The sequence below is a fragment of the Phyllobacterium myrsinacearum genome, from assembly GCF_002980555.1.
Taxonomy (GTDB): domain Bacteria; phylum Pseudomonadota; class Alphaproteobacteria; order Rhizobiales; family Rhizobiaceae; genus Phyllobacterium; species Phyllobacterium myrsinacearum.
This window is the reverse complement of record NZ_PVBT01000002.1, coordinates 346,029-403,699: the sequence shown is the minus strand read 5'-3', so window position 1 is coordinate 403,699 and position 57,671 is coordinate 346,029. Positions and strand designations below refer to the sequence as shown.

Below are 57,671 nucleotides of genomic sequence, written 5' to 3'. Positions count from 1 at the left end.
TCGATACCCGCGACAACAGCAACAGTCAGACCGCCGGTGCAGCAGATGATGCCATCCGGAGGATTGGGCTGGCGCATGAACATTTCCGTCCGGTTGCGTACATCGTCCAATGAAATGCTGCCGTTCCAATGGTCGAGCATGACGGGCGCCGCCCCGCTTTCCTGCAGGCCCCGCCTGAACCCGTCATCGAGATGCCAGTAATAGGTATGAGCGGGGCCAGGCCCGGCAACCATGGCAATCCGGCGGCGGCCGCGTTCAACCAGGCTTTTCACCGCCGCATAGGCATAGGCTTCGTTGTCGAAGTCGTGGAACGGATGCTCGATACCCATTCGCGTCCGTCCGTGCGTGGCAAAGGGAAAACGATGATCCGTCAGGTAGCGCACGCGCGGATCGGTCGGCTGGGTCTGGGACATGATGATCCCGTCCGCCGATCCTGTTTCAATGATGTAGCGGATGGGCTGCATCGGATCGTTCTCTGGCGAGTACGGCGTCACGATGAGATGGTAGGGTGTTTCGGCCAGGACTTCGGAAATGCCATAGACGAGATTGGAGGTCAGCCCCATGATCTCGCTCTGCGCATTGAGCACCAGGCTGATGACGTTGGTCTTGCCCGTCCGCAGGCGTACACCCGCGCGGTTCGGCCGGTAGCCGATTTGTCTGGCGATCAACTGCACGCGGTTCTTGGTCGCCTGACCGATCTCCGGCGCATCCTTGAGCGCGCGCGAAACAGTCGTCACCCCGAGCCCTGCCATGAACGCAATGGTTTTCAGCGTCGGCCTCTCGCCGTCCGCAAGCGCCGCCACTTTTTCCCCGTCGTCAGGGTGATGCTGCTTGTCGTTCATGCCATTTCAACCGGTTAACAGAATTATTCTCTCTGTATGGACCCGCCAAGAGCGTTCTTCAAGATACCTTCCTCCAGTTTCTGTATCGTTTCAGGTTTTTCATATTTCCAAGTTGTTGCAATGCACCACAGGCTCAACCGTCGGACCGGTCCTCGCCCTGCTTTGCATAAAAGTCGATAGGCTGTAGGCGGGAATTTTTGACATTAACCTCGTAACTGATTGTTTTTATTGCACACGTAGGAGAGTCCTGTGGATTATATTGATGATCGAAAAAAATCAGAGACGCATGATTGCCTCATTCAAAATTTTCAATTACCGTACCTGTAACGTTTCAGATTTGGGAGGATACGATGCGTTACCGGACATCTCTGGCCTTATTGGCTGCATCCACATTGTTATGGACAACCGGCATTGCCGGCGCCGTGGATCTGGAGGTCACCCATTGGTGGACATCGGGCGGCGAGGCAGCTGCGGCCAAGGTGCTTGCCGAATCCTTCGACAAACAGGGCGGTGACAAATGGGTTGATGGCGCGATTGCCGGCAGCGGCTCGACCGCGACCCCGATCATCGTCAGCCGCATTCTTGGCGGTAACCCGATGGGCGCGACCCAGCTCAACACCGGCCGCGATGCGGAAGACCTGGTCAAGGCCGGAATGATGACCGACCTTTCGGATCTTGCCGCCAAAGAAGGCTGGGCCGATTTCATCCGCCCGGCAAAGCTGCTCGACGCCTGTAAATATGACGGGAAGATTTACTGCGTGCCGGTCAACATCCACTCATGGCAATGGATGTGGATCAATCCCAATACCTTCAAGGATGCGGGTCTGCCAGTTCCGGCAAACTGGCAGGAATTTGTTGCCGCAGCACCCAAGCTGAAGGAAAAGGGCATCATCCCGCTTGCCACCGGCGATGCCTGGCAGGTCAACGGCATTTTCAACGTCATGCTTCCCTCACTCGGCGGCAAGGACCTGTTCCTGAAGGTCTATCAGGACAAGAATGCCGAGGCCGCCGCCAGCCCGGAAATGAAGGCTGTATGGGAAGCATTTGCGCAGGCCCGCGGCCTGGTCGATCCCGGCTATGTCGGCCGCTCCTGGAACGAGGCGACCACGCTCGTCATCACCGGCAAGGCCGGGGCGCAGGTCATGGGCGATTGGGCCCAGGGCGAGTTCGGCGTGGCGAAAAAGGTTGCCGGAACCGATTATGACTGCCTGCCGGGTCTGGGCGGCAACGCCATTCTCGATACGGGCGGGGATGCCTTCTATTTCCCCAAGAACCAGAATCCCGAAGTGACCAAGGCGCAGCTCAAGCTGGCGAGCCTTCTGCTTTCGAAGGAAACGCAGGTTGCCTTCAATCTCGCCAAGGGATCATTGCCGGTGCGCGGCGATGTCGATCTGGATGCCGCCAATGCCTGCATGAAAAAAGGCATCGAGATCCTGAAAAAGCCGGAGAATATCCTGCCGTCCCTGAACCAGAATCTGACTGCCGATACCAAGGGGCAGATCGAGGACCTGACCAAGGAGTTCTTCGCCGACGCCCACATGTCCGTCGATGATGCGCAGGCCCGCTTCGTCGATATCATCAAGCAAGCCCAGTAGAACCGACCATCCTCCTCGCTTCCGCCAGTCGCGCAAGCGGCGGGCGGCCGTGGCGAAGAGTTGACGGAGAACGCCATGAGTTCCACCGCGCGTCCAAATACATTGTTCAAGAACCTGAATGCCAAGGTTGCGGCTCTGCCGATGATCGCAACCGTTCTTGTGGTCTTCATCGGCTGCACGCTGTGGACCGTCGTTTATTCCTTCACGGCATCGCGGGCATTGCCGGAGCTGACATTCGTCGGGTTCGACCAGTATACCCGCCTGTTCAATACGCCGCGCTGGAACATCTCCGCCATCAACCTTGCGATCTTCGGCGTGTTCCTCCTGTTCTTTTCATCGGTCATCGGCTTCATTCTCGCGGCGCTGATGGACCAGAAAATCCGCTTCGAGAACACGTTCCGCACCATCTTTCTCTATCCCTATGCCCTGTCGTTCATCGTCACGGGCCTGGTCTGGCAATGGATACTCACGCCCACCTACGGCATCCAGCGGGTGGTGCGGGACCTCGGCTTTGAAAACTTCACCTTCTCGATCCTCAATGACCAGCGCTATGCCATCTACGCCATCGTCATTGCCGGCCTCTGGCACGGCACCGGCCTTGTCATGGCGCTGATGCTGGCGGGCCTGCGCAACATCGACGAGGAAATCTGGAAGGCCGCGCGGGTCGATGGCATCCCCATCTGGAAGACCTATCTTTTCATCATCATTCCGATGATGCGCCCGGTCTTCATCACCACCATTGTCCTGATCGCCGCCGGTATCGTGCGTGTCTATGACCTCGTCGTCGCGCTGACTGACGGCGGTCCCGGCAATGCCAGCGAAGTCCCGGCCAAATATGTCTACGAATTCATGTTCCGGCGCGCCAACCTCGGACAGGGCCTTGCCGCCTCCACCATCATGCTGACCACTGTTCTCATCGTCCTCATTCCCTGGGCCTTGATGGAATTCCGCGAGGGCAAACGCAAATGACCATGGCAAGCCAAACCACAGCCGAACCACGCGGCAAGCGTCCGACGACGACATTCGCACCATCGACGATCATGATTTACGGCGTCCTGCTGGTGGCGGCGATCTACTACCTGCTGCCGCTCTACGTGATGATGGTTACCTCGCTGAAAGGCATGCCGGAAATCCGCCTCGGCAATATCTTCTCGCCGCCCGTGGAGATCACCTTCCAGTCGTGGAGCACCGCCTGGGACAGCGCCTGTACCGGCCTTTATTGCGAGGGCCTGAAGGTTGGTTTCATGAACTCGGTGAAGATCACCATACCGAGCGTCATTGCTTCGATCCTCATCGCCTCGATAAACGGCTATGCGCTTGCCAACTGGCGCTTCAAGGGTTCGGAGGTGTTTTTCAGCATTCTCCTGTTCGGCGCCTTCATTCCCTATCAGGTGATGCTGTACCCGCTTGTCATCATCACCCGCAACCTCGGCATTTTTGGAACGCTGACCGGCGTCATCGTGATCCATACCATCTTCGGCATGCCGATCCTGACCCTGCTGTTCCGCAACTACTTCGCCTCGCTGCCGCCGGAACTCTTCAAGGCGGCACGCGTCGACGGGGCGGGATTCTGGCGCATCTTCTTCCAGATCATGGTGCCGATGTCCGCGCCGATCTTCGTCGTGGCAATCATCCTGCAGGTTACCGGCATCTGGAATGACTTCCTCTTCGGCGTCGTCTTCGCCGGCACGAAAAACGTGCCGATGACGGTGCAGCTCAACAACATCGTCAACTCGACGCAGGGCGTCAAGGAATACAACGTCAACATGGCAGCCACCATCCTCACCGGTCTGGTGCCGCTGCTCGTCTACTTCTTCTCAGGCAAATATTTCGTCAGGGGCATTGCCGCTGGCGCCGTCAAAGGATGACCGCCGATGCAGCAAAGCCCCAGCGTTTCGATCAAGGATCTCTCACTCAACTACGGTTCGGTGAGCGTGCTCAAGGACCTCAACATCGACGTGGCCGATGGCGAGTTTCTCGTGCTGCTCGGGCCGTCTGGCTGCGGAAAATCGACCTTGCTCAATTGCATCGCTGGCTTACTTGAGATCTCGGACGGGCAGATTTTCATCAAGGACAAGAACGTCACGTGGAAGGAGCCGAAAGATCGCGGCATCGGCATGGTGTTCCAGTCCTACGCGCTCTATCCGCAGATGACGGTCGAGAAAAACCTTTCCTTCGGCCTGCGCGTGGCGGGCCTGCCCAAGGCAGAGATCGACAAGCGGATCGCCAATGCGGCTGATATTCTACAGATCGGGCCGCTTCTGCAACGCAAGCCCGGTGCGCTTTCCGGCGGCCAGCGCCAGCGCGTCGCCATCGGCCGTGCCCTGGTGCGCGACGTCGATGTATTCCTGTTCGACGAGCCGTTGTCCAACCTGGATGCCAAGCTGCGCTCGGAGCTGCGCGTCGAGATCAAGCGCCTGCACCAGAAGCTCGCCAATACGATGATCTACGTCACCCACGACCAGATCGAGGCCCTGACCCTTGCGGATCGCATCGCCGTCATGAAGGGCGGCTTGATCCAGCAGCTGGACGAGCCGCTTACCATCTACAACAGGCCCCGCAACCTGTTCGTCGCCAGTTTCATCGGCTCACCCTCGATGAATTTCCTCAAGGGTGAGATCGCAGAGAAGGATGGCAAACCTGTCTTCCGCATTGCCGACCTCGACATCTCCCTGGAAAGCTATGCGGCGCAGGAGCCCCTGCAAGCCGGACGCCCGGTCATTTTCGGCCTGCGCCCCGAACACATTGCGCTCAGCGACCAGCCCGGCCCGGCGGGCCGCTCATGCAAGGCGACCGTCGATCTCGACGAGCCCATGGGCGCCGACAGCCTTGTCTGGCTGAAAGTCGCCGGCAAAGCCGTGTCCGTGCGCGTCGATTCCGGCCGCCGCTACCAGAATGGTGAAACCGTACACCTCACCTTCGATCCAGCCCTCGCCTCGCTTTTTGACTCCCAGACTGAAGACCGCATCTGACAAACCTATGGAGTACTGACCGTGACCGACTTTTCCTACCAGCTTTACAGTTCCCGCAACTTTCCGCCGCTCGACAGAATTCTTCCGATCCTGCAGAAGAATGGTTATGCGCAGGTGGAAGGCTATGGCGGCGTCTATACGGATGCAGCGGCAACCCGGGCCGCGCTCGATGCCCATGGCCTTGCCATGACATCGGGCCATTTCAGCATCGACCTTCTGGAAAACGAGCCAAACAAGGTGCTGGATATTGCCGGGACGCTTGGCATGCAAGCCATCTACTGCCCGCATCTGGCTGTCGAGCAGCGCCCGTCGGACGCGTCCGGCTGGTCGGATTTCGGCAGGCGGCTCGAAGCGGCGCACGCCACCTACAGCAAGGCCGGATATATTTTCGGCTGGCACAACCATGATTTCGAGTTCAAGGCACTGGCTGACGGCTCGATCCCGCAGAAACACATCCTTGATGCGGCCCCAAGCATTTCCTGGGAAGCGGATATCGCCTGGATCATCCGCGGCGGAGCGGACCCGTTCCAGTGGATCGGGGATTACGGCTCCCGTATCAGCGCCGTTCACGTCAAGGACATCGCACCGGCTGGCGAAAACACCAATGAAGACGGCTGGGCCGATGTCGGTTACGGCACGGTCGACTGGAAAGCGCTCTTCACAGCGCTGAAGGCCACGCCGGTGCGGTATTTCGTTATGGAACACGACAACCCGTCGGATGACGAGCGGTTTGCCCGCCGCTCCATCGCGACGGTCAAGGCCTTCTGAAGAAAGACAGCATCATGGCAAAAACACTTGGTATTGGCATCATCGGTGCCGGCAATATTTCCGCCACCTATTTGAAACTGGGACCCCTGTTCAAGGGCATTGAAATCCGTGCCGTAGCGGACCTCAACAGGAAGACGGCGGAAGCGCGGGCCAAGGAATTCGGCATCGACGCACGCAGCATCGACAAGCTGCTTGCAAGCGATGACATCGACCTCGTCGTCAACCTGACCGTGCCGGACGCGCACTTCACGGTCTCGCAGCAAATTCTTTCGGCCGGCAAGCATCTCTATTCGGAGAAGCCGCTCACCCTGTCGCTCAAGGACGGCCTTGAGTTGCAGAAACTTGCCAGCAAGAAGGGGTTGAAAGCAGGCTGTGCGCCGGACACTTATCTGGGCGGTGCGCACCAGCTCGCACGCAAAGCGGTGGACGACGGCCAGATCGGCACGATCACATCGGGAACCGCGCACGTGATGAGCCACGGCATGGAACACTGGCATCCCAACCCGGACTTCTTCTTCCGTCCGGGCGGCGGCCCGATTCTCGACCTCGGCCCCTACTACATCGCCAATCTGGTCAATCTCATCGGACCCGTGAAGCGGGTAGCCGCCCTGACCTCGATGGCGACCCCCACGCGCACCATTACCAGCGAACCGCGCCGGGGCGAAACCATCGAGGTGACGACACCGACGACCATTCAGGCTCTGCTTGAATTTGCCAGCGGCGCGTCCATCACCCTGTCGGCAAGCTGGGATGTCTGGGCGCACCATCATCCGAACATGGAGCTTTACGGCACCGATGGTTCGCTGTTCCTGCCCGATCCGAATTTCTTCGGCGGCGATGTCAAATTGGCCAAACCCGGCAAGAAGGCGAAATCGCTGAAGAGCTGGGCGCATCCCTTCGGCATTCCCAACCAGAAGCATTCCGTCGGCATGATGGCCAATTACCGTACGGCCGGACTGGCCGACATGGCCGCAGCGATTCTCGAAGGACGCGACATTCGCTGCTCCATCGACCGCGCGCTGCACGGCGTCGATGTCATGGTTTCAATCCTGCGCTCCGGCGAGGAAAAGAAATTCATCGACATCAAGACCAGCTGCACACGCCCCGAAGCACTTGGGATCAAGGAAGCCAAATCCCTTTTGAAGAAGAAATAAGCCTCCCAAGGCTGTTCCCCCCCCCTCTGCCCGGTGCGGCAGAGGGGCCTGGCCCGGAATTCAGTCGATCGCCGGTGATGGATCGAGCAATCGCGGCCCCGGCCCCTGCTCCGACAGTTCATCCCAGGGATTGCGCAAGGGGCATTCCTGCATCGACAGGCAGCCGCAGCCGATGCAGCAGTTCAGCTGATCGCGCAAGCCGATCAGTTTGTTGATCCGGTCATCAAGATCCGCTTTCCAGCCCGCCGACAATCGCCGCCAGTCCGCGGAGGTCGGTGCCCGTTCCTGCGGCAGGGTCGACAGGGCATCGGCAATCGATGCCAGCGGTATGCCCGTCCGCTGCGCCACCTTGATGATGGCAACGCGCCGCAGGACCTCGCGCGAGTAGCGGCGCTGGTTGCCACGGTTGCGTTCGCTGTGGATAAGGCCCTTGCTCTCGTAGAAATGCAGCGTCGAGACCGCCACGCCGCTGCGCGCCGCCACTTCGCCCACGGTCAATTGCCTGTGCCGCTCACCCGGTTTGATCGTCATGACTCACACCTCAACCTCAATATTACTTCAGGTTTATAGCGAACCAGTCCTGCGTTGTAAATTTGTTGGGTAAGTTGCTTTTCCAGCTGGACATGGCGCGCGAGAGAGGCTCCTCTAGCCATTCCATGATTGCCAGCAGGAGGAAGAGTATGCAGACCCGTTTCACAACGGTGGTGTCTTTCACCGTTTCGCTCGCTTTGAGCACAATCCCCATCACCACAGCCTTTGCAGCATCGCCTGAACCGGCGAAAGCCGAACATGGCATGGTCGTATCAGCCCAGCATCTGGCGTCGCAGGTCGGCGTCGACGTCTTGAAGAATGGCGGCAATGCCGTGGATGCCGCCGTGGCCGTTGGTTACGCCCTCGCCGTTGTCTATCCCACGGCCGGCAATGTGGGCGGCGGCGGGTTCATGACCATTCGCCTCAAGGACGGTAAGACGACCTTTCTCGATTTTCGCGAGCGCGCTCCGCTGGCGTCTACCAAAACCATGTATCTCGATGACAAGAGCAATATCGTCAAAGGTCTAAGCCTCGACGGATATCTGGCGGTTGGCGTGCCGGGAAGCGTTGCAGGATTCGAACTGGCGCGTGAGAAGTATGGCACCAAGAAACGCGAGGAATTGCTGGGACCGGCGATCCGTCTTGCGCGGGACGGTTTCGAGCTGGTTCAGGGCGATATCAATTCGTTCAAGGCCGGCAACAAGCGGCTTGCCAAGGATCCGGCCGCTGCGGCCATCTTTCTGAAACCTGACGGCAAACCCTATGCGGTTGGCGAGACGCTGGTTCAGACCGATCTTGCTGCAACACTTTCCGGCATTTCTGATAAAGGCACGGACTCATTCTACAAAGGCGCGACCGCTGATGCGATCGTCAAGGCAAGCCAGGACAAGGGCGGCATTCTCGCCAAGCAGGATTTCGAACAATACAAAGTACGCGAACTGGAGCCGGTGAAATGCAATTACCGTGGCTATGACATCGTGTCGTCACCGCCGCCCAGCTCCGGCGGCGTGATCATCTGCGAAATCCTCAATGTGCTCGAAGGTTATCCGCTGTCCTATCTCGGCTACGGCTCCGCCGAAACCGTACATGCGATGGTCGAGGCCATGCGCTACGCCTATGTCGACCGTAACTCAGCACTTGGCGACCCGGATTTCGTCGACAATCCGGTGTCGAAATTGCTCGACAAGGCCTATGCCAAGGAAATTCGCGAGAAGATCAGCCCATTCAAGGCCGGTGTATCGAAAGAACTGATGCCGAAAGGCCTCGGCGAAAGCCACGAAACCACCCACTATTCCATCATCGATGATGAAGGCAATGCCGTTGCCGTCACCTATACGTTGAACGGCTCTTTCGGTGCTGGTGTGGTTGCTCCCGGAACCGGCGTGCTTCTCAACAACGAGATGGATGACTTCACCTCCAAGCCCGGCGTTCCCAATCTGTACGGGCTGGTGCAGGGCGAAGCCAACGCCATCGCGCCGAAGAAGACGCCGCTCTCCTCGATGAGCCCGACGATCATTTCAAAGGACGGCAAGCCGTTCATGGTCATCGGCAGCCCCGGCGGTTCGCGCATCATCACCATCACGCTGGAAGCGATCCTCAACGTCATCGACCACGGCATGAACATCCAGGAAGCCATTGACGCGCCGCGCATCCACCATCAGTGGCTGCCGGACAAGGTCTACATGGAGCCCTATGCCCTCTCGGCTGATACGCGCAAAGTGTTGAGCGACATGGGCCACACGGTCCAGATCGACAAGGACTGGTCGATCTGGGGCCAGGCCGCAGGTATTCTCGTCGGCGGCGCCAGTCTTTCGGATATCGAAAGGGGTGGCGGCGCGCGCTACAACGGCGCCATCGACAGCCGTGCCAGCTCAGGCGAAGCAAAAGGCTACTGAAACGCCAGGGGCTGGCAACGCTGTTGCCAGCCCCTGTGGTCAGATGCTGAAATCGATCATGCGGCCGCGCAGCTGGCGGATTGTCGCCGCATCGGCATTGGCAAAGGCAAAGCGCAGGAACTGCGTGTGTCCGGCGCCGAAATATTCACCTGGAATGGCCAGTATGCCCGCCTGTCTGGCCAATTGCTCGGCCACTTCGACCGAGGTTTTGTTTGGGAAGGGATGGCGGACAAACGCGAAGTAAGCGCCGATGGCCTCGAGCTTCCAGCCGCCGAGACCGGCCATGGTCTCGCGCAGCGCCTGGGCACGGGTTTCGATTTCCAGCCGGTTGGCGGCGCGCCAGTCACTCAAGGCCGGGAGCGCATGCGCTACGGCAATCTGCGGTGCACGCGGCGCGCAGATCTGCAGATTGTCCATGATCTTGGCAATTTCCGCGACAACGGTTTCACCCGCCGTTACCGCCCCCAGCCGGTGGCCCGGAATGCAGAAGGATTTGGAAAAGCTGTAGAGCTGGATGAGGTTGTCTTCCCAGCCGCTTTCATTGAAAAGACCATGCGGTGCGCCCGCGCCATCGGCGAGAAAGTCGCGGTAGGTCTCATCCAGAATGAGCCAGATGCCATGCTTCCTGCAAACCTCGAAAATTGCGCGGAGCCGGTCGGGTGAATAGACCGCGCCGGTTGGATTGTTCGGGGTGACCAGCGCCAGCGCACGCACGCCCGGCACCAGCGCCTCTTCCACCGCCTGCACAGTCGGCACAAAACCATCTTCGGCACCGCAGGCGACAAAGCCTGTCCTGATGCCAAGCATCGACAGCGTGGTTTCATGGTTGAAATAGAAGGGATCGGTGACAAGCACCGTTTCGCCCGCGGCGGCCACGACCATGGCCGCGCAGATGAAGGCCTGGTTGCAGCCCGATGTGATGTGGACGTTCCGGCCGCTGATGCCGGCGCCATAAAGCGCCGACACATGCGCGCCATAGGCATCGCGAAGCACCGTCTCGCCCTCGATCGGCCCGTAATTGGCATAGGCAACCGAAGACGCCGCTTCGCCCAGCCACCGCAGCATGTCCGGATGCGGCGGATAGCCGGGAACGGCCTGCGACAGGTCGATCAAAGGGCCATGCCCGCCCGCATAGGCCCTGCCCCAGGCCTGCACGGCCGGAATGGGCGGGGGAGACAGGCGGGTGACAAGCGGGTTCAGCACTGCAGCAGTCATGGATGATCGTCCTATCGGATATCGGCCTTGGCACGCCGCTTCTGCGTGCGGTCCGGCCTTTTGGCTCGTGTTGTGGGAATGGATGGCGGTGCCGCCACGCGCTCGGGCGCACTGATCTTGCCGTTGCGCCGCCGGATGATCCGGCGGGCCGAGGTCTGCGGTTCCGTGATGGTGTCGGTTTCCAGCGATGCGAAGAACCAGTCGATGAAAACCTTGACGATGGGCGCATTGCGCACCTCGTTGCGGCAGGCGACGTGGAATGCATCATTGGCAGGCACGGTCAGATCGAAGGGAACGATGAGTTCGCCCTTGGCGATCAGGTTGCTCGCCGTGATTGTATCGCCAAGCGAAACGCCCTGCCCGTAAAGCGCAGCCTCCGTTGAAAGCCGCGCATCGCTCATGAAATGCTGGGCACCGCGCGCAAGATCCGTGGCGTCGGCTGCGGCCAGCCATGTATTCCATTCGCGTCCGTCATCGCCATGCAGGAGAACATGGTTGCGCAGGTCGCGGACCGAGCGCAGCGGGCGGCTGTTGAGCAGCGTCGGGCTGGCCACCGGAAAAAGCTTCAGCGTGCTCCACAAACGCGACCAGCAGTCCGACCATTTGCCATCGCCGTAGAGCACGCAGACATCCACATCAGGCGACTGGAGATGATGCGCCTCATTGGTGGCAATAAGTGTCAGCCGGATATCGGGATATTGTTCGGTGAACTGATTCATGCGGGGAATGAGCCAGAGCGACAGAAGCGCCGGCACGCACGTCACCGTCAATTCGCCCTTGGTCGTGGGGCGTTTCATCAGGGCAGTTGCCGTGGCAATATCCTCGAATGCCTTGGAAATGGTCGGCAGCAGCAGTGCCCCCTGCGCCGTCAGTTTCAGCCGCTGCGCACCGCGCTCGAACAGGCGGACATCGAGCGTTGCTTCCAATGCCTTGATCTGGTGGCTGATGGCACCGTGGGTCACATTGAGTTCCCGGGCAGCTGCGGTCACGGAACCATGCCGCGCCGTCGCTTCGAAGGCGCGCAGGGGATTCAATGGAGGCAACCGGCCAAGCGTCATGGGAGACTCCAATAGACACCAAATTCAGGTTTGTCATGTGAGATTTTCTCACACTAATCCCTACAACAATGTCAATTGCTTTTCCATCGCCTTTGCATCGATAATGCCGGGAACAAAGGCGAAAAGCCCAGGGGAACTGACAGAAGCGGATCACATCGGACAACCCTCGCATGGGCAATCCCTCCCGCGTTTCCCCCGAGCTTTCAGAGAACGGGATAATGTCATGACATCATGGGATGAGAAGAAGCTGAGCGATCTGCGGGCCAAATATGGCGAAAGCCATGGCGGCGAGCTGTTCGATCCAACCTTCCGCAAGGTTGCGGACAAGATTTTCTCCAAGAGCGGCACGCGGCTTGCACCCTATGCGGGCATTCCAACGTTCCTCACCGCGCCCTATATGCCGGTCGATGCAACGGCGCCGGATTTCGGCAATCTGCAGGTGGCCATTGTCGGCGTTCCGATGGACCTTGGCGTCACCAACCGTCCCGGGTCGCGCTTCGGTCCGCGCGCCGTGCGCACCATCGAACGCATCGGGCCATACAACCATGTGCTCGGTTGTGCGCCTGTCTTTGACCTGCGCGTTGCCGATATCGGCGACGTGCCCTTCGCCAGCCGCTACCGGCTGGAGCAGAGCCATGACGATATCGAGCGCCGGTTTAACCAGATCGTCGACGCCGGCGTGGTGCCGCTTGCCGTCGGCGGCGATCATTCGATCAGCCATCCCATTCTCAAGGCCGTCGGCAAGAAGCGTCCGGTCGGCATGATTCACATCGACGCCCATTGCGATACCGGCGGCGCCTTCGACCAGACGAAGTTCCATCACGGCGGGCCGTTCCGCAATGCCGTGCTCGACGGGGTGCTTGATCCAACCCGCACGGTTCAGATCGGCATTCGCGGCTCGGCGGAATATCTGTGGGAGTTCTCCTACGAATCCGGCATGACCGTCATCCACGCGGAAGAGGTCACCGGCCTTGGCATACCAGCCATCATCGAGAAGGCGCGCAAGATCGTCGGCGACGGCCCGACCTATCTGTCGTTCGACATCGACAGCGTCGATCCGAGCTTTGCGCCGGGCACCGGCACCCCCGAGGTGGGCGGCCTGACCACCCGCGAAGTGCTGGAGCTGATCCGCGGCCTCAAGGGCATCAACCTGGTGGGCGGCGACGTGGTGGAAGTAGCGCCGCAATATGACGCGACCACCAACACCGCCCATGCCGGGGCACAGGTGTTGTTCGAAATCCTGAGCCTGATGGTGTTCAGCCCGTTCGTTGCAGGAAATCGCGCCTGACACACATCAATAAATCGGCCTGACAAACGGTGCGGCGACAGCATTCCGCACCGTCACATAAGAACAAGAAGGGGACTGCCATGACATTCAAGACCACGCTCAAATCATCCTTTGCCGCGCTTCTGCTTTTGGGTGGCGCAACCATCGCCATGACCGCAACGGCCGCACGCGCCGATGCCATCGACGACATCACGAAAGCCGGCGTTCTCAATGTCGGTGTCTTCGCCGACTTTCCGCCCTTTTCATCGGCGAGCGCCGACATGACCCTGAAGGGTTATGACATCGACGTAGCCCAGGCTCTTGCCGACGCATTGAAGGTCAAGCTCAAGACCGTCAGCGTCACCGGCCAGAACCGTATCCCCTACCTCACGGAACATCGCGTCGATCTGCTGATGAGCGTGGGCTACAGCAAGGAGCGCGAACAGGTCCTCGATTTCGCCGCTCCTTACGCGCCCTATTATATCGCGGTGATCGGGCCGAAGGCGCTTGATATCAAGAACAAGGACGATCTCGCCGGAAAGAGCATTGCCGTCAATCGCGGCACGCTGGAAGACACATCCCTGACCGCGGCGGCACCGGCTTCGGCCGACGTGAAGCGCTTCGACAACTACAACGCCGTCATCCAGGCCTTCATCTCCGGCCAGACGCAGCTCATGGTTGTGGGCAACGATGTGGGCGCGCAGGTGCTCGCGCGGCAGGAAGCCCTTGCGCCGGAACAGAAATTCCAGCTTCTGACGTCTCCCTCGCATATCGCCCTGAACAAGAAAGAGGACCGTCTCAAGCAGGCCGTCAACGATGCCGTCGCGAAGATGCTGGCGGACGGCTCGCTCAACAAGAGTTCCGAGGCCTGGCTGAAGACACCGCTCAATCCTGCCAATCTCAAGGATTGACCTGTGGGCTATGCGCTCGATTTCGGCTGGTTGAACGATGCGCTCGGCATGATTGCCAGCGGTGCGGCCATGACGGTCTTTCTGATCGTCGTGACCTCAGTCGCCGGCACATTGCTCAGCATCTTCGGCGCCATCGGGCGCCGCAGCCGCCATGCGATCCTGCGCAAGCTGGTTGCCGGATACGTCGAGCTGATCCGCAATACGCCGTTTCTGGTGCAGCTGTTCTTCATCTTTTTCGGGTTGCCGCGCCTCGGCATCCGCCTTGACCCCGTCGCGGCAGCGATCCTCGCCATGACCCTGAACATGGCCGCCTACAGCACGGAAATCGTGGGCGCGGGACTGGATGCCGTTCACAAAGGACAGACCGAAGCGGCAAAGGCGCTTGGCCTTCGCCCGAGGATCATCTTCATCAAGATCGTGCTGCCTCAGGCGTTGAAAGTCATCTTCCCTGCCCTGACCAGCCAGATCGTTATCATGATGCTGGAATCCGCCGTGGTTTCGCAGATCGCCGTGCGCGAACTGACCTACGAGGCAGACATGCTTCAGGCGCGCACCTTCCGCGCTTTCGAAACTTATTTCATCGTGACCTTGGTCTATCTCGGGCTCAGTATCGCCCTGCGCCGGCTGCTCTATGCGGCAGGGCGCCGGTCGATTGCCGGAGGCATGGCATGATCGAATTCACCTTCTGGGACATAGCGCGCAATCTGCTGCTGGCAGCCCGCTGGACCGTATTGCTTTCCATCGTCGCGTTTGCCGGTGGTGCCATCGTTGGTGTGGCTATCCTTCTGGCACGCATCTCGAAACGCAGCTGGCTGCGGCGCAGCGCGCAATATTATATCGGCCTGTTTCAGGGAACCCCGCTGCTGATGCAGCTGTTTCTGCTGTTCTTCGGCCTGCCGCTGCTCGGCTTCCGCATCGAAGCCTGGACGGCCGCGGTGCTGGGGCTGACACTTTGCGCGAGCGCCTTTCTCGCCGAAATCTGGCGGGGCGGCGTGCAATCGCTGCCCAACGGACAATGGGACGCCGGCAGCAGCCTTGGCCTGCATTATATCGCGCAGTTGCGGCTGATCATCCTGCCGCAGGCCTTTGCCATAACCCGGGCACCGACGGTCGGTTTTCTCGTGCAGCTGATCAAGAGCACCGCGCTGACCTCGATCATCGGGTTTGAGGAACTGGTCAGAACCTCGAACGCCATCAACAATGCGACATTTGAACCTTTCACCGTCTATGGGCTGGTGGCACTGATCTATTTTGTTCTGTGCTACCCGCTGACGCGGTACACTAAGAAACTGGAATTGCGTACCGCACAGCGGTAGGGCGCGTGCGGCATTGGTAAAAAGAGTGGGAATCAGCCAGAAACTGGCCAACAAGAAGGAGATCGGACTATGGATACAATGATCAAAACAGCCGTCAACCGGCGCACCGTGCTGGCGGCCGGAGCTTTGGGCACCGCAATGCTTGCCATGCCGACCGTGCTGCGCGCGCAGGACAAGTCCCTGAAAATCGGCGTCTATGGCGGCTATTTCAAGAATTCGTTCGACAAGAACATTTTCCCCGAGTTCACCAAGGCAACCGGCATTGCAGTGGAATCCGTGGCAGAACCGACGGGCGAAGCCTGGCTGGTCCAGCTTGAACAGGCCGCCAAGGCCGGTGCCGCTCCCGCCGATATCTCGATGATGTCGCAGGTCGCCATGATCAAGGGCCAGTCGACGGAACTCTGGACGCCGCTTGATACGGCAAAACTGCCGAATGCGACGAACCTGCTCGACCGCTTCATCAACAAATATCCCGATGGGCGCATCGCCGGTATCGGCGCGGTGGCGTGGTACATCACGCTCGTGACCAACACCGATGTCTACAAGGAAGCACCGACGTCCTGGCAGGCGTTCTGGGATCCGGCAAACACCGACAAACTCGGCCTGCTCGCCCTCGTTTCCAACTCATTCCTGCTGGAAGTGACGGCAAAGACCTTCTTCGGTGGCACCAACGCCCTCGACACGGAGGAAGGTATCCTGAAAGTCTTCGACAAGCTCGCCGAGGTGAAGCCGAATGTCCGGCTGTGGTACCGCGACGAAGCCCAGTTCGAGCAGGCGCTGAAATCCGGCGAAATCCCGATGGGCCAGTATTATCACGATGTTACCGGCCTGGCAGCATCCGAAGGCCATCCGGTCCGGTCCACCTTCCCGAAGGAAGGCGGCATCCAGGATTCCGGCTGCTGGGCTTTGTCGCGGGCGTCGAAAAAGGCAGAGGAAGCGCATATCTTCATCAATTACATGTGCCAGCCAGCCATCCAGGCGACCTTGTCCCGCAAAGTGGGGACGGCGCCGACGGTCAAGCGCGAGCTGCTCGATCTGAATGAAAAGGAATTCGCCGCCGTGTCATCGGATATCGAACCGATCCTGCCGCGCTATGATCTTTTGACGAGCAAAGCCGACTTCCTCAACCAGAAGTGGACCGAATTGATCGTTGGCTGATAGGGTCTGCTGCCGGATTGTATGAATGTGAAACCCGGCCTATTGCGAACCGGGTTTCTTTTTAACGACGATAAACGAAACGAGGGCTCGATGTCCGGACTGGTATTGAACGGTGTAACCAAGCAATTTGGTACATTCACCGCTGTGGAGAATGTGCAGCTTTCCGTGCCGCACGGCACGTTTGTGTGCATGCTCGGACCGTCCGGCTGCGGCAAGACCACGCTCCTGCGGATGATTGCCGGGCTCGACGATCCAACCGGCGGTACCATCCTGCTTGACGGCGAAGACATCACCAAGGTTCCGACCCACAAGCGCAATCTGGGCATGGTGTTCCAGTCGCTGGCCCTGTTCCCGCATTTGAGCGTGGGTGAGAATATCGCCTATCCCCTGCGCATTCGCGGCAAAGGCCGCGAAGACCAGAAAAAGCGCGTTGATGAGCTGCTGGCCCTGATCCATCTGCCCGGCTATGGCGACCGGCCGGTTTCCAAACTGTCGGGCGGCCAGCGCCAGCGCGTGGCCATCGCCCGTGCCTTGGCGCTTTCACCCAAACTGTTCCTGCTGGACGAGCCGCTCTCGGCGCTCGATGCAAAGCTGCGCGAGGCGATGCAGGTGGAACTGCGGCAGTTGCAGCAGAAGCTTGGCATCACCACCATCGTGGTGACGCACGACCAGCGCGAAGCCATGACCATGGCCGATACGGTGGTGGTCATGAATGGCGGCCATATCCGCCAGGCTGCCTCGCCCATCGAAATCTACCGCAAGCCCGCCGATACCTTTGTCGCCGACTTCATCGGCTCGACAAATCTCATCGAGACGACGGCCGACAGTTCGGGCGCCGCCACCGTCTTCGGGCACAGCGTGCCCGGTCTCGTCCTGCCTGCAGGCCTGCAGAAAGCAACGATTTCGGTACGGCCGGAAGATGTGCATCTGACAGCACCGGGCAATGGCGCCATCAACGGCACCGTGACCTTCGTGCGTGATCTCGGCGGCACCATAGAGACCTTCGTCGAAGCGGGCGGCAAGCAGATCGTCGCCGTCTCGACGCCGCGCGCCCGGCCCGAGGTGACGGCCGGACAACAGGTCGGCATCGTGCTTGCCCCGGATGTCTGCGTGGTGCTGAAGCAATGAAGCGCGAAGCTCCCCAATCCATCGCCGATTACGGGCCATTGTTTTTCCCCGCGGGCATGCTGCTCGTGTTTTTCGTGGTGCCGTTCGGCACCATGATTGCCGTAAGCTTTTTCCAGCGCCAGCAGGGCGGCTTCTATACGCCTGCCTTCGTCTTCTCCAATTACGAGCGCTTTCTCAGCGCCTTCTTCGGCGGCGTTCTCGGCTTCTCGCTGATGCTGGCGGTCACCGTTGCCGTCTGCTGCGTCGTCCTTGCGCTGCCCTTCACCTATCTCCTGTCCAAGCTGCCGCGCCGGTTGCAGGTGATCTGGCTCGTGGCCCTGCTCTCCGTATTGTCGCTGTCGGAAGTCATCATCGGCTTTGCCTGGTCCACCCTGTTTTCGCGCACGGCCGGGATCACCAACATCCTCGTCCAGCTCGGCCTGATGAAACAGGCCGTCGCTCTGTCGCCGAGCTTCGGCGCTGTGCTGACGGGCATGGTCTATCAGGCGCTTCCCTATACAGTGCTTGTCCTTTACCCCGCCCTTGTCCGGCTTGATCCCACCCTGATGGAGGCGGCGCGGACATTGGGTTCGTCGCCGGTGCGCGCCTTCTTCAACGTGCTTGTGCCAGCCCTGCGCAACACGATCATGGCGACGCTGATCATGGTGTTCATCTTCGCGCTGGGCTCCTACCTCCTGCCGCAGATTCTCGGCAGGCCGCAGCACTGGACGCTCTCCGTTCTCATCACCGATCAGGCGATCTACCAGTCCAACATGCCGTTTGCGGCGGCGATGGCCGTGTTCCTGGTGCTTGTGACACTGGGTCTGGTGGCCCTGACATTGCTGATCGGGCGCAAGGGAGAAAAGGCATGATCACCGCCCTCAGACGCTTCTACTTCTTTGCCATCGGCCTGTTCCTGGCGCTTCCGCTCATCGTCGTTGCCGGCGTGTCGGTCAACGCCAAGCAGACCCTTGCCTTTCCGCCGCAAGGTTTTTCGCTGGGCTGGTATGGTGAAATCTTCCTCAACCCGGAATGGCGCAGTGCCCTTATTGCCTCGGTCATCCTCGCCACCACGTCAGCGGCATTGGCAGTGCTGATTGCGCTGCCGCTAGCATGGTTCCTGTGGCGGCGCATTGCTCCCTGGGCCAACATCTTTCAGGTTCTCGGCATTGCGCCCTTCACGCTGCCGCCGGTCATAACCGCGCTCGGCTTGCTGACATTCTGGGCCACCACCGGTTTCTATGGCCAGCCGTGGACCGCGGTGATCGGCCATGCCATCTTCTTCGTCACCCTGCCGCTGGTGACGCTGTCGCTCGGGTTTTCATCCATCGACCGCTCCTTCGTCGAAGCGGCGGCCACCATGGGCGCGAGTGACCGCACCATTTTCCGCACGGTCATCCTGCCGCTGATCCTGCCCTATCTGGTTTCCGGCTACGCCTTCGCTTTCGTGCTGTCACTCAACGAATATATCGTTGCCTACATGACCGTCGGCTTTACGCTGGAAACGCTCCCCATCAAGATTTTCAATGCGCTGCGCTATGGCTATACGCCGACCATGGCGTCGGTGACCATTCTCTTCGTCGCCACCGCCGCCATAATCTTCTCGCTGGTTGCAAAATTCGGCGATCTGCCAAAACTGCTCGGCGCCATGGCCACGGATGACAAATGATGCGGATGGCAGCGTTTCAAATGCAGCCCGTTTGCGGCGATGCGGGTGCCAATCTGGCACGCATCGGGCACGCCGCAAAAGCTGCCGCCAAAGCCGGTGCCGACCTACTGGTCGCGCCTGAACTCGCCCTGACCGGTTACGGCGCCGGTGAGGCGATCACAGCCCTGGCGGAGCCGGCCAATGGCAGCCAGATCGACCAGCTGCGGTCCATATCCAAGGCCAATGCCATAGCCATCGTCGCGGGTTTTGCCGAACGCGACGGCGATCATGTCTACAACAGTGCGGCCCTCGTCTGCGGTGATACCCGGCCTGCCATTTACAGAAAATCACATCTCTATGGCGACTATGAACGGGCGTTGTTCACGCCGGCAAAACCGGCCAGCTGTATCGTCCAGCTTGCCGGGCTGAAGCTGGGCATGCTGATCTGCTACGATGTTGAGTTCCCTGAGAACGTCCGCCGCCTGGCGCAGGCCGGGGCGCAGATGATCCTTGTGCCGACGGCGCTTCCCGCAGGCCCATCCGGAGACTTCATCGCCGCGCACATGATTCAGGTGCGGGCTTTCGAAAACCAGATATTCGTTGCTTACGTCAATCACGCGGGCAGCGATGAGCGCTTTACCTTTGCGGGCCTCTCCCGTATAGCCGCGCCGGATGGCAGCCTGATCGCTGCCTGCACGGACGCCAATGAACAGCTGTTTTTTGCCGACATCGACCGGCACGCCTTTGCAGCGTCCATTGACGGCAATCCCTATCTGAAAGACCTCACGCGGATATGACCGACATCACCGATACCGACATTCTCATCATCGGCGCCGGCATTGCCGGTGTCGGACTTGCCGCTGAACTTGCCGATACGCACAAGGTGATCATACTCGAACGGGAGAGCCAGCCGGCCTACCATTCGACGGGCCGCTCGGTTGCCATATTCCTCCCCAACTACGGCAATGATGTCATTCGCGCGCTCAATCATTTCAGCGCGCCCATGTTCATGCAGCGCGATGTAAAGCTGTTTCCCGAACCGCTGCTGACACCCCGTGGCGCCCTCACCATTGCCGACGAGACTGGCGTCGCACACTGCGAAGACCTGATCCGGAATGGCGTCAATGTCGAAGAGATCAGCGCCGATCAGGCTGTGAAGATGATACCGATCCTCAACCGCGATCATATGAAGGCCGCCTGCTATCAGGCCGAGGCACAGGACATCGACGTCAATGCCCTGCATCAGGGCTGGCTGCGCAAGGCGACAGGCCTTGGTGCGGACCTTCGCACGTCGTGCGAGGTTACCGGCGCGACACGGGTGAACGGCTTTTGGCTCGTCGAGACACCCGGCCAGACATTCCGTGCCCCCACAGTCGTCAACGCTTCCGGCGCCTGGGCCGATGTCATCACCGGCCTTTTCGGCGGCAGGCCGCTTGGGTTCACGCCCATGCGCCGCTCGGTCGCCGTTCTGCCTGCGCCGGAGGGATACGACATCCGCAGCTGGCCGGTGCTCGATGATGCCAATGAGACATGGTATCTCAAGCCGGACGGCGGGCGCCTGTTTGTTTCCCCATGCGACGAAATCCCGGTGGAACCGCACGACGCCTATGTGGATGACATGATCCTCGCCGAAGGTCTCTACCGCTATGAACAGGCCGTGACTACGCCAGTCAACCGCGTCGAACGCAGCTGGGCGGGTCTGCGGACTTTTGCGCCGGACCGCACGCCCGTTGCCGGATTTGATGCGGAACTCGACGGCTTCTTCTGGCTGGCCGGACAGGGGGGATACGGTATTCAGACCGCTCCAGCGCTATCGCAGTTTGCCGCCATGCTCATCCGCCAGCAATCTCTGCCGGATGCTTTGGCAAACATCGCCCCGCGCCTGTCGGCCGCCCGCTTTCAGTCGAGCAGGGGATAGCCGCCGAAAATCGCCGTCTGGCTGCCAACCTCCGAGCGGATGAAATCGCTGAGCACGCGGATGCGCGGCGTGTTGACGATATCCTCATGGCAGATCAGCCAGTAATCGCGATTGAGGTGCATTTCCTTTGGCAGCACCGGCACCAGTTCCGGATAATTGTAGGCAATGAAGTAGGGCAGGATGCAAAGCCCGAAACCCGAGCGGGCAGCGCTCAACTGGGCAAAAATGCTTGAGCTTTGATAGGCGGGCCGCAGACCGGGAAGAATCTCGCGCATATAATCGAGCCCCGGCGTGAAAATCATATCCTCGATATAGCCGATGAACCGGTGACCGGAGAGATCGGAACGCTGCCGGATCGCCGGATGCCGGGCGAGATAGTCTTTCGCCCCGTAGATGAACAAGCGGTAGGGCATCAGTTTTTGCTGATGATAAGGGCCCGTGCGCGTCGGATTCAGCGTGATCGACAAATCCGCCTCGCGGCGCGACAGCGAGACAATCTGCTGGATCGTCACCATTTCCACGGAAAGGCTGGGATAGGACTGCGCCATGACAGGCAGGCGGTTTGCCAGAAAGAAATTGGCTATCCCCTCCAGGATGCTGAGGCGCACGACACCGCTGAGCGAGACTGTTCCGCCGGAAGCTTCATTCTGAAAGCGCTCGGCTTCGCGTTCCATGATTTCAGCCGATTCAATCAGTTTCTCGCCGAGTGCGGTCAGGATGTATCCGCGCGGATTGCGCTCGAAAAGACGCGCCGAAAGCGCCTCTTCCAGCCGGTCGATCCGCCGGGAGACCGTGACATGATTGGTGCGCAGACGGCGCGCCGCCGTGGTCAGCTGACCGGTGCGTGCCACCGCCAGGAAATATTGCAGATCGTCCCATGTATATTGCCGCAAGCCGCACCCCATATGTACATATTTGTACTTATTATGTGCGAAAATAGGTGTTTGTGTACTTATTTGTCAATGCTACAGTTTTTTCAACGAGTGGTTGCCTGCAACAAGAAACGGGACAATCATAGGGGCAAGAATTATCCGGCAGAGAGGAATGGCTGACCGGATTGAGGAGGAAACCGAACCGATTGGGCGCAGACATCTCTGCGTCATGGCTTTGGGTCATTTTCAGCCGAGACGATCAAGTCCGCGACGGTCCATCATGCGATGATCCTGTGAGCGGCATTTCCTTGGGAGGAGAACAGAATGAAATTACTGGCAATTGCAACCGCTGCCCTCATGGCTGCAACCGTTATGCCTGCCGCAAGCGCAGGCATTTCCGACGGCAAGGTCAAGATCGGCATCCTGAACGATCAATCGGGTGTCTATGCGGATTTCGGCGGAAAGTGGTCGTTCGAAGCGGCGAAGATGGCCGCCGAAGATTTTGGCGGCAAGGTTCTCGATGCACCCATCGAGGTCATCACCGCCGACCATCAGAACAAGCCGGACATTGCCTCCAATATCGCCCGCCAGTGGTATGATACGGAGCAGGTCGATGCGATCATGGAATTGACCACGTCGTCCGTCGCGCTTGCCGTGCAGGGTATCTCCAAGGAAAAGAAGAAGATCGATCTCGTCACCGGCGCGGCCACGGCCGAACTGACCGGCAAACAATGCTCGCCCTACGGCTTCCATTGGGCCTATGACACCCACGCTCTCGCCGTCGGCACCGGCGGCGCGCTGGTCAAGCAGGGCGGCGACACGTGGTTCTTCCTGACCGCCGACTATGCCTTCGGCTACTCCCTGGAAGAACAGACAACCAAATATGTAACGTCGAAGGGCGGTAAAGTGGTCGGCTCCGTGCGGCATCCGCTGGCAACAGCCGACTATTCCTCCTTCCTCTTGCAGGCGCAGTCGTCCGGCGCCAAGGTGATCGGTCTGGCCAATGCGGGCCTCGACACGGCCAATGCCATCAAGCAGGCGGCGGAATTTGGCATCGTATCGGGCGGCCAGCGTCTGGCGGCCCTGCTCTTCACCCTGGCGGAAGTGCACGGCCTCGGCCTTGAAGCCGCCCAGGGCCTGACCCTGACGGAAAGCTTCTACTGGGATCGCGACGACCAGTCCCGCGAATTCGGCCGCAAATTCTTCAAGCGCACCGGCCGCATGCCCAACATGATCCAGGCCGCGACCTATTCCGGTGTGCTGCAGTATCTGAAAGCCATTCAGAAGGCTGGCACCGACGATACCGAAAAAGTTGCCGCTGCCATGCATGAAATGCCCGTCGATGACGTCTTCGGGCGCGGCGCCAAGGTCGGTGCCAATGGCCGCCTGATCAGCGATGTCTATCTGATGGAAGTCAAGAAGCCATCGGAAAGCAAGGAACCATGGGACTATTACAAGGTTCTGGCCACCGTTCCGGGCGATGAAGCCTATATGAAGCCAGCCGAAAGCGGCTGCGATCTGGCCAAGTAGTCCGGATGACAGCTTCCTTGAGCAGTACGGCATTCGGGGGAGGTCATGCCTCCCCCGGCAGTGCCGGCAACGCCGAATCCCGGGTGGTTCTCTCCGCCCGCGGTCTGCGCCGGGATTTTGGCGGCTTCATCGCCGTCAATAATGTGGATCTGGATATCCATCACGCCAAAGTCCACGCATTGATCGGCCCCAACGGCGCGGGAAAAACCACGGTTTTCAATCTCCTGACCAAGTTTCTTCAGCCATCGAGCGGCACGATCACCCTGCTCGATCAGGACATCACCAGAATCGATCCGGCGAAAGTCGCCCGTATGGGGCTGGTTCGCTCGTTCCAGATTTCCGCGGTTTTTCCGCATCTCACCGTTCTCGACAATGTGCGCGTGGCCCTGCAACGCCCCGCCGGGCTGTCGACGCAATTCTGGCTGCCGACCAGCGCGCTCAACCGGCTGAATGACCGGGCCATGGAACTGATTACCGCCGTTGGATTGCATGACGCCCACAACAAACTGGCCGCTGATCTCTCCTATGGCCGCAAGCGCGTGCTGGAGATTGCCACGACGCTGGCGCTCGATCCCAAGGTCCTGCTTCTGGATGAACCCATGGCGGGCATGGGCCACGAAGACGTGCATATCGTTGCCGAGATCATTCGCGAGGTGGCCCGCGACCGGGCAATCCTGATGGTCGAACACAATCTGAAGGTCGTTGCCGACCTTTGCGACCAGGTTACCGTCCTGCAGCGCGGCGAAATTCTCATCTCCGGCGATTACCAGACGGTCAGCCAGGATGAACGGGTGCGTGTTGCCTATATGGGGACCGAACATGAGTGATCCGAAGCCCCTCCTCGCCGTGCGCGATCTTCATGCCTGGTATGGCGAAGGCCACGCGCTGCATGGCGTCAATCTCGATATTCATGAGGGTGAAACCGTCACCCTGCTTGGCCGCAACGGCGTTGGCAAGACCACGACCCTGCGCTCCATCATGGGTATCATCCGCAAGCGCACCGGCAGCATCGTCTTTGACGGCAGGGATATGATGCGCGTGCCGCTCCACCGCACGGCCCATGCCGGCATCGGTTTCGTGCCGGAAGAGCGCGGCATCTTCGCGACACTCTCCGTCGATGAAAATCTCAACCTGCCACCCATCGTTGCCAGGGGCGGCATGTCGATAGCGGAGATTTACGATCTCTTTCCCAATCTGAAGGAGAGGCGCAACAGCCCCGGAACCAAACTTTCCGGCGGCGAGCAGCAGATGCTGGCCATTGCCCGTATCCTGCGCACCGGGGTCAAACTGCTGCTGCTTGACGAGCCGACCGAAGGCCTTGCCCCGGTCATCGTCCAACGCATCGGCGAAGTGCTGGTGACACTGAAGCAGCGCGGCATGACCATTCTGCTGGTCGAGCAGAATTTCCGTTTCGCCAGCAAGGTCGCCGACCGCTTCTATGTGGTGGATCACGGCAAGATCATCGACAATTTCCACGTCCGGGACCTGCCGGAGCGTATGTCCATGCTCAATGAAGCGCTGGGAGTCTGACCCATGACCATGATTTTCGGCGTTCCCCTGCAGGCCTTCCTCGGGCAATTGCTGATCGGCCTCATCAACGGTTCCTTCTACGCCATGCTCAGCCTTGGCCTGGCCATCATTTTCGGCCTGCTGCGCGTGATCAATTTCGCCCATGGGGCGCAATATATGCTGGGTGCCTTTATCGGCTATCTCCTGCTTGCCCAGCTCGGCATCGGCTATTGGCCCGCCTTGATCCTTGCGCCCGTCATCGTCGGCGTCGCCGGTGCGATTGTTGAACGCGTCGCACTCTCGCGCCTTTACAATCTCGATCATCTCTATGGCCTGCTCTTCACCTTCGGGCTTGCGCTGGTAATCGAAGGGACCTTCCGCTACTACTACGGTGCGGCGGGACAACCCTATGCAGTGCCCGCCGCTCTCACCGGCAGCTACAATCTCGGCTTCATGATCCTGCCGAAATACCGCGCCTGGGTGGTGCTGGCATCGCTTGCCATCTGTCTTGCCACCTGGCTTCTGATCGAGAAAACCCGGCTGGGCTCCTATCTGCGCGCCGCGACGGAAAATCCGACGCTTGTCAGGGCCTTCGGCATCAACGTACCGATCTTGCTGACCTTTACCTATGGCCTTGGTGCCGCGCTTGCCGGGCTTGCGGGTATCATGGCCGCCCCCATCTATCAGGTCAGTCCACTGATGGGATCGAACCTGATCATCGTCGTGTTCGCCGTCGTCGTTGTCGGCGGCATGGGGTCCATTCTCGGCGCCATCCTCACCGGCTACATGCTCGGTATTTTCGAGGGCCTGACCAAGGTATTCTACCCCGAGGCCTCCAATATCGTGATCTTCGTCATCATGGCGATCGTTCTGCTTGTCCGTCCGGCAGGCCTGTTCGGAAAGGAGGTCTGACATGACCGATACAACGGTTTCCCCAGGCCGGAAAAGCAAATTTCTCAATCTTGAAATGCTGCTGATCCTTATCGGCGTCGCCGCGCTCATTCTTGCACCCTTCCATTTCTACCCGGTCTTCTTGATGAAGGTGCTGTGTTTCGGGCTGTTCGCCTGCGCCTTCAATCTGCTTCTCGGCTATACCGGCATACTCTCTTTCGGCCATGCGGCATTCTTTGGCGGAGCCGCCTATTTTACCGCCCATTCCGTCAAGGAATGGGGCTTTCCGCCGGAGCTTGGCATTCTGCTCGGCGTCTTCGGCGCAACCATCCTCGGGCTGATCATCGGTTTCTTTGCCATCCGGCGTCAGGGTATCTATTCGACGATGATCACCCTTGCCCTGTCGCAGATGTTCTTCTTCTTCTGCCTGCAGGCCTCCTTCACCAAGGGCGAGGACGGCATTCAGGGTGTGCCACGCGGCAAGCTCCTCGGCTTCATCGATCTGAACGATCCGCTCAACATGTATTTCTTCGTGCTGGCGGTGTTCCTCATTGGTGTCTTCATCATCTGGCGCATCATCAATTCGCCCTTCGGCATGATCCTCAAATCCGTCCGCGAAAACGAAAACCGCGCCATTTCGCTCGGCTATTCCGTTGCCCGCTACAAGCTTGCCGCCTTCGTCATGTCAGCCGCCCTCACCGGCCTTGCCGGCGGTTTGAAGGCGATTGTCTTTCAGTTTGCGACGCTGACGGATGTCAGCTGGCAGATGTCCGGCGAGGTCGTGCTCATGACCCTACTTGGCGGTATCGGCACACTGGTCGGCCCGATCGTCGGAGCGGGATTCATCACGGCGCTGGAAAACTATCTCGCCACGTCGGAATTTCCGGTCACGGTGATCACCGGCATCATTTTCATGGTCTGCGTCCTCGTCTTCCGCCGCGGCATTATCGGTGAGCTCTACGCCTCGCGGTTCGGCAAGAAACTCGAAAGCAGCTCCGGGCACTGACATGACAGCCAGCTATGACTACATCATCGTCGGCGCAGGCACGGCAGGCTGCACCCTTGCCAACAGGCTGTCGGAGGACCGGAACGTGTCCGTTCTCCTGCTTGAGGCCGGCGGCAAGGACAACTATCCCTGGATCCATATTCCGGTGGGCTATCTCTACTGCATCTCCAATCCGCGGACGGACTGGTGCTTTTCGACGGAGGCTGAACCCGGCCTCAACGGGCGCGTTCTCAACTACCCGCGCGGCAAGGTGCTTGGGGGCTGCTCGTCGATCAACGGCATGATCTATATGCGCGGGCAGGCGCGCGACTACGATCTGTGGCGGCAGGACGGTTGTGCCGGATGGGGCTGGGACGACGTCCTGCCCTATTTCCGCAAGTCGGAAGATTACTATCTCGGCAGCGATGAGTTTCACGGGTCGGGCGGCGAATGGCGCGTGGAGGAAGCGCGTCTGCACTGGGATATTCTCGATGCGTTCAGGGATGCTGCCGAAGCGGCGGGAATCCCGCGCACCGACGATTTCAATCGCGGCGACAATGAAGGCAGCTCCTATTTCAAGGTCAACCAGAAACGCGGCATCCGCTGGAACACGGCAAAGGCGTTTCTTCGCCCGGCGATGAAGCGGGCGAACCTGACGGTCGAGACGGGTGCCCATGTCCGCAAGCTCGTTATCGACAATCTGACAGCCGTGGGCGTGGAGATTGAACAGGCGGGAACCATCCGCACGGTCAGCTGCCACCGCGAGGTGATCCTTGCGGCAGGCGCTGTCGGCTCGCCGCAAATTCTTGAACTCTCCGGCATCGGGCGCGGCGATGTCCTGCAGAAGGCCGGGATTGCGCCTGTTCTTGAACGGCGGGCCATTGGCGAAAACCTGCAGGATCATCTGCAACTGCGCTGCGCCTATAAGGTGACTGGCATTGCGACACTCAACGAAAAGGCCAACCGCCTTTTGGGCAAGGCATCGATTGCCCTGGAATATCTCGTCAACCAGTCCGGCCCGATGTCGATGGCTCCAAGTCAGCTGGGGGTGTTCACCCGGTCCGATCCGTCTTTTGCGACGGCGAACCTGCAATATCACGTGCAGCCGCTGTCTCTGGAAAAGTTCGGTGAAAACGTCCACCCCTTCCCCGCCTTTACCGCCAGTGTCTGCAATCTGCGGCCGGAAAGCCGCGGTTCCGTTCACATCAAATCACCGGATTACCGCGCGCATCCAGCCATCCGGCCGAACTACCTGACGACGGACAGCGACCGCCGTGTTGCAGCGGATTCCATCCGCATCACCCGCAACATCGTGGCGCAAAAACCGCTGCAGCGCTACAGGCCGGAAGAATTCAAGCCGGGACCGCACTATCAGAGCGAAGCGGAACTGGTCGAGGCCGCAGGCGCCATCGGCACGACGATCTTTCATCCCGTCGGCACCTGCCGCATGGGCGCCGATCAGGAATCGGTGGTCGATCCGCAGCTGCGCGTGCGGGGTATAAAGGGATTGCGCATTGCCGACGCATCCGTCATGCCAACCATCACATCGGGTAATACCAATGCGCCCACGATCATGATTGCGGAGAAGGCGGCGGAAATGATTGCCGGCGCTTAAAAGCAGGGCCAGTTGAACTCGCATGATCTCTTTGCTATCATTGAGATCAATGGAGGTACCCATGGCCGGAAACTTGCACGTCAGAAATCTCGATGATGACCTGATTACGAAGCTCAAGCTGCGTGCGGCGCGGCATGGCCGCTCGGCAGAAGCGGAACATCGCGAAATCTTGCGTCAGGCTTTGGCGACCGAGATTGAGCCTTCCTTTGATGATCTTGCTGCCCAGTTGCGCAAACTGACAATGAACCGGAAGCAGACGCCTTCAGAAGAACTGCTCCGTGAAGGACGCGACGAGCGCTGATGGAAACCCTGATTATCGATGCCAGCATCGCCATCAAATGGGTCATTGAAGAGGAAGGGACAGAACAGGCGCTGAGACTACGCGGCCGCTATTATTTCGCGGCGCCTGACCTCATTGTCGCTGAATGCGCCAACATTCTGTGGAAGAAAGTGCAGCGAAACGAGCTGACGCTGGAAGAGGCCCAATTGGCCAGCCGGCTGCTGCAACAGGCGGACATTGAACTGATCGGCATGCGCGGGCTTTTGGAAGAGGCGACAAGGCTGGCCGTTCTGCTTGGCCATCCCGCCTATGACTGCATTTATCTCGCGCTCGCAAAACAACGGCAATGCCTGTTTGTCACTGCAGATGAAAAACTACTTCGCATTGTCCGGGAGAAGGCATCCAAGGAAATTGCTGCACTGTGCCGGCTCATCCATCAGATAGGGTTCACCGGGTAAGTACCGCTGGGCAGTCCAGTCACTGAATCAGGACCGGTATTGTGAAAGGTTGCCTTGAAGCCATGAATTCGGCTGGGGCTGACGGCGTCGGCGACGAATTGCGCACCGCCTCCAGAACACGCTGGTCACTATCGGCGGAGCCGGATCCGTTGACCAGCCGCGCCGAAAGAATCTCGCCGCTACGACCGACGATGATGCTTACACTGATTGTCCTGCCCCGCGCATTTACGCTGGCCCGACGCACATAACGCGCTATATGGTTGCGTACCTTGTCACCCCATTTTTCGGTAGCTCGTTGCGCGTCAGCCCGTGACACGCTTGGCTGCTGCCTGGCTTCCACAACGGTATCGCTCTTCGCTTCCGTGACGGGTGTCTTGACCGGTTTGCGCACGATCTTCTTCGGCACGTCCTTTTTGGGAACATCCGGCTTTTTCTGTTCGGGACGGACAATGGGCAAAGGTACGTCTGCCTTCGGCAATTCAACCGTTTTTTCCGGCTGCGGTTCCTCCGGGACCACCGGCTCTTCAGGAACGGGCTGTTCGACGGGCTGCGGCTCAGGTTCGGGTTCGACCGGTTTTTCCGGCTGCACCTCGGGCGCCTTGGCTTCCTGCTGGACAGGCTCCGGCGTGATCTTCTCCGGCTCCACCGGCGGCAGTTCGGCAACGGCTTCCGGGATGACGGGAGCCGGCAGCGGCTCCATATCGATCATCACGGCCGCGGCAATATCCCCCGCTTCCGCCTCCGGCTGGTAACGATATCCATACCACCCCGCCCCTGCATGCAGGCCGGCCACGACAATCCCGGCGGCGGACCATAAGCCTATTTCACGCCAGTTCAGGTGAAACCGTCCCGCCCCGCGTGCTATCGGCTCGCCGGACATCACTGCGCAGTTCCAGCGGGCACCGACGGGGCACTCTCAAGCCCGACCAGCGCGATCTTGAGATAGCCATTGTCACGCAGCGTGTTCATCAAGTCCATCAGCGCGCCGTAGTCCACGGCCCGGTCGGCACGCAGGAACACGCGCGTTTCCTTGTCGCCCTGCGTCTTCCGGTCAAGGAAGGCACCCAGCGTTTCCTTCGTCACCGTGTCATTGACGATGGCGATCGTATGATCTTCCTTCAGCGTGAGATAGAGCGGCTGGTCTGGCCGCGTGGCGGGCGCCGCCGTCGACGCCGGCAGGTCGACATTGATATCGACTGTTGCCAGCGGCGCAGCCACCATGAAGATGATCAGGAGAACCAGCATGACGTCGATGAACGGCGTCACGTTGATTTCGTGGTTTTCCTGCAATTCGTCGTCGGAAACGTTGTGTCTGATACCGCCGGCCATGATCCCGTACCCTTATTCTGCCGCTGCGGCGCGGGGCTGATGCACCGGCGGCATCAGGGCGAAATCCACGTCGCGGCTGACAAGCCGCTCAACACCCGCCGAGGCGTCTGCCAGCAACTGGCGATAGCCGGTGATGGACCGGGCAAATACGTTGTAGATGACGACGGCGGGGATCGCGGCGACAAGACCGATGGCTGTGGCAAGCAAGGCTTCGGCGATACCCGGCGCGACAATGGCAAGATTGGTCGTCTGCGACTCCGAAATGCCGATGAACGAATTCATGATCCCCCATACCGTGCCGAACAGGCCGACGAAGGGTGCCGTTGAGCCGATGGTCGCAAGCACGCCCGTGCCCCGGCTCATGCGGCGGCCCGCCTGCGCCTCGATGCGCGACAGGCGGGAGGAAACGCGCTCCTTCAAGCCATCGGCACCCGCATAACTCTGCGCTTCCTGCGACAGGCGCACTTCCTCGCGTGCGGCATTGACCAGTTGGGCTCCCGGTCCGCCGCGGCCTTCAAGCGCCTGTTCGGCATCACGCAGGGTGCGCGCATTGCCGATGGCGTTGAGGGCGCGGTAGGCGCGAACCCTAGCCCCGGCCAGTTCCAGCGTCTTGGCCAGCCAGACGGTCCAGGTCACGAGCGAGGCAAAGGCCAGCCCGATCATCACCCCCTTCACCACCCAGTCCGCCGCCATGAACATGCCCCAGGGAGACAAGTTGTGCGGGAGGGTTGCCTTGGTGACAACAGCCGGTGCAGATGGCGCCGGAGCGGCCTGGGGAACGGACGCAGGCGCCGCTTGAGGCGCCGGGGCGGTTTCAACCGGGCTTTGCTGGATGGCCTGAGGCTGCGCCGCCTGCGGCGCGCCTTCTTGCGCCATCACTGGAGCAGCCAGCAACAACAGGAGCGGAAGGACGATCGCCCCTGCCCTGACACACCCTGAAACATTCCGCTTCACTGGAAATCCACCTGTGCTTTTGCGCATGAGTCTTATCTTTCGCTTCTTCCGCCAACTCAGCCATCGGGCCGGAAAACTCTGCCGGCTCTCAGCGGGTCCGATGCGTGGCGATTGATCTGGTGGAGCGGCTTTAATATTGTTGAATATAATATTCAACTATTAACTTCTGCAACCCCGAGTTTTAAGACAATGGTATTTGGGGGGCTTTTCGGGGGCTTCAATCGTCCCGTCTGGCATTGTCGCCGTCAAAACCGCGCCGCCAGTAGGCCACAACGAGATGTTTGGAGCGCTCGTGTTTTCGCTCCTTGCGCAGATGCGCCCGGATTTGCTTGAAATCAGTGAATTCACAACCGGCCCAGACAAATGTGTCGGGGGAAATGACGGAGGAATCGAGGCCTTCAACGATTCCGGCGAGCCGGCCGGTCGTTCCGGCTGGTGCGCCGTCGCGGTAGATCCAGCGCACATCGAGTGCCGCTGCGGAATGCAGGGGTTGCCTGTCCGCGGGGCTGTCGATCTCAAGAATGACGGTCGCCTGGGCTTCCGCGGGCAGCGTTTCCAGAATCCGGCCGATCGCAGGCAAGGCCGTTTCGTCGCCGACCAGGAGATACCGCCGCGCATCTTCCACGCTGCCGCCGCCGGGGCCTGTCATTCCGACAATGCCGCCCGGCTTGGCATTCAAGGCCCATGTCGATCCCGGCGTATCGTTGCCGGGATGAACAACCATGTCGATGTCGACTTCGCCGCGCTCAATGTCGATGGTGCGGATGGTATAGACGCGGGCGGTCAGCGCATCGTCCCCCTCCGGCCAGACCGGACGGCCATCGCGCCCCATGGTCGGCCAAACCGACTTGCGGCCTTCCGGCGCGAACAGCAGCCGGACATGCAGGCCGCCAATCGCAAACCGGGCAAGATTGGCGCCGCGCAAACGGATGCGCCGCATATGGGGTGTGAGATCGCAGGCACTCACCACCCGCATTTCGCGGAAGTAAGGCAGTTCGGTGCTGTCCAGGCCATCGCCTACCCATGACAGCTGCGGCTTTTCATTGCCCGCAAAGCCGAGAAGGCTGTCGGCCAGCACCATGCGCACATAAGCCAATGATGTTTCGTCACCGGCCTCGACATCGAGCGACAGGACATCGCCGGCAATTGTCAGATGCGCCTTGCCATAGGGCGTCTCGATGCGCCCCTCGGCTTCATCCCTCTCGACACGCGCGTGCTCGGAAAAGACGTTGCAGAGTTTGTCCAGCATGTCCTGCGGCGCCTGGAGTTTAACCGCAGCAAAGCTGCTCAGAACGGTCGGCATGGCAGACATGGATATTCTCCTGGCATTACGCTTCCGCCGTCGATCCATTGGGGATGACCATGCGGGGCCGCCGGGACCATATTAAAAGATGAATAATTGAGTCAAGTATTAATGCAAAAATTTCGGCCAGCGCGATGGCAAACCTGCCGGCACCTTTGAGAGGTCGTCAAACGATACCCCAGGCACGGTAGCGGCCGCGCCCGGTCATCTCCCGCACACCCAATTCGCCAATGAGATTGAGCGCGCCGCGCGGCGTCACTTTCAGCTCCTTGGCAATCAGTGCCGTTGAAACCATCGGCCGTGACAGAATGAGATCGATCATGCCGGGCAGACTGGATGTCGAGCGCCGGTCTTTCAGTTTGCGCTCCATCTGGACACGGGCGAGGCTCAACCGGTCGATCTCTTTCAGACTGGCAATGGCCGATGATTGCGCCGCCTCGAGAAAGGCCGTGAGTCGCGCATTGCGGTCACGGGCCCGGCGGCGATCGCGCGGTATCGCGCGCAGCCCCGCATTAAAAACAGCCAGATGCGCCCGTGTCTTCAACCGTTCACGCAACATGGAGGCGACCAGCATCGGACCAAGCCAGTGCTGGTGCTGCAATGGCTCAATTTCCTCCCACGCATCCCAGAGCAGTGCCGCGGCCAGCATGGGCGGCAGATCGCGGGTGCGATCCATGACCGCGAACCATTCCTCCATCCTGCCGTCTTCATCCCAGTCCGGATCGTAAACCAGCGAATCGCCATCCGGCGTCAGATGCCCCGGAGAGGTTGTTTCCACCCTGGCTGGCGGATTATCGCGGGTTGGCTTGGGCTGCTTCAGCAGGCGTTCCGAGCGATCCAGCAGCGCATCCAGCTTCGCCAGTTCTTCCTCGAAAGCGCTTTCCGCCTCTGATCCCGGCTCGGGGGCAGCCTCAACATCAAGCCGCCGCACCGGTTCACTGACAATCGGCGCAAGAAGCGCGTCGCTGCCCCAACGACCGCGCAGGCTGGCAATGCCCTTCGGGCTCAACGCCCATTGCGCCGCACTGGAGGCAATCTGGCGCCGGGTTCGCAGAATCGCATGCGCCCGCGTCAGTTCATGGGTCGGCGTCCTGATATCCATGCGGGCATCATGCAGGACAAGATCCTCCACATGCACGAGTTCACCCGCCAGCCACAGCGCGTTGCACGCTTCCATGAAATGCGACCGGGCAATCCAGCCTTCGTTTTCACGCAACAACCCATCTTTCGACTGGCGGCTGCCCAGCTCGCCGAAATCACCCTTGCGCGCCACCCGTTCATCCAGCCGTGCAAGCGCATCTTCGGCCGCGACAACGGGGCGAAGCAGGTCTTTCAGGGAATAGTTTGCAGAATCATAAGCCATTGAAATCATGATAGGGGAATAGTGAAAGTGAAGCTATTCCCCCAGATGGAAAACGGCGTTCATCTATCCGGAAATCAGAGAATGCCGAAGCGGAAGGCGCCCTTTTTATCCCGGCCCGGCCGGACGCGTGCGCCAAGAACCAGAGAGGGATGGTCCTCGATCATGACGGCGATCAGCCGCAGCGAGGCTGCCGCCTGCAACACCAGGGGCCGCGTTGGCACTGCCGGGATATCCGCGGCCACCGACCGGGCAGACGCGATATAGCTTGCGACCGCTCCGGTATCCTGCGTCTGCAGGCTTATCATTCTTGCCAATAGCGCGAGATTTTCCGAAATACGATCGGCAATGTCGTGCTCGAGACGCCCCCACAACAGGAGCCGCCGCAACCGGATGATTTCCGCGCCCAGCGTGACCGACGACAGGGCATCGTCCAGCAGCGCCTCCCCCGCCTCCCGCATGGTCCTGAGGATCGGCATCAGCTGGTTGATACGGTCATAGGCAAGGCTGTTGAATGCGGACGGGCTTGGAACCCGGTCACGCAGACAGAGCCGGACGATATCCGTTCGCAGCGCGCCCATCATCCGGTTCACCGTCACCTGCGGCCGCTTCGGCAGAACAACGATGAACACGAGGAGCCCGATGAGAATGCCGACCAGAACCGACAGGGAGGTTTCCATGAACACCTGCGGTTCAAACACCATCGCCTCATGCGGCTTGAGGAAAACGATGAAATTGATGGCGAAAGCTGTTGCCGGGCCGACATGGCGCGGATCTGCCATGAGAAGCGCCGCCGGCACGAGGATGGGAACAATGAATACGGCAAACCAGAACAAACCGGGGAAAGACGGCAGGATCAACTGCCCGAGAACGAAGGCAAACGGAACGGCGTACAAGGTGCCCTTGAAAAATCCCCAGCTCGTCTGCAACGGATTGGGCATGGACGCGAAAAGGCTGCACACCACTGCAACGATGATCGCCGCAGCCGCCGCATCCGCATGCTGGCTTTCCATCCAGTAGGCGGTCATGAGGGCTGTTGCAGCAACGGCGCGAACTGCATTCACCAGGGCCGTGCTGTGATCGCGGTAGACCGGCAATGCCGGCGCCTTCCGGCTGCCTGCCATATATTGCGAACGGCTTCGCAGTGCCGAAAGACCGTTCAATGTTGCCTTGAGTCCGTCGAGAAACTCACCCAAAAGCGTTAAACGCGCCATCATGCCGATACTGTCATCGCCCCAGGGCCGGGCTTTCAGCTCCGCAATTTCGGCCGCAATGATGTCCAGTCTGCCGAGCCAGGGATCGACGGCGTCAACCTTGAAGTCGCGCGCCATGTCATCAAGCAATGCCCCGAGTTTGTCGCGCAGGTTGCTCCATGTCCCGTCGGACGAAACCCGATGCGCCACAAGGATATTCACAATCGACAGGCACGACATGAGATGGCCCACCGTATGGCGCGAATGACGGCCATGGGTGACAAGACTGGGGGCTTCCAGCCGTGCGTGAGCTCGCATGGCGGCGAGAGCCTGCGTGTCCGCGATCAGCTTTCTGTGCGCGGCTTTCAAGTGCCCGGCATCATGCCCGGCAATCGCATCGCTGGTATAGCGCGCCAGATCGGCGATGCAGTTTTCCAGGCCCTCGACCAACGCCGTTCGCGCCAGCTGCGGCTGAAAAAAGCGGCTGGCCACACCGGCACAGACAATGCCGAGCACGATCTCCATGCAACGCGCATAGGCAAATTCGGTCAGAAGATGCGGGTGGCCAAATGCCGGGAGCGCGATAATGACGGCGGTATAGCCCGCAAGAGCGGCGCCGTAGGATTCCGGGTTCCGCAACATGGAGGCCGCATAGGTGCACAATGCCACCCACAGGGCGATCGCCGCGACAAACAGCCAGCGCATGTCGCCGGTTGCGGCCGTAATGGCAATGGCCGCCAAAGCCCCGGTCAGCGTTCCGGCCAGACGAAACAGGCCTTTGCTGATGACCATGCCGGCAATCGGCTGTGACACGATGAAGACGGTCATCATCGCCCATTGCGGCTGCTGCAGGTTCAAGGCAAAGGCTGCCGTGAGGGCAATGAGAGCCGCCACATTCGTCCTGAGCGCAAACACCCAGGCCGTCCGGCCGGGCCATGCCGGGTGTTGCATGATGGTGTGGATGGATTGAAACATGGCGTCCGATCTGGCAGCTCCCCGCCCTCAATATAGTCCGCAACCGGACGGCACAACGGAAAGACGCGGCATGACCATGCGTCTTCTTGCCACCGCGCCTTCACCGCAGCCTTTGCCGCGCAAGACCGCCTTCAATGACCCCATTGTGTCACAAACGTGACATCCAACGGGCGCATGATCCAATGGCGATCATCACCCTAACGAGGACTATTTTATGCGTAGATTGCTCAGTCTGCTGACAGCGTTTGCTTTTGTTGGCCTTACCGCCGCCTATGCCGGCGAGGTCAAGCCTTTCAGCGATAGTAAGGAAATCGACCTCCTGACCATTTTGCCTCCGCCTCCGGCCAATGACTCGGCGCAGACCAAGGCAGAAATCGGCGAAGTTCTTACCTTGCAAGTGACCCGGACACCGGAAATGGTTGCCCGCGCCCAGGCCGATGCCGAGGAAAACGTCTGGCGTTTCGCCGATGTGCTCGGTCCGGATTTCAACAAGGACAAACTGCCGAAGCTTGCTGCCTTTTTCGACCGCGTCGTTGAGACCGAAGGCGCTGTCGTTGATCCGGCAAAGGACGTCTTCAAGCGCCCGCGCCCGCATCAGCTGAGCGAACTCGTCAAGCCTGCCGTCAAGCCTTCCAATTCCGGTGCCTGGCCGTCCGGTCACACAACCGTTGGCACGCTGATGGGCATTGTTCTGTCCAACATGGTCCCGGAAAAGAAAGCGGAAATCATGGCCCGTGCCTGGGAATACGGCAATAACCGCATCGTCGGCGGCATTCACTACCGTTCCGACGTGGAAATGGGCCGCATTTCCGGCAGCGTTATTGCCGCGACAATCATGAAGCATGACGACTTCAAGGCCGAATATGAGCCTGCAAAGGCAGAACTGCGCGCTGCTCTGGGTCTCGGCGGCGCCTGATACCATCGCACGACGCCACCCGCCATGCGCGTTCCGCGCTTGGCGGGTGGCGGATGAGATCAAACGTCTACGACTTTGGTCGTATATGCGGGCCTGACCTTCGCCCGATGCACAAAAAATGGAACGTGGTTACTTTCTGGTGCAGCGCTTCACGAAAGCGTGATAACCGGAAGATACAGCTATGCTCAGACCAAACCGAATTTGGCTTGCACCGCAGGTTGAACCAAACGTTCCTGGCCCCGCATCAACGACGGTCGATTGATCATGCGCTTTCAGATTCAGCTGCTCTCCGTTGAATATTTCGCCCTGTCGCTGCTGCTTGGCCTCGTGCTGATTCCGCTCCTTTCCTCAGCCTTCTGGAGCGCTTTGCGCGATAGGGTTGTGATCCTGCTGCATTTTGCCGGTGGACGGAGAAAAACGACAGCCACGCAACCGGATGAACCCGCCAAACAGCCGGAATCAGCGCCGATACGCGCCCACCGGTCTCACCCGGCGCCGGAGGGTCATCGCACAACGGCGAAAACCCGATTCAAGAGCAAGGGTGGCATTCGTTCCGCCGAGTGGTATGGAACAGGAGCCCGGCCCGCGAGACGCCGGTTCAAGTAACCGGCGAGGATTGAACACGTGAGTTTTTTGCATGCTCTGCGTTTGCGCGGCCTGTTCGTCAAACTGGTGCTGATGTTCATGATCGTCGGTTTCGGCGCGCTCTTTCTCGTCAGCATTCTCATGAGCCAGTTTTCCTCCGGCCGCTATGAAAGCAGCATCCGCAGCTTCTTCAATAGCCTGAATCAGCAGCAGCTGGCCGCCCTGGCATCAGGCACCGATCCGCGCGACAGGGAAGCCTGTAATGTGCTGGCCAGCAAAATCTTCTGGGCTGTCGTCAAGGACGGCGTCACGCGGGTATCTGACTTCGGCGTTATGTTTTCCTACTTTCACAGCGGCAGGATGCAGGTTCGAATCCTTGGCGATGACAGCGTCCTGTGTGCCACCCAGCCCGATGCCACTCCCTTGCTCAGCAAGGCCATGAGCGAAGCTGCCCATGCGGGGCAGCCGAATTTCATTCAGCGCGACAATGAAGACTGGGCCATGATCCAGCAGGTATCGCTGCCGCTTGCCAATAACAGCCAGGCATTGATCGGGGTCCAGTACTGGTCGCAGTGGGAACTTTACGACGAAGTGATCGACGTCACAGTCTACGACTATATCCGCACATTCATCCTGATCAATTCCATGGGGGCAAGCGTTGCGGCCCTGTTCGTGTGGCGGCTGTTCCGGCGGATAAAGCGGGCGACAACCGTCGCGGACCAATGGGCGGCTGGCGATCTGCGGGCCCGCATCAAGGACGGTTCAAGAGACGAATTCGGGCGGCTGATGCAACGATTCAACAGCATGGCGGATGCGATATCCAAGAGCTTCGATACGCAGAAGGCGCTGGCCATATCGGTGGAGCGCAACCGTATTGCCCGCGACCTGCACGATACGGCCAAGCAGCGGAGTTTTGTGCTTGGTTTGAAACTCACCGAGCTGGAATATGAGGCGCAGGGACATGCGCCGCTGCTGCCCACCGTCGAATCGGCCCGGCGCCTGGCGGATCATCTGCAGCACGATCTGGAGAACGTGGTTTCCGGCTTCAACCTGCCCGCGATTGCCGATTACGGCCTGTATGAGACATTGCTGCGCAGCGTGCGCGATCTGCTGGCGGGATCAGGCGTGCAATGGTCGATCAATTGGCCGGAAAATGCCCGCTCCGCTTTTGATGGCGTGCCGGAAATTGCCCAGGAATTGCTCATGATAACCCATGAAGCCGTGGCGAATGCCTTGCGCCATGCGCAGTGCCGCGCCATCCGCATCGACTGCAGGCCCGGCGCCCGCTGGCACTGGAGCATCACCGACGACGGCCAAGGTTTCGACCTCGGCAAGGCTCCTTTCGGGATGGGATTGTCGAACATGCGCTGGCGTGCGAACACATTGCCGGGCGGCACGATAACAATTCAGTCGGAATCAACCGGCACATCCATTGATGTGTCGTTCAAACTACCCGTGGCGGGGCAATCATGAGCACAACAATAGTCATTGCCGATGATCATGCCGTGGTGCGCGAAGGCATTCGCGGGCTGCTGCGCATCGATCCCGGTTTCACTGTTCTTGCGGAAGCTGAAAACGGCGAGACCGCCATCTTGATGGTGCGCGAGCATCGTCCCGACGTTCTCCTGCTGGATCTGATGATGCCGGGAATGGGCGATGCCGCGGAAGCCATGATTGGCCTCATCCGCAAGGCAAGCCCCGAAACCCATATCATGATCCTGACATCGAGCGATGACGACCGGCTCGCTTTCAAAGCCATCGAGGCGGGCGCCCATTCCTTCCTGTTGAAATCCATGCGCGGCGAACATTTGCTCAATGCCATTCACGCGGCCGGCAAGGGGACGCCGACACTGCACCCCCTGGTGGCGCAGCGCCTGCTCAATTCCATCCGCAATCCGCAGCCACGCCAGTTCGAGGATCTCACGGCCCGCGAGCTTGAAGTTCTGCGCTGCCTGGCCGAAGGCGGCAGCAATGCGAAGATCGCCGCCGAACTCAACATCACGGAAAAGACGGTGAAAGCCCATCTGGGAAGCATCATGTCAAAGCTGGACTTGACCGACCGCACCCAGGCAGTTGCGCTTGCCTGGCGCGCCGGGCTCATGAAGCAATAGCGCCAACGCAAGGCCTGCTCAGGCAGCGCCGGAGGTCCTGTCTGGATTCCGCCGCAAGGTGTTCATCTCCGCCCTTTCCCGCGCCATGGTGCTAACCGCCGCCCGCAGGGTCGGATGCCGCGACATGAAGACGTTGAAATCACGCCGGTCAAGCACAAGAAATTCGCAGAAATCGATGGCGACGACATCCGCCGTCCGCCGTCCGCCGCTGAGCAGCGCCATCTCGCCAAAGAATGCTCCGGGCTCGAGGCGCACCGGCTCGCTGTCGAGCTGGACCTCCACAGCACCTGACGCAATGAAATACATTCCATCGCCGCGATCGCCGATCCGGATGATCCGCTCACCCGGCGAAGCGGATTTGGGTTTGAACAACAGCAGGAGTTCCTCCTGGGCGTGTTCATCCACTTGCGCAAACAGGGGAAAAGTGTCGATCAGCTGCTGCATCCTGAGCTGATGCTGCCGGTTGCGTTCCTCGTTGATTGCCCGGATGTCGCCGAGTTCACGCGCCAGCACGTCCTCCCGCTTCTTGCCATAGCTGGTGAAAAATACCGGCCAGCGGCGATGGATGCCGTTCTCCAACCCCTCGGCGGCCAGAAATACCAGCGGATTGATGGTGATCGAGAGGATCGCTCCGGCAAGGATAATGTCCTGCCCCTCGCGCGGCAGCAGGCCGAGCGTCACGCCGAGGCCGGCGAGAATGAACGAGAATTCGCCGATCTGCGCCAGGCTGGCCGCGACGGTCAGGCCCATTCCCACGGGAAAACGCAGCAGAAGCACGATGCAGAATGCGATGAGCGACTTGCCGAAAATAATCAATGCGAGCGCCCCCAGCACCGCCATGGGTTCGCGCAACAGGATGGACGGGTCGAACAACATGCCCACGGAAATGAAAAACAGCACCGAGAATGCATTCTGCAGCGGCAGCGAGTCCGCCGCCGCCCTGTGACTGAGGTTCGACTCGCTCATCACCACGCCGGCAAAGAACGCACCCAGCGCGAAGGATACGCCAAAAATCTCTGTCGCCCCGAAAGCGATCCCAAGCGCAATGGCAAGAACCGACAGAGTGAACAACTCCTGCGATCCTGTCCGCGCCACCAGGGTCAGCAGCCATGGCACGACCTTCGGGCCTAGAAAGATCGCCATGACGGCGAAGGCTCCGACCTTGAGCAGGGTTATCGCGATGGTCAGCGCCAGCGGCATTCCGCCTGCAGCCGCCTGCCCGGCCGCACTGGTGCCTTGCGCGCCCAAAATCTCCGCCAGGGCCGGCAGGAGCACCAGCGCCAGCACCATCGCCAGGTCTTCAACGATAAGCCAGCCGACAGCCACGCGCCCATTGGCTGAGTTGACGAGGTTGCGCTCCTCCAGTGCCTTCAGCAGAACGACCGTGCTGGCAACGGAAAGGCTCAGGCCCAAAACCAGCCCGGCGCCGATCCCCCATCCCCACAGCGACGCCAGGCCAACGCCAAGTACGGTCGCAAGGACAATCTGCGCAACCGCGCCGGGAACGGCGATACCGCGGACAGCCAGCAGCTCCGAAGCGGAGAAATGCAGGCCGACACCGAACATCAGAAGGATGACGCCCATCTCGGCAAGCTGCGATGCAAGTGCACCATCGGCGATGAACCCAGGGGTAAAGGGGCCCATCAGAATACCGGCGACGAGATAACCGACCAGCGGCGGCAGACGCAGACGATCCGCGAGATAGCCGCACACGGCTGCAAAAACAAAACTCACCGCCACTGTGGCAATTAAGGAAACTTCGTGATGCACGTCCGCCCTTTGGTTTTTTTGATGAATTCCCGCTCTGTCCGGGCACGTTTGGCCCAGTTTCCACCCATACAAGCTAGATGGCTCGGAACATAGCCCAATTTCACACAGTTCATGCGGGAGACCGGTGGTTGTTGCAACCGGGAATCACCCGGTAACGCCCGCGTAATCTGTCTTGGCTAGGCCATGACAGCGGTTGATTTGCTCAAGACAGCCGGTCCCGCACGATGAGCTGAACCTGTGGAGAAAATTCGAATGAACCTGCGCGGCAGCGACCGGAAACGACTGAACGAAATCGGGGCCTGATCGTTTCATGCCGGAATCCCCATTGCCCGAGACCTCCGCTGGCACCTCGCTTCTCATGCCGGATACAACGAACCGCACAAAGCCTTTTCATGCGCATTTCACCCGCCACCGGCATTCCCATTCCATCGCCCGCCAGACGTTCAGTCTCTGCACGCGCATCACACTCAAACGCTCGGTGGTATTCTGCCTGCGCTTTGCCTGCCATCCGCTCCTAGCGATCCGCTGGCTGTCGTTCCTGAGCATCTACGCCAACCACCTATCCCTCGGCAGGCCGCATGATGATCTCTTGAGAAAATCCGTCGGAACATTTCTTGTCCATCGGGCATCGAGCCGGATCCGCCTGCATTTGCTGATGGATCATTTCCGCATTGCCCGGCAGATGCTTTCCCTCAGCGACCTGCGGCAGCTCTGGAAGGGCGGGACTGTCGACATGGGCGTGATCCACGGGCGGCACGAGCGCTACAGGATTGCCCTGCGTCTTGCCGATCATTGCGGCGGGCGGCATGAGGGTGTGTTTGCCATCCAGCTTGCGCGCGAACGGGACGGTTTTGCCCTGTGGACCGCCAGTTTCATCTTTGCCGGGACCGACGAATTCAGCGGCAGCGTGATCATTGGCGGAATGCAGGGTCCCAAGGGCGAAACGGCCAAACAGTCGCTGATAACGGCCACACGGTGCCTGGCCGGGCTGCGGCCAAAGGATGCCGTCCTGCTTGTCCTGCAGGGCATGGCAGCAAAGAGCGAGGCCAGCCATCTCATGGCCGTATCGAATGCAGGGCATGCCATCAATCAGCGGAGGCGGAAGAGACGGCGGATGATGCTCGCCAATCTGGATGCCTACTGGATCGATCGGGGCGGACAGCCATGCGAGCCCTTCGGGTTCAGCTTGCCGGCCACCGCTGTCTTCCCGGCAGAGGAGACCAGCAAGAGAGAAAAATTCAAGCGAACCTTCTGGGAGGCTGGCCGCCGCCTGATCAAAGGTCATGGCGCATAACAGGTACGGGGCCGTGCCGTCTCGGGCTAGCCCGTCTCATAAATCTCGATCGGCAGCCCATCGGGATCGGCGAAGAAAGTGAAGGCGCGCTTGGTGTAGGGATCAATCCGCACCGGTTCGGTTGCAACGCCCCGCGCCTGCAGCCAGGCCAACGTCTCCTCTACGGACGCGACGGCAAATGCCAGGTGCCGCAGTCCGCAAGCCTCCGGGCGCGACGGACGTGCAGGAGAATGCGGGAAATGAAACAGTTCGATCTGGGTATCGCCCGATCTCAGGTCGCACTTCCAGGATTGGCTGTCCGGGCGCCAGTTTTCAGCAATGATCGCGTAGCCGAGTTTACCGGTATAAAATTGTTTGGAGCGGTCGTAATCACTGCAGATGATGGCAACGTGATGAAAGCGCGAGAACATTGGTTTCCTATCTGCGGCCCCGGAAAGCGGTGGCAAACCGGGCCCGTCACCAGGTGTTGAAGCGAACACCCGCCCTGATCTGATGGGTTTTGACGCCATCGTCGCGGATGGTTACATCACCGTCCCGATACAGGTCCTTGCCGCCGATATCCGCATAGCGATAGCCCAGGTCCAGCTTGAGGCGCGGGGTTATATCCACCGCGATACCAGCCATGAGCGCCCATTCAAAGCGGTTCGTGCTGCCCGATGAGAGCCGCGCGTCGACGGGACCCTGATAGTCGTAATTGACATTTGCAAAACCGATACCGCCGCCCACATAGGGCGTAATCCCGTAATAATTGCCGAGGTCGACATAGGCATTGGCCATGGCTTCCCAGAGTTTGGTCGTGGTCTCGTAGTAATTGCTGTCGCGCTGGCTGTAGCCAACCGTGGCGTCCGCGCGCAGATAATCATTGAACTGATAGCCCACACCGATGAAGGGCGAGAATCCCCGCTTCAACTCATATTCGCTCGGCGTAGTGCCGCTGGGATAGTCGACATGCGCGTTGACGGTCGATGAAAAATTATAGGCAACGTCGCCGCGCAAATACCAGCCGGATGCATTCTCGACCGGCATATACGGCGCCCGCTCCGGAAAGGCTGCCGGCGCAAGATCTGCCGCAAGAACATGACCGCCCAGCAGCGAGAAGAAGGAGGCTACAGAAAGGAACGTCTTCGTATAACGCATTATCAATCCCCAGGGTGACTATCAGTTGGGGAAATCTCCCCTTTCCACAACCTTAGGATGAGCCCGTTAAGTTCCGGTTAAGCATGATTTGAAAAAGCAAAGCATGTCGAAATAAAAAACAGGCCGGGTGCCGTTTCGACTGAAACAAGACCTGCCGGATTGCATTGCCCGTGGCAGCGAATAAGCTTTCGATACGACTCACAACGACAATGAGACGGAATGCATGAAACTGTTCTTTGACAGCCGGCAGATGGCCCATCAACCCAGGCAATACATGATCAATGGCAGGATCACCGATCCGCTTGAAAATCCGGCACGCGCCCACACGCTGATTGACGCCCTCGCCAAACTCGGATTTGCACAGGAAGAACCGGCCGATTCAGGGCTCGATCCCATCCTTGCCGTCCATGCCGATCACTACGTCGCATTCCTGCAAACCGCCTATGACAGGTTCATGGAACTGCCAAACCACGGGCCTGAAGTTCTGCCCAATGTGAATTCCTATCAGGGAGCCGGTCAGGATTTCGGCGCGCGCGCCCGTCCGCGCCCGACGGGCATTCTGGGTCAGGCAGGCTGGTACATCAACGGCTTGTCCTGCGCGATGATGGAGCACACCTATGCGGCCGCCTATGCCTCGGCCCAGACGGCCATCGCCGCAGCCGATGCCGTCCTGAATGGCGCGCGCCAGTCATTCGCCCTTTGCCGCCCGCCCGGCCATCACGCCTATGCCGACCGCGCGGCGGGTTTTTGCTATTTCAACAATGCCGCCATTGTCGCCCAGCATCTGCGCCAGCGTCATGACCGTGTTGCTATCATCGATTTCGACACCCATCACGGTGACGGCACTCAGGCTATTTTCTACACGCGCGATGATGTGTTTTTCGGCTCCACCCACACCGATCCATCCAATTACTATCCGCACTACAGCGGTTATGCCGACGAAACGGGAGCCGCAGCCGGTCACGGCGCCAATCTCAACCTGCCCCTGCCCGAAGGCAGCGGCGACGAGGCATTTATCGAAGCCAACCGCAAGCTTGCCGCGGCCGTGGCCGCACATGGATCGACGGCGCTGGTGATATCCGCCGGCTGGGATGCGCATCACGACGATCCCCTGTCGCGGCTGAAAGTGACCACGGATGCCTATGCGGAAATCGGCACTCTGTGGGGCGCGGTCAACCTGCCGGCGGTCATCGTCCAGGAGGGCGGCTATTCGCTGAGTGCCGTTGCCGAAGCGGCTCCCCGTTTCATGGCTGCCTATCAGGCATCGCGGAACAAGGCGTAGACACAACCATTTCTGCAAAGGCGGGGACGAAGAAATGACGCAAGCAGCCATTGAGAGGCAACCGGTCCGGGCCGCCTTGGGAGCCTTCGTCGGCACCATGATCGAATGGTACGATTTCTACATCTACGGCACGGCGGCTGCTCTTGTGTTCGGTGATGTCTTCTTTGCCTCGACCGACCCCGTCATGGGTGTTCTTGCCTCGCTCGGCACGTTTGCAATCGGCTTCGTCGCCCGGCCTTTCGGTGCGCTGCTGTTCGGCCATTTCGGCGACAAGGTCGGCCGCAAGAAATCGCTGATCATCACGCTGCTGCTGATGGGGATTGCCACGGTTCTCATTGGCCTTCTGCCGGGTTTTCATTCCATCGGCTTGACGGCGGCGGTCCTGCTCGTGCTGCTGCGTCTGGTGCAAGGCATTGCTGTTGGCGGCGAATGGGGCGGCGCCGTTCTGATCGCGGCGGAGCACGCGCCGCCGCGCTGGCGCACCTTTCTGGCATCCGCCCCGCAATATGGCAGCCCCGTCGGACTGATCCTGGCAACCCTCGCCTTCCGCACGGTTTCCGATCTGCCGCAGGAGGATTTCCTGAGCTGGGGGTGGCGTGTCCCGTTCCTGCTGAGCGGGGTCCTGATCATCTTTGCCTTCATCATCCGCGCCGGCATCAACGAGAGCCCGGAACTTCTGGAGCGGCTCAAGGAAAAATCGGTGCAAAGCGTCATTCCGGCCAAGGAAATATTCCGCACGAAAAAGCTGGCCCTGGTTCTCGGCATGGGGCTGTGCCTGCTTGGCGTTGCCGGCTTCTATTTCATCACGACACTGATGATGACCTTCACAACGACATCGCTCGGCGTCAACCGGTCGGACATGCTGGAACTGATCTCATGGGTCGGGGTCGTCGAACTGTTCGCCTTTCCCGCCGGCTCCTATATCGCAACACGATATGGCGAACGTTTTCTTCTGGTGGCAATGGCCGGTGCCGCGCTGCTGTTTGCCATTCCGATGATGATGCTGATTGTTTCCGCCAATCTGACCAATATCTATATCGCCATTCTGGGTGCGACAGTCTTTCTGGCCGCCCACTATGCGGTCATGGCACCGTTCTTGACCCGGGCCTTTCCCGTGCATCTGCGTTACACGGGGATTTCACTGTGCTCATCCCTGAGCGGTGCCATCTTCAGCGGGGTGACACCGGTCATCGGTGTCTGGCTGGTGCACAAATACGGCGTGCAGTGGGCGCCCCTGTCATTCCTCTTCATATTCATCGCCGGGGCGAGTTTTGTCTCCAGTCTGCTCCTGCCCGTTGACGACGCCGTTCCGGACGAAGCGGCAGTTCCGGCACCCGTTGCAGCACAGGGCGGCGTCTGAGAACACCGCGCCCAGGCCCGCCCGCGATATCCATACAATTGGCGGTAACCATATAGCGTTCGGCTACCCTGTGTTGTAAACTGAACAGTTGAAAGGTTCGGGGGATTCCTGCCAATCCCGAAAAATTGAGACATCACCATCCATTTTTGCCCTCCACGACATTGCACCGAACGGTTTCAAAAGGAGGATCTCACCGGAATACAACCTATTCGAATTGTTCAGAATTCAGCTTATTTGACAGCTTACGGTTACCCATGGAAAAAAGTTTAACGCGCTATATCTGGTCGAACACGCGGTTCCAGCAAATATGGATATTGATGGTCGTTGCGGCCTCGATGATCCCGTATTTCCTGTCGTTCGATTTGCCGAAACAGATCGTCAACGGCCCCATACAGGGCACGGGATTCGAGGTGGAGGGCGCAACGCAGACCTTCATGCGCATCCAGTATACGCTGCCCTATTTCGGCAAGGTGATGTTCTTCAAGGGGCTCCAGCTGACGCGCTTTGAAATGCTGATGGCGCTGAGCCTTGTGTTTCTGCTGCTTGTGGTAATCAACGGCCTCTTCAAGCTCTACATCAATACCTATAAGGGCCGGCTGGGCGAGCGCATGCTGCGCCGCATCCGCTTTGAACTGATCGATCGCGTCCTGCGGTTTCCCCCGAGCCAGTTCAAACGGGTGAAATCGGCCGAAATTGCAACGATGATCAAGGATGAGGTGGAACCGATGGGCGGTTTCACCGGCGATGCGTTCGTGCAGCCAGCCCTCCTCGGCGGACAGGCCATCACGGCGCTTGTCTTCATCATTCTGCAGAATTTCTGGCTCGGCATGATTGCGGCCGGGATTGTCGCGGTGCAGGGTGTCGTCATTCCACGCATGCGCAAACGATTGCTGGAACTCGGGCGGCAACGTCAGTTGACGGCACGCGAACTTTCGGGCCGCGTCGGCGAAATTGTCGACGGTATCGGCACCATTCACGGCAACGATACATCCAATTACGAACGCGCGGATATTGCCGCACGTCTGGGGCTGATCTTTTCCATTCGCTACGATCTTTACCAGTGGAAATTCCTGGTCAAGTTCATCAACAATTTCCTCGCCCAGATCACGCCCTTCCTGTTCTATTCCATTGGCGGCGTTCTCGCCCTGCAGGGCCGGCTGGATATCGGCCAGCTTGTCGCAGTCATCAATGCCTATAAGGATTTGCCCGGACCGCTGAAGGAATTGATCGACTGGGACCAGTCGCGCCAGGACGTGCAGGTGAAGTATGCGCAGGTCGTCGAACAGTTCAACGTCGACATGCTGGTCGACCCGCATATCCAGGCGGTTGTACGTGAACCCGTGGGAAAACTGGAACACTCGCTGAATGCGGTGAACCTTACCCTCTCCGACGATAGCGGTGCGCGCCTTGTCGAGCATGTCTCGCTCGAGATCAAGCTGGGCGAGACGGTGGCCATCGTCGGCGCAAGCGGCGGCGGCGGCGAGGCGATTGCGGAAGCTTTCGGCCGTCTGATCTGGCCTGACTCCGGCCGGATCACCATTGATGGAACCGATATTCTCGACCTGCCGGAATCGATCACCGGACGGCGCATCGCCTATGCCGCCTCCGATGCCTACTTCTTCCACGGAACGCTGCGCGACAACCTTCTCTACGGCCTCAAGCATGCGCCCCTGACCAAGGTCGAATATGACGGGACCAAGGCCGCCAAATACAAATGGAACATCAACGAGGCGCGGCTCGCCGGCAACCCGGACCTTGACCTCAACAGCGACTGGGTCGACTACCAGTCTGCCGGCGTCACGGGTCCGCATGACATTTTCAGGGTCGTACGGCCGGTGCTTGAAGCGGTGATGATCTCGCAGGACATTGTCGATCTGGCGCTTCGCTCGCAGGTAGACACCACAACCCATTCCGACCTGACGAGCCGCATCGTCGAACTGCGGCAAGCCTTGCGCAAAACCCTCCAGGATGAAAACCTTGACGGGCTCGTCGTCCCATTCGAGCCGAAGGTCTATAATCCGCAGGCAACCATCGGCGAAAACCTGCTTTTCGGCACGGTCAAGCGGCCAATGATGACCAATCTGAAACTTGCCGCCCATCCCTATTTCCGCTCGATCCTGCGCGAGAGCGGCCTCAATGTCGATCTGTACAAGATGGGCCTCGAAATTGCGGCCAACGCCATCGAACTGTTCGAGGACCTGCCGCCGGACCATCCATTCTTTCAGCAGCTGACCTTCATGACGGCGGATGACATTCCAGCCTATCAGTTGCTGCTGCAGAAGCTGCAGGGACGCGACTTTGACGCCGCCTCGCCCGACGAGCGGTCGAGCATCATCCGCCTGAGTTTTGCCTATATCGAGCCACGGCACCGCTTCGGTCTGTTGACCGACGAACTCATGGCAAAAATTGTCGAGGCACGGCTGCGCTTCCATAAGAATTTGCCGGATGATCTGAAGGCGGTGATTGAACGCTACGATCCGAAAAAGTTCATTACTTCGGCTAACCTGATGGACAATGTTCTGTTCGGAAGGATCGGATACGCGCAGGCCGATGGACCCGATCGAATTCGCGTCATCCTGCGAAACCTCTTTGACGAACTCGGCGTTTATGACAGCGTCTTGTCGATCGGCCTTGATTTTGATGTCGGATCAGGCGGCAAGCGCATCACCAATGTGCAGAGGCAGAAGCTGAATGTTGCCAGGGCGCTGCTCAAGCGGTCCGATTATGTGATTTTCAATCGGCCGCTGCCCGCGCTCGACCAGCGTGTCCAGGATCAGATCACGCGCAATATTATGCTGGATCTGCATGAGGAAGGTCACGCGCCCGCGATTATCTGGGTGCTGGCTAATTCTTCACTGGCAAACCTGTTCGATCGCGTCCTTGTCTTCGATCGCGGAACTTTGGCCGAAGATGGAACGCACGCGACTCTTTTAGAGAAAAACGGTATATTCAAAGAACTGGTATCGTAATACTCTATGTCCGGGTAGAGTGGCACTTGGGGGTATTGGACGTTCATGCTTCTGAAAGACGAAGTCGAAATGTTGCGGCGGATTCCGCTGTTTTCGGGTGTGGCGCCGGCGAAGCTCAAGCTTCTGGCGTTTACCTCGGATCGTGTGAGCTATCGCGCCGATCAGGCTTTGTTCCGGCAAGGCGACATGGGAGATGCCGCCTACGTCATTCTGTCGGGCACCGCCGAGGTCAGCGTCGATACGCCCAACGGACAGATCAAGGTCGCCGAAGTCGAACATGATTCCATTGTCGGCGAAATCGCCATCCTTTGCGATGTCCTGCGCACGGCAACGGTCACGGCTTCGACGCCGCTGGAAGCGCTGCGCATCAGCAAGGAGCATTTCCTCAAGCTGCTGAGCGACTATCCCGAAATGACCATCGAAATCATGCGGGTTCTGGCCAGCCGGCTCAGCCATACCACAGCGGAGCTTTCGGAAGAGCGCAGCAAACACTGACCGGCATCTTATAAATTATCAGACGTTCTCTATGCTGCCGGTAACAAGATCGATCTTGAAATGGCGTGACGGCAATCCTGAGAGATAACGGCCCATCATACGCACAATGCGGGCAAACTGCTCCTGGGCACCGCCCATTTCCATCGCATCGGAAGCTGCAAAAACATCGATCAGGACGCGATAGATGGCCAGTCTTGCCGCGGGTATGCGATCGAGCGCCATTTCGCTGCCCAATCTCAGGCGGTACCAGTCGCCCAGGAACTCCTGCACCGTGATTCCGTCGAAGGACTCGAGGGCAACCTCCCTGCCCGCCAGCAAGGCATTCATCCTGGCTTTGGTCTCGGCACGGCCGCGCTCGGCGTGGACCAGAATGATGGTGGCGTCGATATCCACGGGCTGATCGAACAGGCTGAGCGTGAGCAGATCGCCAAGGGTGAGCAGCGGCAGGACCCGCGCCAGGTCCTTGGGCCACTCGCGCCGCAAGTACCGGTGAATGACCAGCTGGTCGACGTGTTCGCAGATGAAGGCCCCATAATCCGCAGCATCGAGCATCTTTCCGACCTTCTTGCCGGTCAGGCCGATTTCGGTCCTGTACAGGGCGTTCAGGCCCGGATCGATCACCTGTCCGTCAATCCCGACGGTTTCAACATTGAGGGTCCGCTCCTCAAAGGCGACGACCTTGAATGCAGGCGGAAAAGCCACCAGCGACGGCACACCAACATTGACCAGCCAGGACCTATCCTGCTCCACCCTTGCCGTGTCATTGACATGCAGGTGGCCGCTGAAATGTATCCTCAGCCCGGCATCCATCATTGCGGCGGCAACATCCGGCAGCGGCATCCGTTTGACCGAGCCCGTATTGCCGATGACATGCCTTTCATCGTCATGCGTGCCATCAAGAATATCCAGCATCGGGTAGTGCGAGAATGTAAGCAGATTCTTACCTTCCAGCCCGGCCCGCCTCGTGACGTCCTTGATCCATTCAACGACAAACCGCTTGTGCAGCAGCATGGCGTTCCAGCCGGCGTTGGTGCTGTCAATGAATGCGCCGGAACTGCCGCGCTCGAAATCGCCGTCGCGCGGTTCGAAAACATTGGCGTCGATCATCAGCAGCCACAGGCCAGCGACAGGTTCGACAAGATAGGATGCATCCATCAGCAGATAGTCGTTTGTACCGTCAGCTGAGCGCACGGTATAGAGCCGCCGTTCCGGCGCATCGTCCAGCCCGAAGGGTGTTTCCCAGTGCAGATCGCTCGCACGGCGGAAAAAGCCGAGATCCGGCAGAGCCTGCAATCCCTTGGGATAGCCTGCACAGAACATTTTATCCGTCACGACCATGCCGTCCGCATCTTCGTCGATGAATGCGCTGTCACTGGCAACAATGGTGTATGTGCCGTCGGGATTGAGCAGGCGCTTGGCATGATGCCGCCCCGCGGGACCGAATATGTCGTGATTGCCTGGGGTGGCCGTAAAGACAAGACCATGCGCCTCGCTGTAGCCGTCCAGCAATTGCCGCAGCGCACGCAGCGTCGACGCCTGACCGTCGTCGGAATAATCCCCGAGCAGCACGACCTGCTTGATTCCCCTTTGCACGATTTCGTCCAGGGCTGTGCGCAGGGCGAAATAGCTTTCGTTGAAAACCCGGGTGGAGCGCACCGTATCCGTCAGCCGCCGCGCTGTCATGCGCCTGCCGCCAGCCTCTACCCCGGCAAAATCATAATCGCCGTAAAGATCATGAAAATGGGCATCTGCGATGATGGCGACGGGCGGAAATGCGGGTGAGGACATGAATCAGATGTTCCGGTGATTTTATACATTTGTATCAGCGATTGTCATAAAGCTTAAAAAACAAATCGCTATCGCCTACATATGCTGAATGGCAGACTTTTATTGCGCACTTAGCCAATAAAACAAAATCCAAGCCTCGCATAACGTCTGCAGTTTGGTTACGATGACCAAAAAAACGGGGAATTGGGTGTGAGAAACGTATGAGTGAAGAGATATTTCGGGTGAAATTCTGGGGAACGCGTGGCAGCGTACCAGTATCCGGCCCCGAATTTGAACGCTATGGCGGAAACACGTCATGTATCGAAGTGCGATGCGGTGAACATAGAATGATCTTTGACGGAGGCTCCGGCCTGCGTCAGGCGGGTGATGCCCTGTCGGTGGAAGGCGTGGACCAGATCGATATCATTTTCACCCACAGCCATTATGATCACATTATCGGCCTGCCGTATTTCGCCCCCCTGTACAATCCGATGATGAATGTCCGGCTCTGGTCCGGCCATCTTGCAGGCATCATGACCACCCGGGAAATGGTCAGCCAGTTCATGCGGCCGCCCTGGTTTCCCGTCGAGCCGGATATTTGCAAGGCAAGCCTCGGCTTCCGGGACTTCCGCTCCGGCGACGTGCTCGCGCCGCGCGAGGGCGTCACCATCCGGACAGACAGCCTCAATCATCCAGGCGGCTGCATCGGCTATCGCATCGAATGGGCGGGCAAGGTTCTCGCGCTCATTTATGATACGGAACACGAAGCCGGTATCCTTGATCCCGCCGTGCTGCGCCTGATCGATGGCGCCGATCTCGTCGTCTATGACTGCACCTACACCGAAGACGAGATGCCGCGGCGCTTCGGCTATGGCCATTCCACCTGGCAGCACGGTGTCAAGCTGGCATCAGCCGGCAAGATTGGCAAACTGGCGCTTTTCCATCATGCGCCCTCGCGCACCGATGACGAGATCGATGAATTCGAGGCATTGGCCAGAGAACGCTTCGGCGGGACATTCGCCGCGCGCGACGGCCAGGTCATCGATCTCTAACCCTTCGGCTTCTGGCTTTTCATTAAATCGGCAATGGAGAGCCAGCGCCCGCCTGGCGTCCGGGCGACAAGCTGGAAAAGCTTGGTCAGAAAGGCCCACGCTGGCTCATCGTGAACAAGATGGTGGGTCAGAATCCCGATCGGCTCACCGCTTCCGTCAAACCGCTGGCGCAGCTGTTCCACGATGGCGCCGACCAGTTCCGCATGCTCGCGGCAGCCGCGCGTGCCGTGCCAGTCCATCAGATCGACATGGGTGTTGATCTGAGGCACTGAGCTTTCCACAGGCCGCGCCGGGCCGAACACCGAGAGCGCCTTGAACCCGCAAGCGCCGAGATAAGGCAGGAGCGCCGTGTCAATCCGGTTCCATGGCGGCACGAGAACGGGTGTAAACCGGCCGGGATGCAATCCAGCGAGACGCGTGCATCCCTCGTGCAATTGCCGCAGAACCAACTCTCGAGGCCGGTCAGCTCCAAGCTCCTGCTTTTTCCGGTCCTTCGCCGCATGGTTTTCATGCGACCAGCCGTGAACCACCACGGACATCCGGTGCTCCGCCGCAAGGCGTTGCGCCAGCGCCTCGCCGGTATGGGCCGGTATCACGGCAAGCGTTACCGGCACGTCAAAATCGTTGGCTAGCCCGACGAGGCGGTCCAGCGCGGCGGTCGGCTCGACCGCATCGTCATCGCGCAACCAGAATTTCGCACTGCGGCTGGCATGGATCCAGCGCGCGAGTTCGGCCTGCAGAGGCTGCCAGATTGCATCTTCCGTCATTGGCTCCGTCCCATGGATTGTGTCAGCACGGCATCCAGTTGCCTCACCGCATTCTCCAGCGATCGTTCTTCCAGAACAAACCGCCGCGCATTCGCCCCCATCGACTTCAGCAGATCCTTGTCATCCAAGAGGCGGGCGATTGCGGCCGCATAGGCCGGTACGTCATCCTCCCGCGTCAGAAAACCGGTCACACCATCCTCGACCACTTCCGGAACGCCCGCCGTTGCCTGCGCGACAACCGGCAAACCGGCTGCCTGTGCCTCTAGATATGCGATGCCATAGGCTTCGCCGCAACCGGGCCAGACGTAAATACCGCCTTCAAGCAGTAACGCGGCAACCCCGCTGGCGTTCCGTTCTCCAAGCCACTGAATGCGGTCGCCGAATGCGGCAAACAGGGCCTGCACATCATTGCGGGCCGGGCCGTCGCCAGCGATGGCGAGCGTCCAGGGTCGCTCGACAATCCGCGACAGGGCCTTGGCCAGCATTTCATAGCTGCGCAGCTTATCACCCGGCCGCATCATCGCCACCGTGACAAGCCGATGCGGGGTTCCCCCGGCGCTGCTATCGCGAAAGGGCGCCGTCTCGATAAATGGTTTCAACCGGGCAAGATGTGCACCCGGAATATTGTTTGCGAGCCCGTCCATATCGCGCTGCGTAAAGCACAGGTTGACCGCGGCTCCGCGCACCGCTTCGGCCACCAGACTCTGCGTCCCGGCCCAGCCAAGCGCATTGCGGCGCGGCGAATAGGATGCTTCCGCGGTGATGTAGGGAATATCCAGCGCCGCTGCCATGACGGGACCGATCAGATCCGGCGCCTTGTAATAGGGGTGATAGCTGAACCAGAGATCAGGTTTTCTCCCGGCCTGCCAGAGGCCTGTAAGGCGTTCAACCTCGGCGCGCGCGGCGGCGGCGATGGGTTGCCGTTCTTCGATTGCAGGCGATGCGCTAAAACTACGCAGCTCTGATACGACGTCGACGGCGTGCCCTGCTTTGCGCAGCGCTGACATGAGCAGCCGCGCCATCGCACGATCGCCCGATGGCGTCGGGTGATTGGGTGACTTCAAGGGGGCGTAAAAGGCAACCTGCATGCGCAAGCAATCCAGTATTTCACAATCGTTTCAACCGTTTCGGCGAACGCTTGCCGATTCCAGCAAATCTATAGCCGGTTCCTGACGTCTGACACTAACAATCTTTTGATCTGCATCGCCGTGATTGCCTGTCAAAATGCCATCATTGCGCTTGATCGCTCGCGTCCCGCTCGCCAAATCAGATGGGCTCGCATAAGCTTGGCTTGGGCGGAGGGAACGATATGGCTGACAAGACGCGGGAATCGATGCGGTATTCATGACGATAACAACGATAGCACCCGTGCTTTCCGAGCGCTCCCTGCGCAGGGCGCGTCTGGCATCGGGTTTGATCATGCTCACATTCCTGACCTTGCATCTGACCAATCATGCGCTCAACCTCATCTCGCTTGCCGCCGCCGAGGAAGGACGCCGATGGTTTCTGGCCATCTGGCGCAACCCCGTCGGGACCACCCTTTTCTACGGCGCTGCGGTCACGCATGTCACGCTCGTGATGCGGTCACTCTACCTGCGGCGGACGTTTTACATGCCGGCGGGCGAAGCGCTGCAGATCATACTGGGGCTGGTGATCCCGCTGCTCATCATCGACCACGTGGTCGGCACGCGCATCCGCCACGAGATATCCAACTACTACGACAGCTACGAAGCGGTCATACGCGGCTTCTGGATCACCTCGCCGTTCAACGGCATCAAGCAGACCGTCGCCCTGATCGTCATCTGGTCCCACGGCTGCATCGGCGTCCACTTCTGGCTGCGCTACCGGCAATGGTATCAAAAGGCGGCGCCGGTGCTGTTGACCGTCGCCATCCTGCTGCCGGTTCTCGCCCTGCTGGGTTTTGCCAATGCCGGCCGGACCATCGCCAACATGTCGCCCGCCTCGGGCTATGGCGCGTTCCCTTCGTCGGGCTATCAGGGGCACAAGAACTTCAATGCCACGCGCTACGCCTCTCCGGCCGAGCGCGCCGAGGTCAAGCAGGACGAATTTCTGATCAAAACCGGATTGTATGGCGCCTTTGGCGGCGGGCTGGCGCTGGTTGTCGCCATGCGTATCCACCGCCGCTGGCGCGAGCGCGCGACCCAGATTGAAATCCGCTATGCCGATGGCGAAAGCGTGCGCGTCCCCCTCGGGTTCAGCGTTCTCGAAGCCAGCCGCCTTGGCGGCATACCGCATTACGCTGTCTGCGGGGGCAAAGGCCGCTGTTCAACCTGCCGTGTTCAGGTTCTGGAAGGTGCCGAGATGCTGCCTCCGCCGGAACCGATCGAGCAGGCCACCCTCACCCGTATCGGGGCTGATTATGGCGTGCGTCTCGCCTGCCAGCTGCATCCGACCGCCAATGTCAGCGTGGCGCCACTGCTCGTGCCCAGTCTTGAGAGCATCGTTCCGGCGGGCAGCCAGCAGGCGAGCCCCGGACGCGAACGCGAAATCGCCATTCTGTTTTGCGATATCCGCAGCTTCACCATGCTGACGGAAGCCCGGCTGCCCTATGATATCGTTTTCCTGCTCAACCGCTATTTCGCCATCGTCGGCCAGGCCGTCGAGCGTTCGGGCGGACGGCTTGATAAATTCATCGGCGACGGGGCGATGGCGCTGTTTGGGCTGACGGGTTCCGCAGCCGACGGCTGCAAGAATGCGTTGAAGGCCGCCGCAGTCATCGTCAAGGAAATCGAAAAGTTGAACAACGAACTGGCGGGCGAACTGAGCATGCCGCTGCGCGTCGCCATCGGCATTCATACCGGCCCTGCCATCGTCGGTGCGATGGGGTATGGCGCGGTGAAGAGCCTGACCGCGATTGGCGACACCGTCAACGTCGCCAGCCGGCTCGAAGCCGTTGCGAAGGAATTCGACGTGACCCTTGTGGTTTCAGAACCAGTCATCAGCCTTGCCGCTTCCGATACCGCCGGGCTTGAGGTCAGGGACGTTGCCATTCGCGGGCGGGCGCTTCCGCTTCGCGTCTATATTGTTCCGCAGGAAAGCAGCGCCCGTTTCGGTTAAAGCCGCCCATATGCTTTGGCCGGCACGGGCTCAGCGGCGGCGATAAAGGAAATATCGTCCCGGCTTGACGCTGGCAGGCAGAGGAAGCAGTTCAAGCGCGGGATGATCGAGCGCCAGGCCGCTGGCGACGATGCCGTGGCGGGCAAGCAGTCCAGCGGCCAGCTGCGGCAGCCATGTCTGGGTAATGGCATCCTGGTCCGGATAGCCCGTGCCAATGTCCGCATGCACCAGCGCCGCATCGATGCCGGTAAAGCTTTGTGCGGTTTCCCTGATCTCTCCGATAATCATGTTTTCCGGATCAGGCGTGGAAGCCTTGTAGGCATGGGATGCCCGGTCAAACGCAATGATCCGCCGATCCGGAAACCGCTCGCGCAAATGATCGTAGGTCCGGCCATTGCCCAGCCCCAGCTCCAGCACCGGCCCCGGCAGTTCCCTGACTGTGTCGCTGATATGGTTGAGAACATCGCGCTGAGCCGTCA

General features: G+C 59.8%; 54 protein-coding genes (2 of these 54 cut by a window edge). 36 read left to right on the top strand and 18 right to left on the bottom strand.

The window, feature by feature from the left end:
- Positions 1 to 842, bottom strand: partial view of a LacI family transcriptional regulator gene (locus tag C5750_RS08790; protein ID WP_105733485.1) — the 5' portion only. The gene continues 205 nt to the left of window position 1, outside the view; the window shows 842 of its 1,047 coding nt (coding positions 1-842); its start codon is at positions 840 to 842; its stop codon lies beyond the left edge, outside the window.
- A gap of 350 nt (positions 843 to 1,192) precedes the next feature.
- On the opposite strand from C5750_RS08790, the gene C5750_RS08785 reads away from it, so the two are divergent.
- From C5750_RS08785 to C5750_RS08760, 6 genes are all read left to right on the top strand, one after another.
- A complete protein-coding gene (locus C5750_RS08785) occupies positions 1,193 to 2,437 on the top strand; it encodes an ABC transporter substrate-binding protein (RefSeq protein ID WP_105733484.1) in 1,245 nt (414 codons plus the stop codon).
- Positions 2,438 to 2,512: 75 nt separating this feature from the next.
- A complete protein-coding gene (locus C5750_RS08780; protein ID WP_105733483.1) occupies positions 2,513 to 3,406 on the top strand; it encodes a carbohydrate ABC transporter permease in 894 nt (297 codons plus the stop codon).
- A gap of 2 nt (positions 3,407 to 3,408) precedes the next feature.
- Positions 3,409 to 4,305, top strand: coding sequence for a carbohydrate ABC transporter permease (locus tag C5750_RS08775; RefSeq protein ID WP_105733869.1), 897 nt, complete (start codon positions 3,409 to 3,411; stop codon positions 4,303 to 4,305).
- A 6-nt stretch (positions 4,306 to 4,311) separates the two neighbouring features.
- Positions 4,312 to 5,409, top strand: a complete 1,098-nt coding sequence (locus C5750_RS08770; RefSeq protein WP_105733482.1) for an ABC transporter ATP-binding protein — start codon at positions 4,312 to 4,314, stop codon at positions 5,407 to 5,409.
- Between the two features lie 21 nt (positions 5,410 to 5,430).
- Positions 5,431 to 6,177: a sugar phosphate isomerase/epimerase family protein gene (locus C5750_RS08765; RefSeq protein WP_105733481.1), complete on the top strand. Its 747-nt coding sequence runs from the start codon at positions 5,431 to 5,433 to the stop codon at positions 6,175 to 6,177.
- A 14-nt stretch (positions 6,178 to 6,191) separates the two neighbouring features.
- Positions 6,192 to 7,331 carry a Gfo/Idh/MocA family protein gene (locus C5750_RS08760; protein ID WP_105733480.1) on the top strand — a complete coding sequence of 380 codons (1,140 nt, stop codon included), beginning with the start codon at positions 6,192 to 6,194 and terminating at the stop codon, positions 7,329 to 7,331.
- Between the two features lie 60 nt (positions 7,332 to 7,391).
- Here the strand turns inward: C5750_RS08760 and soxR are convergent, their stop codons facing one another.
- Positions 7,392 to 7,862: a redox-sensitive transcriptional activator SoxR gene (soxR, locus tag C5750_RS08755; protein WP_105733479.1), complete on the bottom strand. Its 471-nt coding sequence runs from the start codon at positions 7,860 to 7,862 to the stop codon at positions 7,392 to 7,394.
- A 149-nt stretch (positions 7,863 to 8,011) separates the two neighbouring features.
- Between soxR and ggt the strand changes: the two genes are divergently transcribed.
- On the top strand, positions 8,012 to 9,757 hold the full coding sequence (gene ggt / locus C5750_RS08750; protein WP_105733478.1) for a gamma-glutamyltransferase: 1,746 nt from the start codon (positions 8,012 to 8,014) through the stop codon (positions 9,755 to 9,757).
- Between the two features lie 39 nt (positions 9,758 to 9,796).
- Here the strand turns inward: ggt and C5750_RS08745 are convergent, their stop codons facing one another.
- Both C5750_RS08745 and C5750_RS08740 read right to left on the bottom strand, forming a co-directional pair.
- A complete protein-coding gene (locus C5750_RS08745) occupies positions 9,797 to 10,972 on the bottom strand; it encodes an aminotransferase (RefSeq protein ID WP_105733477.1) in 1,176 nt (391 codons plus the stop codon).
- 11 nt (positions 10,973 to 10,983) lie between these two features.
- Positions 10,984 to 12,030: a LysR substrate-binding domain-containing protein gene (locus tag C5750_RS08740; RefSeq protein WP_105733476.1), complete on the bottom strand. Its 1,047-nt coding sequence runs from the start codon at positions 12,028 to 12,030 to the stop codon at positions 10,984 to 10,986.
- A gap of 223 nt (positions 12,031 to 12,253) precedes the next feature.
- Here C5750_RS08740 and speB point away from each other — a divergent pair, with 223 nt between their 5' ends.
- From speB to C5750_RS08690, 10 genes are all read left to right on the top strand, one after another.
- Positions 12,254 to 13,318 (top strand): agmatinase, encoded by a 1,065-nt coding sequence (speB, locus tag C5750_RS08735; protein WP_105733475.1) that lies wholly within the window; start codon positions 12,254 to 12,256, stop codon positions 13,316 to 13,318.
- A gap of 80 nt (positions 13,319 to 13,398) precedes the next feature.
- Entirely contained in the window at positions 13,399 to 14,208 is an 810-nt protein-coding gene (locus C5750_RS08730; protein WP_105733474.1) for a transporter substrate-binding domain-containing protein, read from the top strand.
- A gap of 3 nt (positions 14,209 to 14,211) precedes the next feature.
- Positions 14,212 to 14,880: an amino acid ABC transporter permease gene (locus C5750_RS08725; protein WP_162800200.1), complete on the top strand. Its 669-nt coding sequence runs from the start codon at positions 14,212 to 14,214 to the stop codon at positions 14,878 to 14,880.
- Positions 14,877 to 15,524, top strand: a complete 648-nt coding sequence (locus C5750_RS08720) for an amino acid ABC transporter permease (RefSeq protein ID WP_105733473.1) — start codon at positions 14,877 to 14,879, stop codon at positions 15,522 to 15,524. The genes C5750_RS08725 and C5750_RS08720 overlap by 4 nt, the downstream gene beginning before the upstream one ends.
- 78 nt (positions 15,525 to 15,602) lie before the next feature.
- Positions 15,603 to 16,682, top strand: a complete 1,080-nt coding sequence (locus tag C5750_RS08715) for an ABC transporter substrate-binding protein (protein ID WP_105733867.1) — start codon at positions 15,603 to 15,605, stop codon at positions 16,680 to 16,682.
- Between the two features lie 90 nt (positions 16,683 to 16,772).
- Complete coding sequence (locus C5750_RS08710) at positions 16,773 to 17,810, top strand: ABC transporter ATP-binding protein (protein WP_105733472.1); 1,038 nt, start codon at positions 16,773 to 16,775, stop codon at positions 17,808 to 17,810.
- Positions 17,807 to 18,661 carry an ABC transporter permease gene (locus C5750_RS08705; protein WP_105733471.1) on the top strand — a complete coding sequence of 285 codons (855 nt, stop codon included), beginning with the start codon at positions 17,807 to 17,809 and terminating at the stop codon, positions 18,659 to 18,661. Before C5750_RS08710 ends, C5750_RS08705 begins: the two co-directional genes overlap by 4 nt.
- On the top strand, positions 18,658 to 19,458 hold the full coding sequence (locus C5750_RS08700) for an ABC transporter permease (RefSeq protein ID WP_105733470.1): 801 nt from the start codon (positions 18,658 to 18,660) through the stop codon (positions 19,456 to 19,458). The genes C5750_RS08705 and C5750_RS08700 overlap by 4 nt, the downstream gene beginning before the upstream one ends.
- Positions 19,455 to 20,234 (top strand): carbon-nitrogen hydrolase family protein, encoded by a 780-nt coding sequence (locus C5750_RS08695; protein ID WP_105733469.1) that lies wholly within the window; start codon positions 19,455 to 19,457, stop codon positions 20,232 to 20,234. Before C5750_RS08700 ends, C5750_RS08695 begins: the two co-directional genes overlap by 4 nt.
- The gene (locus C5750_RS08690) at positions 20,231 to 21,355 is read left to right on the top strand and encodes an NAD(P)/FAD-dependent oxidoreductase (protein ID WP_105733468.1); all 1,125 of its coding nucleotides are present in this window, start codon (positions 20,231 to 20,233) and stop codon (positions 21,353 to 21,355) included. Before C5750_RS08695 ends, C5750_RS08690 begins: the two co-directional genes overlap by 4 nt.
- On the opposite strand, the gene C5750_RS08685 is transcribed toward C5750_RS08690, so the two are convergent.
- Positions 21,337 to 22,248, bottom strand: coding sequence for a LysR family transcriptional regulator (locus C5750_RS08685; protein WP_105733866.1), 912 nt, complete (start codon positions 22,246 to 22,248; stop codon positions 21,337 to 21,339). The genes C5750_RS08690 and C5750_RS08685 overlap by 19 nt on opposite strands.
- Before the next feature lie 303 nt (positions 22,249 to 22,551).
- Between C5750_RS08685 and C5750_RS08680 the strand changes: the two genes are divergently transcribed.
- From C5750_RS08680 to C5750_RS08645, 8 genes are all read left to right on the top strand, one after another.
- Complete coding sequence (locus C5750_RS08680; protein ID WP_105733467.1) at positions 22,552 to 23,757, top strand: ABC transporter substrate-binding protein; 1,206 nt, start codon at positions 22,552 to 22,554, stop codon at positions 23,755 to 23,757.
- Positions 23,758 to 23,840: 83 nt separating this feature from the next.
- A complete protein-coding gene (locus C5750_RS08675) occupies positions 23,841 to 24,584 on the top strand; it encodes an ABC transporter ATP-binding protein (RefSeq protein ID WP_245421076.1) in 744 nt (247 codons plus the stop codon).
- The gene (locus C5750_RS08670) at positions 24,577 to 25,287 is read left to right on the top strand and encodes an ABC transporter ATP-binding protein (RefSeq protein WP_105733465.1); all 711 of its coding nucleotides are present in this window, start codon (positions 24,577 to 24,579) and stop codon (positions 25,285 to 25,287) included. The genes C5750_RS08675 and C5750_RS08670 overlap by 8 nt, the downstream gene beginning before the upstream one ends.
- 3 nt (positions 25,288 to 25,290) lie before the next feature.
- Positions 25,291 to 26,178: a branched-chain amino acid ABC transporter permease gene (locus tag C5750_RS08665; protein WP_105733464.1), complete on the top strand. Its 888-nt coding sequence runs from the start codon at positions 25,291 to 25,293 to the stop codon at positions 26,176 to 26,178.
- 55 nt (positions 26,179 to 26,233) lie between these two features.
- A complete protein-coding gene (locus C5750_RS08660) occupies positions 26,234 to 27,163 on the top strand; it encodes a branched-chain amino acid ABC transporter permease (RefSeq protein WP_245421075.1) in 930 nt (309 codons plus the stop codon).
- A gap of 1 nt (position 27,164) precedes the next feature.
- Entirely contained in the window at positions 27,165 to 28,757 is a 1,593-nt protein-coding gene (locus C5750_RS08655; RefSeq protein WP_105733462.1) for a GMC family oxidoreductase, read from the top strand.
- Between the two features lie 61 nt (positions 28,758 to 28,818).
- Positions 28,819 to 29,058 carry a FitA-like ribbon-helix-helix domain-containing protein gene (locus tag C5750_RS08650; RefSeq protein ID WP_105733461.1) on the top strand — a complete coding sequence of 80 codons (240 nt, stop codon included), beginning with the start codon at positions 28,819 to 28,821 and terminating at the stop codon, positions 29,056 to 29,058.
- Positions 29,058 to 29,495, top strand: a complete 438-nt coding sequence (locus tag C5750_RS08645; RefSeq protein WP_105733460.1) for a type II toxin-antitoxin system VapC family toxin — start codon at positions 29,058 to 29,060, stop codon at positions 29,493 to 29,495. The genes C5750_RS08650 and C5750_RS08645 overlap by 1 nt, the downstream gene beginning before the upstream one ends.
- A 19-nt stretch (positions 29,496 to 29,514) precedes the next feature.
- Here the strand turns inward: C5750_RS08645 and C5750_RS08640 are convergent, their stop codons facing one another.
- From C5750_RS08640 to C5750_RS08615, 6 genes are all read right to left on the bottom strand, one after another.
- Positions 29,515 to 30,375, bottom strand: coding sequence for a TonB family protein (locus C5750_RS08640; RefSeq protein ID WP_105733459.1), 861 nt, complete (start codon positions 30,373 to 30,375; stop codon positions 29,515 to 29,517).
- Positions 30,375 to 30,824, bottom strand: coding sequence for a TonB system transport protein ExbD (gene exbD, locus C5750_RS08635; protein WP_105733458.1), 450 nt, complete (start codon positions 30,822 to 30,824; stop codon positions 30,375 to 30,377). The genes C5750_RS08640 and exbD overlap by 1 nt, the downstream gene beginning before the upstream one ends.
- A gap of 12 nt (positions 30,825 to 30,836) precedes the next feature.
- Positions 30,837 to 31,778 carry a tonB-system energizer ExbB gene (gene exbB, locus C5750_RS08630; RefSeq protein ID WP_105733865.1) on the bottom strand — a complete coding sequence of 314 codons (942 nt, stop codon included), beginning with the start codon at positions 31,776 to 31,778 and terminating at the stop codon, positions 30,837 to 30,839.
- A 217-nt stretch (positions 31,779 to 31,995) separates the two neighbouring features.
- Complete coding sequence (locus C5750_RS08625; protein WP_245421047.1) at positions 31,996 to 33,090, bottom strand: siderophore-interacting protein; 1,095 nt, start codon at positions 33,088 to 33,090, stop codon at positions 31,996 to 31,998.
- 157 nt (positions 33,091 to 33,247) lie between these two features.
- Positions 33,248 to 34,444, bottom strand: a complete 1,197-nt coding sequence (locus C5750_RS08620) for an RHE_PE00001 family protein (RefSeq protein WP_105733863.1) — start codon at positions 34,442 to 34,444, stop codon at positions 33,248 to 33,250.
- A 74-nt stretch (positions 34,445 to 34,518) separates the two neighbouring features.
- Positions 34,519 to 36,609 (bottom strand): FUSC family protein, encoded by a 2,091-nt coding sequence (locus tag C5750_RS08615; RefSeq protein ID WP_105733457.1) that lies wholly within the window; start codon positions 36,607 to 36,609, stop codon positions 34,519 to 34,521.
- A 214-nt stretch (positions 36,610 to 36,823) separates the two neighbouring features.
- Here C5750_RS08615 and C5750_RS08610 point away from each other — a divergent pair, with 214 nt between their 5' ends.
- From C5750_RS08610 to C5750_RS08595, 4 genes are all read left to right on the top strand, one after another.
- Positions 36,824 to 37,525: an acid phosphatase gene (locus C5750_RS08610; protein WP_105733456.1), complete on the top strand. Its 702-nt coding sequence runs from the start codon at positions 36,824 to 36,826 to the stop codon at positions 37,523 to 37,525.
- Between the two features lie 264 nt (positions 37,526 to 37,789).
- The gene (locus C5750_RS08605) at positions 37,790 to 38,131 is read left to right on the top strand and encodes a hypothetical protein (protein ID WP_146118184.1); all 342 of its coding nucleotides are present in this window, start codon (positions 37,790 to 37,792) and stop codon (positions 38,129 to 38,131) included.
- An 18-nt stretch (positions 38,132 to 38,149) separates the two neighbouring features.
- A complete protein-coding gene (locus C5750_RS08600; RefSeq protein WP_199538040.1) occupies positions 38,150 to 39,583 on the top strand; it encodes a sensor histidine kinase in 1,434 nt (477 codons plus the stop codon).
- On the top strand, positions 39,580 to 40,221 hold the full coding sequence (locus tag C5750_RS08595) for a response regulator (RefSeq protein WP_105733453.1): 642 nt from the start codon (positions 39,580 to 39,582) through the stop codon (positions 40,219 to 40,221). The genes C5750_RS08600 and C5750_RS08595 overlap by 4 nt, the downstream gene beginning before the upstream one ends.
- Positions 40,222 to 40,239: 18 nt before the next feature.
- Here the strand turns inward: C5750_RS08595 and C5750_RS08590 are convergent, their stop codons facing one another.
- Complete coding sequence (locus C5750_RS08590) at positions 40,240 to 41,991, bottom strand: cation:proton antiporter domain-containing protein (RefSeq protein ID WP_105733452.1); 1,752 nt, start codon at positions 41,989 to 41,991, stop codon at positions 40,240 to 40,242.
- 325 nt (positions 41,992 to 42,316) lie between these two features.
- On the opposite strand from C5750_RS08590, the gene C5750_RS08585 reads away from it, so the two are divergent.
- A complete protein-coding gene (locus tag C5750_RS08585) occupies positions 42,317 to 43,285 on the top strand; it encodes a DUF535 family protein (protein WP_158531313.1) in 969 nt (322 codons plus the stop codon).
- 26 nt (positions 43,286 to 43,311) lie between these two features.
- On the opposite strand, the gene gloA2 is transcribed toward C5750_RS08585, so the two are convergent.
- On the bottom strand, positions 43,312 to 43,695 hold the full coding sequence (gloA2, locus tag C5750_RS08580; RefSeq protein ID WP_105733450.1) for an SMU1112c/YaeR family gloxylase I-like metalloprotein: 384 nt from the start codon (positions 43,693 to 43,695) through the stop codon (positions 43,312 to 43,314).
- A gap of 46 nt (positions 43,696 to 43,741) precedes the next feature.
- Positions 43,742 to 44,422: an outer membrane protein gene (locus C5750_RS08575; protein WP_105733449.1), complete on the bottom strand. Its 681-nt coding sequence runs from the start codon at positions 44,420 to 44,422 to the stop codon at positions 43,742 to 43,744.
- A 223-nt stretch (positions 44,423 to 44,645) separates the two neighbouring features.
- On the opposite strand from C5750_RS08575, the gene C5750_RS08570 reads away from it, so the two are divergent.
- The 4 genes from C5750_RS08570 (at position 44,646) to C5750_RS08555 (ending at position 50,528) form a co-directional block, all read left to right on the top strand.
- Positions 44,646 to 45,704 (top strand): histone deacetylase family protein, encoded by a 1,059-nt coding sequence (locus C5750_RS08570; protein ID WP_105733448.1) that lies wholly within the window; start codon positions 44,646 to 44,648, stop codon positions 45,702 to 45,704.
- A 34-nt stretch (positions 45,705 to 45,738) separates the two neighbouring features.
- Positions 45,739 to 47,064: an MFS transporter gene (locus tag C5750_RS08565; RefSeq protein ID WP_105733447.1), complete on the top strand. Its 1,326-nt coding sequence runs from the start codon at positions 45,739 to 45,741 to the stop codon at positions 47,062 to 47,064.
- Between the two features lie 254 nt (positions 47,065 to 47,318).
- Positions 47,319 to 50,033, top strand: a complete 2,715-nt coding sequence (locus tag C5750_RS08560; RefSeq protein ID WP_105733446.1) for an ABC transporter ATP-binding protein — start codon at positions 47,319 to 47,321, stop codon at positions 50,031 to 50,033.
- 45 nt (positions 50,034 to 50,078) lie between these two features.
- On the top strand, positions 50,079 to 50,528 hold the full coding sequence (locus tag C5750_RS08555; protein WP_105733445.1) for a cyclic nucleotide-binding domain-containing protein: 450 nt from the start codon (positions 50,079 to 50,081) through the stop codon (positions 50,526 to 50,528).
- Between the two features lie 18 nt (positions 50,529 to 50,546).
- On the opposite strand, the gene C5750_RS08550 is transcribed toward C5750_RS08555, so the two are convergent.
- Entirely contained in the window at positions 50,547 to 52,316 is a 1,770-nt protein-coding gene (locus C5750_RS08550; RefSeq protein ID WP_105733444.1) for a metallophosphoesterase family protein, read from the bottom strand.
- 200 nt (positions 52,317 to 52,516) lie between these two features.
- Between C5750_RS08550 and C5750_RS08545 the strand changes: the two genes are divergently transcribed.
- Positions 52,517 to 53,347: an MBL fold metallo-hydrolase gene (locus tag C5750_RS08545; RefSeq protein ID WP_105733443.1), complete on the top strand. Its 831-nt coding sequence runs from the start codon at positions 52,517 to 52,519 to the stop codon at positions 53,345 to 53,347.
- Here C5750_RS08545 and C5750_RS08540 read toward each other — a convergent pair.
- The gene (locus tag C5750_RS08540) at positions 53,344 to 54,114 is read right to left on the bottom strand and encodes a polysaccharide deacetylase family protein (protein WP_105733442.1); all 771 of its coding nucleotides are present in this window, start codon (positions 54,112 to 54,114) and stop codon (positions 53,344 to 53,346) included. The two genes, C5750_RS08545 and C5750_RS08540, sit on opposite strands and share 4 nt — an antisense overlap.
- Positions 54,111 to 55,202: a glycosyltransferase family 4 protein gene (locus C5750_RS08535; protein WP_105733441.1), complete on the bottom strand. Its 1,092-nt coding sequence runs from the start codon at positions 55,200 to 55,202 to the stop codon at positions 54,111 to 54,113. Before C5750_RS08535 ends, C5750_RS08540 begins: the two co-directional genes overlap by 4 nt.
- 256 nt (positions 55,203 to 55,458) lie before the next feature.
- Between C5750_RS08535 and C5750_RS08530 the strand changes: the two genes are divergently transcribed.
- Positions 55,459 to 57,192: an adenylate/guanylate cyclase domain-containing protein gene (locus C5750_RS08530; protein ID WP_105733440.1), complete on the top strand. Its 1,734-nt coding sequence runs from the start codon at positions 55,459 to 55,461 to the stop codon at positions 57,190 to 57,192.
- A 30-nt stretch (positions 57,193 to 57,222) separates the two neighbouring features.
- On the opposite strand, the gene C5750_RS08525 is transcribed toward C5750_RS08530, so the two are convergent.
- A protein-coding gene (locus C5750_RS08525; RefSeq protein ID WP_105733439.1) for a class I SAM-dependent methyltransferase crosses the window boundary here: on the bottom strand, positions 57,223 to 57,671 show its 3' portion. It continues 31 nt past the right edge of the window; 449 of the gene's 480 nt are visible here — the last part of the coding sequence; its start codon lies off the right edge, out of view — the gene reads right to left on this strand; its stop codon occupies positions 57,223 to 57,225.

Bases quoted from the DNA above. Each gene is read 5' to 3' on its own strand.
- C5750_RS08690 (WP_105733468.1), top strand. From the start codon at position 20,231: ATGACCGACATCACCGATACCGACATTCTCATCATCGGCGCCGGCATT.
- C5750_RS08665 (WP_105733464.1), top strand. From the start codon at position 25,291: ATGACCATGATTTTCGGCGTTCCCCTGCAGGCCTTCCTCGGGCAATTG.
- C5750_RS08610 (WP_105733456.1), top strand. From the start codon at position 36,824: ATGCGTAGATTGCTCAGTCTGCTGACAGCGTTTGCTTTTGTTGGCCTT.
- C5750_RS08645 (WP_105733460.1), top strand. From the start codon at position 29,058: ATGGAAACCCTGATTATCGATGCCAGCATCGCCATCAAATGGGTCATT.
- C5750_RS08785 (WP_105733484.1), top strand. From the start codon at position 1,193: ATGCGTTACCGGACATCTCTGGCCTTATTGGCTGCATCCACATTGTTA.
- C5750_RS08615 (WP_105733457.1), bottom strand. From the start codon at position 36,609: ATGTTTCAATCCATCCACACCATCATGCAACACCCGGCATGGCCCGGC.
- C5750_RS08620 (WP_105733863.1), bottom strand. From the start codon at position 34,444: ATGGCTTATGATTCTGCAAACTATTCCCTGAAAGACCTGCTTCGCCCC.
- C5750_RS08680 (WP_105733467.1), top strand. From the start codon at position 22,552: ATGAAATTACTGGCAATTGCAACCGCTGCCCTCATGGCTGCAACCGTT.
- C5750_RS08640 (WP_105733459.1), bottom strand. From the start codon at position 30,375: ATGTCCGGCGAGCCGATAGCACGCGGGGCGGGACGGTTTCACCTGAAC.
- C5750_RS08700 (WP_105733470.1), top strand. From the start codon at position 18,658: ATGATCACCGCCCTCAGACGCTTCTACTTCTTTGCCATCGGCCTGTTC.
- C5750_RS08575 (WP_105733449.1), bottom strand. From the start codon at position 44,422: ATGCGTTATACGAAGACGTTCCTTTCTGTAGCCTCCTTCTTCTCGCTG.
- C5750_RS08605 (WP_146118184.1), top strand. From the start codon at position 37,790: ATGCGCTTTCAGATTCAGCTGCTCTCCGTTGAATATTTCGCCCTGTCG.
- C5750_RS08535 (WP_105733441.1), bottom strand. From the start codon at position 55,202: ATGCAGGTTGCCTTTTACGCCCCCTTGAAGTCACCCAATCACCCGACG.
- C5750_RS08715 (WP_105733867.1), top strand. From the start codon at position 15,603: ATGATCAAAACAGCCGTCAACCGGCGCACCGTGCTGGCGGCCGGAGCT.
- C5750_RS08550 (WP_105733444.1), bottom strand. From the start codon at position 52,316: ATGTCCTCACCCGCATTTCCGCCCGTCGCCATCATCGCAGATGCCCAT.
- C5750_RS08740 (WP_105733476.1), bottom strand. From the start codon at position 12,030: ATGACGCTTGGCCGGTTGCCTCCATTGAATCCCCTGCGCGCCTTCGAA.
- speB (WP_105733475.1), top strand. From the start codon at position 12,254: ATGACATCATGGGATGAGAAGAAGCTGAGCGATCTGCGGGCCAAATAT.
- C5750_RS08670 (WP_105733465.1), top strand. From the start codon at position 24,577: ATGAGTGATCCGAAGCCCCTCCTCGCCGTGCGCGATCTTCATGCCTGG.
- C5750_RS08775 (WP_105733869.1), top strand. From the start codon at position 3,409: ATGGCAAGCCAAACCACAGCCGAACCACGCGGCAAGCGTCCGACGACG.
- C5750_RS08655 (WP_105733462.1), top strand. From the start codon at position 27,165: ATGACAGCCAGCTATGACTACATCATCGTCGGCGCAGGCACGGCAGGC.
- C5750_RS08530 (WP_105733440.1), top strand. From the start codon at position 55,459: ATGACGATAACAACGATAGCACCCGTGCTTTCCGAGCGCTCCCTGCGC.
- C5750_RS08595 (WP_105733453.1), top strand. From the start codon at position 39,580: ATGAGCACAACAATAGTCATTGCCGATGATCATGCCGTGGTGCGCGAA.
- C5750_RS08560 (WP_105733446.1), top strand. From the start codon at position 47,319: ATGGAAAAAAGTTTAACGCGCTATATCTGGTCGAACACGCGGTTCCAG.
- C5750_RS08625 (WP_245421047.1), bottom strand. From the start codon at position 33,090: ATGTCTGCCATGCCGACCGTTCTGAGCAGCTTTGCTGCGGTTAAACTC.
- C5750_RS08770 (WP_105733482.1), top strand. From the start codon at position 4,312: ATGCAGCAAAGCCCCAGCGTTTCGATCAAGGATCTCTCACTCAACTAC.
- soxR (WP_105733479.1), bottom strand. From the start codon at position 7,862: ATGACGATCAAACCGGGTGAGCGGCACAGGCAATTGACCGTGGGCGAA.
- exbD (WP_105733458.1), bottom strand. From the start codon at position 30,824: ATGGCCGGCGGTATCAGACACAACGTTTCCGACGACGAATTGCAGGAA.
- C5750_RS08695 (WP_105733469.1), top strand. From the start codon at position 19,455: ATGATGCGGATGGCAGCGTTTCAAATGCAGCCCGTTTGCGGCGATGCG.
- C5750_RS08660 (WP_245421075.1), top strand. From the start codon at position 26,234: ATGCTGCTGATCCTTATCGGCGTCGCCGCGCTCATTCTTGCACCCTTC.
- C5750_RS08760 (WP_105733480.1), top strand. From the start codon at position 6,192: ATGGCAAAAACACTTGGTATTGGCATCATCGGTGCCGGCAATATTTCC.
- C5750_RS08650 (WP_105733461.1), top strand. From the start codon at position 28,819: ATGGCCGGAAACTTGCACGTCAGAAATCTCGATGATGACCTGATTACG.
- C5750_RS08710 (WP_105733472.1), top strand. From the start codon at position 16,773: ATGTCCGGACTGGTATTGAACGGTGTAACCAAGCAATTTGGTACATTC.
- ggt (WP_105733478.1), top strand. From the start codon at position 8,012: ATGCAGACCCGTTTCACAACGGTGGTGTCTTTCACCGTTTCGCTCGCT.
- C5750_RS08540 (WP_105733442.1), bottom strand. From the start codon at position 54,114: ATGACGGAAGATGCAATCTGGCAGCCTCTGCAGGCCGAACTCGCGCGC.
- C5750_RS08780 (WP_105733483.1), top strand. From the start codon at position 2,513: ATGAGTTCCACCGCGCGTCCAAATACATTGTTCAAGAACCTGAATGCC.
- C5750_RS08745 (WP_105733477.1), bottom strand. From the start codon at position 10,972: ATGACTGCTGCAGTGCTGAACCCGCTTGTCACCCGCCTGTCTCCCCCG.
- C5750_RS08545 (WP_105733443.1), top strand. From the start codon at position 52,517: ATGAGTGAAGAGATATTTCGGGTGAAATTCTGGGGAACGCGTGGCAGC.
- C5750_RS08565 (WP_105733447.1), top strand. From the start codon at position 45,739: ATGACGCAAGCAGCCATTGAGAGGCAACCGGTCCGGGCCGCCTTGGGA.
- C5750_RS08555 (WP_105733445.1), top strand. From the start codon at position 50,079: ATGCTTCTGAAAGACGAAGTCGAAATGTTGCGGCGGATTCCGCTGTTT.
- C5750_RS08730 (WP_105733474.1), top strand. From the start codon at position 13,399: ATGACATTCAAGACCACGCTCAAATCATCCTTTGCCGCGCTTCTGCTT.
- C5750_RS08705 (WP_105733471.1), top strand. From the start codon at position 17,807: ATGAAGCGCGAAGCTCCCCAATCCATCGCCGATTACGGGCCATTGTTT.
- C5750_RS08570 (WP_105733448.1), top strand. From the start codon at position 44,646: ATGAAACTGTTCTTTGACAGCCGGCAGATGGCCCATCAACCCAGGCAA.
- gloA2 (WP_105733450.1), bottom strand. From the start codon at position 43,695: ATGTTCTCGCGCTTTCATCACGTTGCCATCATCTGCAGTGATTACGAC.
- C5750_RS08720 (WP_105733473.1), top strand. From the start codon at position 14,877: ATGATCGAATTCACCTTCTGGGACATAGCGCGCAATCTGCTGCTGGCA.